This is a genomic window from Streptomyces sp. NPDC005202, from assembly GCF_040608235.1.
Classification (GTDB): domain Bacteria; phylum Actinomycetota; class Actinomycetes; order Streptomycetales; family Streptomycetaceae; genus Streptomyces.
This window is the reverse complement of the sequence record NZ_JBEXHW010000003.1, coordinates 385003-440090: the sequence shown is the minus strand read 5'-3', so window position 1 is coordinate 440090 and position 55088 is coordinate 385003. Positions and strand designations below refer to the sequence as shown.

Below are 55088 nucleotides of genomic sequence, written 5' to 3'. Positions count from 1 at the left end.
AGCCAGGGCTTTTCATGTCTTCGGGTTTCTCTCCAGGGCGAAGCCGATTGGGGTCGTTCCGTCCGGGTACGACGGGACTCGTGATGCGCACTCTGCTCACCGGCCCGTGGGTGCTCGCCGTGTACGCGGCCCACCGGGTCTCGGAAGGCGATCTGGCGGCGGCGCGGGCCCAGATGGGTTTCTCGCTCGCCTGGCACATCATCGTGGCCTGCCTCGGGGTGGGACTCCCGGCCCTCACACTCTTCGCCGAGTGGTACGGCATCCGCACCGGCAACCCGGCCCACCAGTTGCTGGCCCGCCGGTGGGCGCGCGCCATGGGCGTGCTGTTCGCCGTGGGTGCCGTCTCCGGGACGATCCTCAGCTTCGAGATGGGGCTGCTGTGGCCCGGCCTGATGGGCACGTTCGGCCAGGTGATCGGGCTGCCCTTCGCACTGGAGGGCATCGCCTTCTTCGTCGAGGCGATCTTCCTCGGCATCTACCTGTACGCCTGGGACCGGCTGCCGCCCCGCCGGCATCTGCTGACCGGCATCCCCATCGTGATCGCGGGCACCGCCTCGGCGTTCTTCGTGGTGTGCGCCAACGCCTGGATGAACCAGCCGCGCGGCTTCACCCTGCGCGACGGGAAGGTGGTCCGCGTCGACCCGTGGGCGGCGATGCTCAACCCCGCCAGCCCGCCGCAGACGGTGCACATGATCCTGGCCGCCTTCATGGTGGCAGCGTTCCTGACCGCCTCCGTGTACGCCGTGGCCCTCCTGCGCGGGCGCCGCGACACCTACCACCGGGCGGGGTTCTTCATCCCCTTCACGCTGGGCGCGATCGTGACGCCGTTCCAGATCGTCGTGGGCGACTGGGCGGCGCGCTTCCTGTCCGACTACCAGCCGGCCAAGCTCGCGGCGATGGAGGGCGTGTACCACACCGGCCCGCACGTCCCGCTGACGATCGGAGGCATCGCGGGCACGGACGGCCTGAAGTACGGCCTGGAGATTCCCGACGGCCTGTCCCTGCTGGTCGGCTACGCCCCCGACACCGTCGTGCAGGGCCTCGACCGCGTCCCGCGCGGCCAGCGGCCGCCGGTCACCGGCGTGCACTGGGCGTTCGACCTGATGGTCGCGATCGGCTTCTTCCTGCTGGCACTGGGCCTGTGGCTGCTGTGGGCCTGGTGGCGCCGCCGCCGCACCGGCGGTGAGCTCTCCACCCCCCGCCTGTTCCTCGCGCTGGCCGCGGTCAGCGGGCCGGCGGCGGTGGTGGCTCTGGAGAGCGGCTGGAGCGTGACCGAGCTGGGCCGGCAGCCGTGGATCGTGTGGGGGGTGATGCGCGTGCGGGACGCCGTCAACCCGGCTCCGGGGCTGATGGCGGGGCTGTGGCTGGTGCTGGTGGTGTACGCCGCCATGACCGTCGCGACGGTCTACGTCCTTCGGCGCCTGGCCCGTGGTACCCCGGTGCCGCGCGCCCCGCAGGAGGAGGACGTCGCACGGTATCCCGTCGTCTGAGCCGTCCTGTCGTACGTCGCCGAAGCCGCTGGAGGTGACCGTGCTCGCCAACGCCGCGCTCGCCGTCATGTGGGTGGGCCTGACCTGCTACGCCCTGTTCGGCGGTGCCGACTTCGGCGCCGGCGTGTGGGACCTGCTGGCGGGCGGCGCCGAGCGCGGCCGGGCGCGGCGCCGCCTGATCGAGCACAGCATCGGGCCGGTCTGGGAGGCCAACCACGTGTGGCTCATCTTCGTGGTCGTGGTGCTGTGGTCGGCGTTCTCGTCCGTCTTCGCCGCGGTGATGTCCACCCTGTACCTCCCGCTGACCCTGGCGGCGCTGGGCATCATCGCGCGGGGTGCCGCCTTCGCCTTCCGCAAGGCCAGCACCGAGCTGTGGCAGCAGCGGTTGTTCGGCGCCTGCTTCGCGCTGTCGTCGCTGCTCACGCCGTTCTTCCTCGGCACGGTCGCCGGTGGTGTCGCCTCCGGCCGGGTCCCGCCGGGGCTCGCCCAGGGCGACGTGGTCACCAGCTGGCTCAATCCGACGTCGCTGCTGGGCGGCGTGCTGGCCGTGGTGACCTGCGCGCATCTGGCCGCCGTGTACCTGTGCGCCGACGCCGGCCGTGAGGGCCGGCCCGAGCTTGCCTCGGCCTTCGCCCGGGACGCCGTGTCCAGCGGCCTGGCCGCGGGCGCCGTGGCCTGCGCGGGCATCGCGGTGCTGCGCGCGGATGCGCCGGAGCTGTTCCACGGGCTGACCCACCGTGCCCTGCCGCTGGTGATCGTCAGCGCGGTGGCGGGGCTCGTCGGCCTCGTCCTGCTGACCAGGCGGCGCTTCGTTGCGGCCCGCGCGGCCGCCGCCCTGGCGGTCGCCGCGATCCTGTGGGCGTGGGGCGCGGCGCAGTACCCGGCCATGCTGGTCGGCGGCACCACAGTCACCCAGGCAGCGGCCACCGGGTCCGTGCTGTCGGCGATCCTCGTCGCGCTGGGCGTCGGCGCGGTGGTGCTCGTACCGTCGCTGTGGCTGCTGTACGCGACCTTTCAGCGCGGGACACCCGAACAGCCCCCGTCCCGGTGAGCGGAAGTCGCGTCCGCCGAGGTGCCCGGGGCGCCGGCAGCGGCTGAAATGGGCGTAGGGAAATGCGCGGAACCGATCGCCGGCGAGGAGCCCTGGTCATGACCAAAGCGATAAAACTGCTGACCGCCCTTCCCCAGCAGCAGCGCGAGCGTCTGATGGAGTTGGCGCACGAGGTCTCCTTCCCCGAGGACACGAGGATCTTCGAGGCGGGCGGCACGGCCGACCGCTTCTGGGTCATCCGCTCCGGCGCCGTCCACCTGGACCAGCAGGTGACGCCCTCCCGCCGGGTGACGGTCGCGAGCCTCGGCGCGGGCGATCTGCTCGGCTGGTCCTGGCTGTTCCCTCCGTACCAGTGGGACTTCGGGGCCGAGGCCTTCAGTCAGGTGCGCGCCTACGAGTTCGACGCGGCGGCGGTGCTCGCGCTGTGCGTGGAGGATCCGCTGCTCGGGCTGTCGCTGGTGCGGACCGTCGCCGAGATCCTCGCCCACCGGCTGGAGACGACCCGGAGCAAGCTGATGGAGCAGTACGCGCTCCACCGGCGCGGGGCCATGTAGACAGGCCGGTCAGATGCGGTAGCGGCGCAGCGCCGGTACGGCCGCCGCCAGGCCCAGCATGAGGGCGACGACCAGCAGGCCGCCGCCCGCGACGGCCGCGCGGGGGCCGAGGGCCGAGCCGGCCGTGCCGTGCAGCACGTCGGCCAGGCGCGGACCGCCCGCGACGACGACCGTGAAAACGCCCTGCATGCGGCCGCGCATCTCGTCGGTGGCGGCGGAGAGCAGGATCGCGCCGCGGAAGACCATGGAGACCATGTCGGCGACTCCGGCGGCGGCCAGGAACGCGACGGCGATCCACAGGTTGCGGCTCACGCCGAACCCGGCGATGGCCACGCCCCAGGCCGTGACCGCGCCGATGACCATCCAGCCGTGCCGGCGCGCCCGCGAGAACGTGCCGGAGAACAGGCCGCCGACCACCGCGCCGATGGGGATCGCCGCGAACAGCAGGCCGAGCGCGAGCCCCTCGCCGTACGAGGCGTAGGTCTGGGCGGCGAGCTGCGGGAACAGGGCGCGAGGCATGCCGAAGACCATGGCGATGATGTCTGCGAGGAAGGACAGCAGCAGCACCGTGTGCCCCGAGATGTAGCGGAACCCGGCCGCGATCTCCCGCAGGCCCGCGCGGCGGGCCGCCGAGCCCGCCAGGGGCGGCAGCGACGGCAGGCGCAGCACCGCCCACACCGTGACGCACAGGGCCAGGGCGTCCATCAGGTAGAGCTCGGGCAGCCCGATGACGGGGATGAGGGCGCCGGCGAGCAGCGGTCCGGCCACCAGCCCGGTCTGCATGACGGTGGAGCCGAGGGCGTTGGCTGCGGGCAGTTCGTGCTCGGGGACCAGGCGGGCGATGGAGGCGTTGCGGGCCGGGGAGTTGAGACCGAAGAAGGCCTGCTGCACGGCGAGCAGGGCCATCAGGGCCACGACCGAGTCGAGCCGGGTGACGGCCTGCACCCAGAACAGCAGCGAGGTGACGGCGATGCCGCTGTTGGTGACCAGGAGCAGCTTGCGGCGGTCCACGGTGTCGGCGACCGCTCCGCCCCACAGCGCGAACACGACCATCGGCAGCAGACCGGCGAGGCTGGCGTAGCCGACCCACGCCGAGGACCCGGTGATGTCGTAGATCTGCTTGGGCACCGCAACAGCGGTGAGCTGGCTGCCGACGGCGGTGACGATGGTCGAGGACCACAGCCGGCGGTAGGCCGGACGGCGCAGGGGACGGGTGTCCATGGCCCAGCGGCGCCACCCGGCGGAGTGCGCCGGGTCCTCCGGCCGGGTCTGGGGCTGTGTGCTGCTGTCGGCGCTTTCGTCCGTGTCCACGGGCTTCCTGGTTGCTCGTTACATCTTTCGGTCCAGGGCCACTATGGCAGCACCGCCTGCCGCCCGAATCCGCAGGCCAGGTTCCGCCGTGGGCGGTCTCAGGATCCGGCGACGAGCGTGACGCCGAGCGTGATCATCGTGGCGGCGATCAGTCCGTCCAGGACCCGCCAGGCCGAGGGCCTGGCGAGGACGCGCCCGAGCAGCCGGGCCCCGAAGCCGAGGGCGGCGAACCAGCACAGGCTGGCGAGTGCGGCACCGAGCCCGAAGGTCCAGCGCAACGGGCCGCGGTCGGCGGCGAGGGAGCCGAGCAGAAACACGGTGTCGAGGTACACGTGCGGGTTGAGCCAGGTCATCGCCAGGCAGGTGAGCACCGCGCGCCTGCGGGAGCCCGCCGCCTCGCCGTCCGTCCGCAGGGCCGCCCCGGGCCGGAACACCCGGCGGGCGGCGAGGGCGCCGTAGCACAGCAGGAACGCGCCGCCGATCAGCCCGACCACGGTGAGCGCCCCCGGCCACGCGACCACGGCCGCACCGACCCCGCCGACGCCGAGCGCGATGAGCACCGCGTCGGACAGGGCGCAGATGCCGACCACGGCAAGTACCGCGTCCCGGCGGATCCCCTGGCGCAGCACGAAGGCGTTCTGGGCGCCGATGGCGACGATGAGCGAGAGGCCGGTGCCGAACCCGGCGGCCGCGGCGGTCAGGGCATGGGTCATGCCCTCGACGCTACGAAAACGATCACTCCACGTACAGCTAAAGATTCTTACGTACCCTTAGCTCTCGTGATGACGGAGCTTCCCCTCGACCAGGTGCGCACTCTGCTCGCGGTGGTGGACGAAAGCACCTTCGAGGCGGCCGCCGCGGCCCTGCACGTGACGCCGTCGGCGGTCAGTCAGCGAGTGAAGGCCCTGGAGCAGCGCACGGGCCGGGTGCTGCTGATGCGCACCAAGCCGGTACGGCCCACCGAGTCGGGCGCGGTGATCGTGCGGTTCGCCCGCCAAGTGGCCCGGCTGGAGCGCGACGCGTCCGCCGAGCTCGGGCTGGGCAGCGCCGGGGAGCCGACCCGGGTGTCAGTGGCCGTGAACGCCGACTCGCTGGCGACCTGGTTCCTCGGGGCCCTCACCCGCGTACCACAGGAGCCGCAGCTCTGTTTCGAGCTGCGCCGCGAGGACGAGGACCACACGGCGGCGCTGCTGCGGGAGGGACTGGTGATGGCGGCGGTGACCTCGTCGCCCGATCCCGTGCCGGGCTGCTCGGTGCGGGCGCTGGGCCGGATGCGCTACGTCCCCGTGGCGAACCCGGACTTCGCCGCCCGCCATCTCGCCGGGCCCCTGCTGGACGCGCTCGCCGAGGCACCGGTGGTGGTCTTCGACCGGCGGGACGACTTCCAGGACGGCTTCGTGCGCCGGCTGCGGGGCGAGCGCGGCGCCGCGAGCGAGGTGCGGCACTACGTGCCGACGTCGGAGGGCTATGTCGACGCCGTCGCGGTCGGCCTGGGCTGGGGCATGGTGCCCGAGGTGCAGGCCGACCCGCTGCTGCGCGCCGGCCGCCTGGTGCGCCTCGCGCCGGACCAGTCGGTCGACGTCCCGCTGTACTGGCAGCAGTGGAAGCTCGACTCGCCCGCCCTCGCGACGCTGGCCGAGGCGGTGGCGACGACGGCCGCGGAGGCACTGCGCGGGTGAGCCGGTAGGGGTGCGCCGAAGCTGCGCGGCCGAACCACTAACACCTGCCCCGAACCACCTCCAGCTGCGCGGCCGCGCTGTCCAGGAGCATCTCCAGGGCCGTCGGATAGGCGCTGGTGACCATGCGGGTCGCCAGCAGGGGGGCCGCCTCGGCGATGCGCGGGTGGGTGGCGGCGGGCAGCCGGGCGTACGTCGAGCGCCACATCTCCTCGTCCGCGCGCAGCGCGGCGCTCGGCGGGGCCAGCGAGGCGGCGTCGAGTGCGGCGAAGGCGAGGGTCTGGTACGCCGCGTGCCGCCACGAGGACCCCGACCTCTTCTTCCCCATCGGCACCACCGGTCCGGCGCTGCTGCAGACCGGACAGGCCAAGGCGGTCTGCCGGCGCTGTCCCGTCCGGGAACAGTGTCTGCAGTGGGCGCTGGACACGGGACAGACCATCGGTGTGTGGGGCGGCACGAGCGAGACCGAACGCCGCGCGCTGAAGCGGCGCGCGGGCGCCCGGCGCAGCTCCGGACAGCACCCCGGGCGGTGAGGGCCCGTCAGCCAACCCGGCCGGTGATGAGGGGGCTGTCAGCCGCCGGAGCGGCGCAGCGGCCCCCACTCCGCCTCCTGCCGGGCCACCTCGGCCCGCGCCTCCTCGATGACGCCGGAGTCGATCCAGCACATCGGCTCCACGTCCACCACCAACGGCTCGTTGTCGGGCCCCCGGCCCGTCTCCCGTCCCATCACGACCCAGGGGCGCACACCGGGGCCCTTCTCGTGCGGCAGATGACCGTAGTCGTACAGGCGGCGCGCCACCCACAGCTGCACGGACCGGTCCTGCCACCACTCCTCCAAGCCGAGGGGGTTGGCCGACAGTCCGGGCATGGGGACGCCCGTGAGGTCGTCGGTGCTGGAGGTGGCGCCGAGGTCGGTCTCGGGGCCGCGCGACCAGCGGACGTAGAGGCCCTGATGCCGCTCGACCAAGGCGGCGAGGTCGGCCAGCGTGTGCACGACCGGCAGGTCGTCCGATGCGCTCATGTAGTGATCTCCTTCTTGCCTCAGGCGCTCGGGGTACCCGCACGCAGCGAACGGAAATCAGCCTGGAATCCTTCGCTCCGGTCAGCTGTCCTCCGGCGCCGGGGCGGCGGCCAACCGCAGCGTGAAGACGCTGCCGGCTCCGGGCTCGCCGGCTGCGCCGACTGTCCCGCCGTGGGCGGCGACCAGGTGACGGACGATGGCCAGGCCCAGCCCGCTGCCGCCGGTGCGGCGGCTGCGGGACTTCTTCGCGCGCCAGAAACGGTCGAAGACGTGCGGCAGCTCCTCCGGGGCGATGCCGGTGCCGGTGTCGGTGACGTCGAAGACGACCTCGTCGCCGTCCCGGCGGGCGGCCAGGGTGACGGCGCCGTCGGCGGGAGTGTGGCGCAGGGCGTTGGAGACCAGGTTGCCGAGCGCCTGCCGCATGTGAGGGTGTGGACGCCGACGGGTGAGCGCGGGTCGCCGGACATGTGGTGGACTGTCCAGCCCTTGAGGGCGTGGTGGGCGGGCCCGCTCGCGCCGGCCTGCCGGCCCGCCTCGGTGCGCTGATGGAGCACGACCGTGGAGTCCGGGGAGTTCTCTCCGTGTCCGGGCATCGTCCGGGCATCACGACGGCCTGCCGGGAGCCGGACGGTAGGTGCGCCGGCGTCCTGGGGCCGAGGCCGGTATCTCCCGCGGGGTCACCTGGAGGGAGATCTCCCGCAACGGGGGTGCTCGTCCGCGCCGTGGTGGCGTCGCAGATGTGGTCCGACGCCGCCCAGGGCACCGCCGCCGCACCCGGTGAGCGGCAGGGACGCGGCGAGCAGGGCGACCCGGGGCGTGCGATGGATCATGCGTCGACTGTGGCCGACACATGTGAGGAACTCGTCAGGTCCCGATTCTCAACCGACGCCGCACCCCGCGTCCCTGAGATTCCCTCAGGCCCCGCGCGGCGCGCCCGGGGAGACGGCGGTGGAGTCGTCACTTCGTACGACGCACAGGGCCCAGATGATGAACGCCGAGAGCGCGATCACCACGATCGACCACAGCGGGTAGTACGGCAGGGAGAGGAAGTTGGCGATGATGATGAGTCCGGCGATGGCCACGCCCAGGATGCGGGCCCACAGCGCGGCCTGGGACAGCCCGATGCTGATGATCACGGCGACCGCCCCCAGGACCAGGTGCACCCAGCCCCAGCCGGAGAGGTCGAACCGGAAGACGTAGTTGCGGGTGGTGACGAAGATGTCGTCCCGGGCGATCGCCATGATGCCGCGGAGGATGTCGAGCAGCCCGGCAATCATCAGCATGACGGCTGCGAACGCCATCAGGCCGCCGGCCCACTGCTGCTTCGCCGTGCGAGCAGGCGCGGTGTGTGTCGCGGTCATTGTTCCGCCTCGTCTCGTCTCGATCGGCGTGCTCAGTGGCCGGAGGTGGGGGTGCCGGGGGTGGACCGGCCCGATGCGCCGCTGCCGGTCAGGATCAGCTCCTTCGCCCGGCCGAACTCCTCGTCGGTGATGTCGCCGCGGGCGCGCAGCTCGGACAGCTTGGTGAGTTCCTCGGCACTGCTGGGCCGGCCGGAGCCGGCCGCGGTCTCACGGATGTAGGCGTCGACCGCCTGCTGCTGGGCGCGCACCTGCTCCATTTCGCGACGGCCCATGCCCCTGCCGCGGGCGATGACGTAGACGAAGACACCGAGGAAGGGCAGCACGATGACGAAGACCAGCCAGCCGGCCTTGGCCCAGCCGCTCTGGCTGTCGTCGCGGAAGATGTCGACGACGACCCGGAACAGCAGGATGAACCACATGATCCACAGGAAGAACCACAGCATCGTCCAGAAGGCGCTCAGCAGTGGATAGTCGTACGCGAGGTACACCTGTGTGTTCATTTCTCTCCTCCGTCCCGGGCTCTCGCCCAGCTGCCGTTCTCCCCCATCAGCCTGCACACGCCAAGGAGCGAGCCGCCTCACCCGACGCGGGTGATCGTGTGGGTACGGGGGACCGGCTCACGGGACCGCCTGGTGCGGTTGCCCGGCCTTCGTCGCCACGGCCGGTCCCGCGGTGGCCGCAAGCACCGCCACGACGATCAGGACGACCAGGACGATGCAGAGGACCAGCGCCACAGCTCCCGTGGTGGGATGGTTCCAGAGCACCAGTGCCAGGACGCCGGCCCCGATGACGACGCCGGTGGTCCAGGACCGGTGGGTGTCCAGCCGACGTCCTGCCGCGCCCGTGTCCAGGCCGGTGCGCCGCAGCGCGGTGCCGGCGGCGGTCGTGCCCCGGCGGGCGAGGGTCCGCACGCCACGGGCGACACGTCCGGGACCGTAGAGGTACGCGGCCAGCGCCGTGATCACGGAGATCACCAGGAGGGTGCGCATGCTGTCGCGCAGGAAACGGACGAAGGTGTCGTAGATCGCCGCGGCGGCGTCGGAGGGCAGCGTGGCAGGTGGGACGGCGTCCAGGTAGATCCGTCGTACCACGGCCAGGGCGATGAGCAGGACCACCATCATCACGCCGATGCCCGTGGCCGTGACCAGCAGCATCAGCCGGTGCCCCGGGGCGGCCCACACGGCGAGGGCGGCGCACGCGAGGGTCAGCACGGGCAGCCAGGTACCGACGATGTCCAGCAGTCGCAGCCCGTCCTGCGCCTTGCCCAGTTGGTCGGTCCGGAACAGCGTGACCATCCTGTCGGGGGCCGGAATGGCGGCGGCTTTCTCGAAGCCCGCGTCGACCAGCCGTTGTTTCACCTGGTCGACGACGACCCCGATGTCCAGTTGCACCGCGTCACCCTCGGCGCGCAGGGCACCGCTCTTGTCACCGGTGAGCATGTTCAGCACCGCGGCGTGGGCCCGCCGGTTGGAGTTCACCCACGCCTGTTCGAAGGCGTCGCTGGTGATGACACGGCTCACGGTGCGGTGCACGACGCTGGTGACCGCGGTGCGCAGCGGGCCGGCGAGCGCCGTCGACGCCTCCACGACGCGCGGCGGCGCTCCGGCGTCGGCGAGCGCCTTGGTGAGCGACGCCGTCACCGCCTTGACGTCGACGTTGTCCACGACCCGGTTGGTCAGCCGGTCGATCACGACGTTCTGCACGGCCGGGTCCGAGCCCAACGGCGCGACGGTCTGGACATACCGGTCGGTGTCGGAGACCACGCCGTGCACCCAGGCCGCGACGACGGCCGGCGGAGCGAGCAGCAGGGTCAGCAGCAGCAGTATCGAGGCGCCGGTCCGGCGCGTCAGCCGGTGACGCACTGCAGCCGCCCGGCGGAGCCGCTCGTATTCCTCGCGCTCCGCACCGGTCAAAGGGTGCTGGGCGTCCGCGGAACCGCCGGAGTCCGGCGGAACGGGGGCTTGGGACGAGGCCATGGATCCTCCTGGGTCGTTGCGTACCGTCCGCGGGCGCCGGCGCTCTGAGCGTGGGACGGCGCTCAAGCCGTCACGGACGGACCGGACCGGCGTGCGGCGCCCGACCTGCGGAGCGCGGCCCGCCATGCGAAGGCGACGGCCAGCTCGACCAGACCGAGCAGCACGAGCCACAGGCCGAGCAGCCGGGTCAGTGCGACCGCCGACTCGGCCGGCAGGGCCAGGACCACGATCCCCGCGACGATCCCGATCGCCCCCGCGCCGAGAACGACACCGCGGTGCGGCAGGTCCCTGGCGGCGAGGGCCGTGTAGGCGGTCAGCATGCCGGAGACCAGCCACACGATCCCGACGATCAGCGAGAGCGCGGCGATGGTCTGCAACGGGTTCCTCAGGCACAGCACTCCGGCCAGGACGAACAGCACCGCGAGGAGCAGCTGGGGGAGCCGCTCACCGTGCCCCTCCCGCGCGAACGCCGCGACGAACCGGAACACCCCGGTCACCAGCAGGTACAGCCCGATGACGACCGCGAGGACGTGCAGGGTCTCGTCCGGCCAGACCAGTACGAGGATGCCGGGCACCAGCGTCGCGATCGCCGAACCCAGGATCCAGGTCCACGAGCTGCCGAGTCCGGCGAGCAGATCCGCGGGATCGCGACCGGGGGGCGTCCCGTCGGACAGGTGCTCGGGCCCGGTGTGCGGTGCCGAACGACGCGGAACGGTCATGGCTCCTCCTCGCGCGGTCGGTGCAGGTCGCTGCCGGACCGCCGAGGGGACGGGGCGCGGGGACCTCTTCGGGCCAGAGTCCCGCGCGGGGGGTGGCTGCCGGGTCACCCATGACGGGTGATCCGCTCGACCGGGTGCGGAGATCAGGTGAGGCTCGGACCAGCAACCATGCTGCAGATGACCGGAGGCCTGCTGCTCGTGGGCGTCGCCGCACGCGTACTGGCGAGCGCCGTCCAGGTGGGACTGCGCCGGCAGCACCGGGAGCAGCCGCCCGATGGGGGCTCTCGGCGACACGGTTCCCGGCCCCGAGATCACTCCGGAAGCCGACGCATCTCCACGACACGCAGCCCCAGCGACTGACAGCGGGCCAGCAGTCCGTACAGGTGCGCATCGTCCACGACGGGACCGAACAGGACGGTCTGACCGGAGATCACCACGTGGTCCAGCTCCGGGAACACTTTGGTCAGCGTCTCCGACATGTACCCGTCGACGCGGATCTCGTAGCGCATGAGCTGCTCTCCCCGCGGATGGCCTGGGGCGGGCGGACCGCGCCCGTCCCTGCGATCGTCCGTCCCGTCGTCCCGCCGGGCCTCACCCGGTGCAGGTGATCCGGCGTCACAGGAGCCGGAGCTCGCGTGCACGGCGCACCGCGTCGCTGCGCCGGTTCACCGCGAGCTTCCGGTACACGCTCTTGAGGTGGGTCTTCACCGTGTTCACCGACACGAAGAGGTCCGCGGCGATCTCTTCGGTCGACATCGTCTGCGCGAGTCTTTGAAGGACCTCGCGCTCACGCTCGCTCAGCTGCTCGACGACCGGAGCCGGGGGCTGGGCCCCGGGCGGCGCCCTCCGGGCGCGCGGCCCCGGGCGGGGCACAAGCCAGTCCTCGGCGAGCTCCTGCAAGGGCTCCGTGCTCAGCTGGTGGCGGATCCATGGCCCGGCCTCGAGGAACGGACGCCGCAACCGCTCGCGCCGGGCGGCGAGCAGCGCCTGGGCGACGAGCCGGCGGGTTGTGGCGCAGTCTCCCGCCTGGTCGGCGGCCTGCGCCCGCACCAGTGTGGCGGGGACCGTCACCGCGGGACCGTGGCGCTGCGTGGCGGGGAGACGGTCGAGCGCGTCCAGCGCCTCTTCGGTGTTTCCCGCCACGAGCTGGGCCCGGGCCGCCGCCACGGCGCAGGCCGTCTGGTGGTCCGCCACGTCTTCCAACACCTTCACGGCCGTCTCCGGGCGGCCCTCGGCCAGGTGTGCGGTGGAGGCCACCAGGGCCGCATGCTCCGCGGCCCACGGTGACCCGTCGGCGGCGCGGGCAGCGGACGCGGCGGCTTCCAGGGCCGCCCGCGTACGACCCCGGGCCAGGAGCAGGCGTGCCCTGGCGATGGCCTGCGCCGCCACCATCACCCGGTCCTGTGCCGCGGGACGGGAGGCCGTCGCCTGGTGGAGAAAGGTCTCGGCCTCGTCCAGTTCGTCGCGGTCGACGGCGACGGCGGCCAGGACCACCCGCCCGAGGCCGGAACCGGAAGGCTCGGCCACGCTGAACCGTTCCGCATCGGTGATCGCCGCCAGGGCCTTGCGTTCCGCCCTGCCTGGCCAGCCGTTGAGGTAGTCGATCAGCGCCAGGTGGCCGAGGGACTCCTGACGGGGCAGCGCCGTGGAGGCCCCGCCGGAGGTGTCGGCCGCCGCGGACAGGGCTGTGCGTGCGTCCTCGAAGCGTCCCGCCCACAGGCGGGCCGAGCCCAGATGCGTCTCCAGGAGTGCGGTGAGTTCGGGATGCTTGTCCAGGAGCTCGCCCGGGATGCCCTGCTCCAGTTCCCGCGCAGTCCGCGCCGCTCTTTCGGCCCCGTCCGAAAAGCCGGTCAGCCGGGCGGCCAGGGCCTCCAGCAGGGCGCAACTCAGCCGGGCCGCCGCCGCGTCGGGTCCGTCCCTGCTCAGTTCCTGCTCGGCGTGCCGCAGATGGGCGAGACCTCGGTCGACGTGGCGGTCGGACAGCTCGCGCGCCGCCCGGACGAGATCCGCCTCGGGGCCGCTTGCATCGGGCGTCATGCGTGAGAACAACTCGCAGAGGTCGTCGGCGCGCAGGCCGGTGAAGAGCTGTCCGATCGCCAGGTCGTCGACGAGGGCGCGCGCGGTGAATTCCCAGTCGCCCGCCGCGGCACCGTGTGCCAGCGCCTCGGAGAGGCTTCCCGAACTCTGGAGCCACCGCGCGGCCCTGCGGTGGAGTTCGCTCTCCAGTCCGGGAGAACGCACGCGAAGATGAGCCCGCAGGATCTCTCCGAACAGCGGGTGGAGGCGGTAACACGAGTGACCCAGGTGCTCCACGAACGAGTTCGCCCGGTGCAGCTCGGCCAGAATGGGCTCGGCGTCCCGCCGACCGGTCAGAGCGTTCGCCAGGTCGGGACAGAACCGCCCCAGGACGCTGACGCGCAGCAGCAGGTCCTGCGTCCGGGTCGGCTGCCTCTTGAGCACCTCGGCCAGCAGAAAGTCGGCGACGGTGCTCTGCCCGGCCTCGAACTCCTTCAGGTACGTCTCCGGATCAGGGCTCTGCTGTGCGGCCAGGGCACACAGCCTCAGGCCGGCAGCCCATCCCTGGGTGCGTTCCACCAGGGCGCGCGTGGCGTCACCGGACAGGTGCAGACCGTGGAGCTTCAGCAGCGTGGCCGCCTCCTCGGGCGTGAAGGCCAGCTCGGCACCGCGGATCTCCGTCATGGTGCCGACCGCCCGGTAACGGTGCAGCGGCAGGAGCGGTTCGGTGCGGGTGACGATGATCAGCCGCAGTCCCTCCCCGGCATGGTGCAGGACGAACTCCAGCTGTTCCGCGATCTCCGGAGCGGTCACACGGTCGTACTCATCGAGCACGACGATCGCGGGCCCGTCCCGGGCGCACAGTTCGGTGGCCAGCCGGGCGAGCAGCGTGTGGTCCATGTGGCGTGCGTCCGTCGGACAGCCTGCCTCCTGAGCCGTCCGGACTCCGCAGATGCGAAGGGCCTCCAGGAGGTAGGACCACAGGACTCCGGGCGCCTGGCCCCCTGCATCGCTGGTGAGCCACGCGACGGGCTGTCCGAGGTGCGCCGCCCAGTCGGCGACCACCAGGGTCTTGCCCGCCCCGGCCCCTCCGTTGACCAGTGTCAGCGGCGTCCGGAGGGCCTGGTCCAGGTGCGTGACCAGGCGCTCCCGCCGCAGGAACGTCGCAGGCCGCATGGGCACGGCGAGCCGGGTACGCAGGAAGGGGTCCCCCAGCGGATCGATCTTCGGAACCTTCGGCTCCGGATTGTTCTCGCCGAGTGGGGCCACGGCCCTCACCACCACAGTCCGTCAGGTCATGGGCAGTCCTCCCCTCGCTCAGGATCTCAGTGTTCCTGCGCACGTGCCCACCGCATGAGGGCCCATCGACCCCACCACGAGTCTGTTCGGCCACCCCCGCGGGGGTTGCCTTGCGGGCACACCTAGGACCTGCTTGGCTTGCCCGCCCCGTACAGCCAGGTGTGGAACAGCCCGCCGAGGTCCTTTCCGGACTCCCGTTCCGCCAGCGCGAGGAACTGGGCCGTGGTGCCGTGCCCGTCATGGTGCCCGGCCGCCCAGGCCCGCAGGATCCGGAAGAACGCCGGATCGCCGACGGCCCTGCGCAGCTCGTGCAGGGTCATGGCGCCGCGGGCGTAGACGGGGGTGCCGAAGATGTGCGCGCCGCTGCCGGGGTTGCCCGGCGGGAACGCCCACAGGTCGTCGCTTCCGGGGCGGGCGTACAGCGCGTCGAAGGTCTTCTGGGCGCTCCGGCCGCCGTGCTGTTCGCTGTAGAGCCACTCGGCGTAGGTCGCGAAGCCCTCGCTGAGCCAGATGTCCTTCCAGCGGGCGAGGGAGACGGAATCGCCGAACCACTGGTGGGCGTTCTCGTGGACGAGGGTGCTCAGGTCCGGCGCCGAGTCGTAGAGGGGCCGCCCCTGCGTCTCCAGCGCGTACCCGACGTTCGGCGCGTGGTCGACGATCGACCCGGCGGCGCGGAAGGGGCACGGCCCGAACAGCTTGCGCTCCCACTCGAGGACGGACGGCAGCTTCTTCAGCACGGGGGCGGCGGCGGTCGCCTCGCGCGGGTCGACGGCGTTGTAGACCTTGATGCCGGCGCTGGTGGTGTACTGCTCGACCTTGAACTTCCCCACGCTGGCGGTGGCCAGGTAGGCGGCCATCGGCTCCGGCTGGCGCCAGCGGAACGTGGTGCGGCCGTGGGCGGTGCGCTTGCCGAGGTAAGCGCCGTTGGCGATCGCGGTGCGCCCTTCGGGCACCGTGATGGTGAAGTCGTAGGAGGACTTGTCCTCTGGATGATTGTTCGCCGGGAACCAGGTCATGGCGCCCTGCGGCTCCCCGGCGACGAAGGCCCCGTCGTCGGTGGGGATCCAGCCGTCCGGGGAGCCGTCGGGGTCGGTGACCTGCTTGGGGGTGCCGTTGTAGGTGACGGTGACGCGGAACTCCTGGCCCTTGCGCAGGGCGGTGCGCGGAGTGACGACGAGTTCCTGGCCGTCGCGCCGGTAGTCCGCCTTGACGTGGTCGACCGTGAGACCGGTGACCTTCAGCCCCTTGAAGTCGAGGTCGAAGCGGGTCAGCCGCTGGGTGGCGCGGGCGGTGAGGACCGCCGTGCCGTCGAGGTGGCGGCTGTGCGGGTCGTAGCGGAGGGTCAGGTCGTAGTGCGCGACGTGGTAGCCGCCGTTGCCGGCGAGCGGGAAGTAGGGGTCGCCGGCCCCGGTGGAGCCGGTAGTGCCGGCCGCCGCGGGTCCGGCGGCCGCGAGCAGGGCCGCGACGGCGACAAGAACGGTCGTGACCACGGCCTCGCGCCTCAGGACGGCGGTGCGTCTGGGGGCCTGCTTCCGGGGTGGCGTCACGTGCTCTCCTTGGGGGGCGGGTGATCAAACCCCCTCAGATTAGGGGCCGCCTGGCTCGGATTCGCCCTCGTTCAGGTCACGTCACGCCGCGTCGCCCGCCGGGTGCGCCGCCGCCCGGACCCGCCGCAGTAGGCTCCGGCCACGACCCGTCCGCTCCCGAGAAAGGCCCGACCGTGAGCGTCCGTGTACGCCAAATCTACGACCCGCCCGAGCCGGACGACGGCGTGCGCGTCCTGGTCGACCGGCTGTGGCCGCGCGGCCTCTCCAAGGAGGACGCGCACGTCGACGAGTGGCCCAAGGCCATCACTCCGTCCACCGAGCTGCGCCGCTGGTACCACGGGGGCGAGGGCTCGTACGACGAGTTCCGGCGCCGTTACGAGGCGGAGCTCACCGAGCCCGATGCCGCCGAACGCCTCGCTCATATCAGGAAGTTGGCACGCAAGGGACCCGTGACGCTGGTGACCGCCTCCAAGTCGCCCGAGGAGGGCCACGCCGCGGTGCTGGCCGGCCTGCTGGAGCCTCAGTCGAGGTAGACGTGGGCGACGGCGGACGCGACGCCATGATGCTCAGTTGCGGGTTCACCTCGGGGCACGAGGGCAGGACGGAGCCGTCCGCGACCAGGACCCCGCGCACGCCCCGAAGCCGGCCCACGGGATCGACCGGTGCCTGGTGCGGGTCTGCGCCCGCGGCGGCGGTGCCGGTGGGGTGGAACGCGGAAAGGTGCAGCTCCCGCGGGGTGATGTCGGCGAGCAGCGCGTCGAGTTCGTCCAGGGTGCGGGCGCGCGGGGCCCGCGGGACGCCGGTGAGGACCTCTTCCGCCCCGGCGGCGAAGAGCACCCGCCCCATCGCCCGTACGGCCGTCAGCAGCCGTGCGCCGTCGCGCGGGTCGAGGGCGTAGCGGACGAGGGTGCGGTCGCTGCCCGCCACCCGGCCCGAGGGGCGGTCGACGATCATCGCGCCCAGTGTGGCGAGACGGTCGGCGGCCTCCAGTTCGCGGCGCAGGGCGCGGCCGACGCCGGGGAGGACGAAGCTGCTCATGCCGGGCGGGCTCGCGGTGGCCTCGATGAGGATCCCGCGGTCGTGCAGCTGCTCGATGCCGACACTCTGCAGGACACCCCGCCACGGCGTGACGGGCTCGGGGAAGCGACCCGCGACGCTGGTGGCCGGATGCACGCTGAGGTTCCCTCCCAGCCTCGGATGACCCGGCCGGAGCGGCGCAGCAGCGGCGGTGTCTGCAGGGCGCCCGCGGCGGTGACGACGAGCGGGCTGAGGATCTCGAACGCGCCGCCGTCCGGTCGGCCCACCTGCACCCCGGCCGCGCGCGGCCCGCCCGGACGGTCGTGGTCGACCAGGATGCGCCGCACCCGTGCCCCGGTGAGGATGCGGGCGCCCGCGGCGCACGCGTCGGGCAGGACCGACAGCTGCACCTTGCGTGGACGGCTTGTTCGCCGGTGCGGTGCGCAGGCGTGCCCACCGCACCGGCGTGGCGCAGGTCAGGCCGTCTGCCGCGCCGCGGCCCGTCCCGCCGCGCGCCCCGAGAAGAGGCAGCCGCCGAGGAAGGTGCCCTCCAGGGCGTTGTAACCGTGGACGCCACCCCCGCCGAAGCCGGCGACCTCGCCGGCCGCGTACAGGCCGTCGATGGGCTGCCCGTCGGTGCCGAGGGCGCGGGAGTCGAGGTCGGTCTGGATGCCGCCGAGGGTCTTGCGGGTGAGGATGTGCAGCTTGACGCCGATCAGGGGGCCGGCCGCCGGGTCGAGGATGCGGTGCGGGGCGGCGACCCGGCCGAGGCGGTCGCCGATGTAGCGGCGGGCATTGCGGATGCCCTGGACCTGGGCGTCCTTGCTGTAGGGGTTGGCGATCTGCAGATCACGGGCCTCAATCTGGCGCCGTACCTCGGCCGCGTCGAGGAGCGGTTTGTCGGTCAGCCCGTTCATCTTCTCCACGAGCTGCTCGAGGGTGTCCGCGATGACGAAGTCCGCGCCGTGCCGCAGGAAGGCCTGCACGGGTCCGGGCGCGCCCTTGCCGAGCAGCCGGTCACGCAGCACCGCCTTGCGGTCCTTGGCGGTGATGTCGGGGTTCTGCTCGGAGCCCGACAGGGCGAACTCCTTCTCGACGATCTTCCGGGTCAGCACGAACCAGGAGTGGTCGTGGCCCGCGATGTCCTCGGTGGTGCGCAGGTGCTTCAGGGTGCCGAGTGTGTCGTAGCCGGGCAGGCACGGGTCGGGCAGCCGGCGCCCGAGCGCGTCGAGCCATATGGAGGACGGTCCCGGCAGGATGCGGATGCCGTGGCCGGGCCAGATCGGGTTCCAGTTCTGCAGGCCCTCGGTGTAGTGCCACATGCGGTCGCGGTTGACCAGCCGGACCCCGGCGTCGGCGCTGATGTCGAGCATCCGGCCGTCGACGTACGCCGGGACGCCGGTGACCATCTGCGACGGCGGGGTCCCCAGGCGCTCGGGCCAGTAGCGGCGGACGATGTCGTGGTTGGCGCCGATGCCGCCGGTGGTGACGATCACGGCCTGGGCGGTGAGTTCGAACTCGCCCACCGGGTCGCGGTTGGAGGCGACGCCGCGAGGGGAGTCGTCCTCCGCCAGGACGGTCCCGCGCACGCCGCACGCCGCGCCGTGCTCGATGACGAGTTCGTCGACCCGGTGGCGGTGGTGGAAGGTGAGCAGCCCGTCCCGCGCCGCTTGCTCGGCGTGGTCGACAAACGGTTCCACGACGCCCGTACCGGTGCCCCAGGCGATGTGGAAACGCGGTACGGAGTTGCCGTGCCCGTCCGCCCGCAGGTCGCCGCGCTCGGCCCAGCCGACCGTGGGCAGCAGCGTGATCCCGTGCCCGGCCAGCCAGGACCGCTTCTCCCCCGCCGCGAACTCGACGTAGGCGCGCGCCCAGCGCACCGCCCAGGAGTCCTCGTCGTCCAGCCGGTCGAACTGCGCGCTGCCCTGCCAGTCGTTCCAGGCGAGGTCGAAGGAGTCCTTGATGCCGAGGCGGCGCTGCTCCGGGGAGTCGACGAGGAACAGCCCACCGAAGGACCAGTACGCCTGCCCGCCGAGGTTGGCGGCGTTCTCCTGGTCGACCAGGGCGACCCTCCGGCCCCGGCTGGTCAGCTCGTGCGCCGCGACGAGGCCCGCGAGACCGGCTCCGACGACGATGACGTCCGCGTCCATGGCGACCGTTTCCTTCCTCATAGGGGGTTGCCGCTGCCGTCGGTGAGGAGCGCGGTGAGCAGCTGTTTGAGCCAGCCTCGAGCGCCGTCGACGTCCTTGTCCAGCAGCAGTTGGGTGGTGACTCCGTCGTACGCGGCGACGACCGCGTGGGCGGCGCCGTCGACGTCGCCCAGTACGGCGGGCAGTTCGGTGTGCCCCCGGGCGCGTGCGAGCCGGTCCGCGATGGCCCGGCGCAGGCGCGCCCGGTGCTCCAGCAGGGTCTGTGCCACGGCCGGGGCGCGGGCGGCATGCACCAGGAAGTCCGTCTTGACCAGGAGCCACTCCAGGTCGAGGAGGAGCACTTCGGTGACCCGGTCGACGGCGGCGGGCACGTCGAGGTCCGGCCCGTCGAGGGCGAGCGCCCCGGCCACCTGGTCCGCGATCAGGTCGGCGCGCTCCTGGTACAGGGCGAAGAACAGCTCGTCCAGGGTGGCGAAGTTGGAGTAGAAGGCGCCCCTGCTGTAGCCCGCCGCGTCGCAGACCTCCTCGATCGACACCCGGCCGAAGCCCTTGGCGGCGAACACCTTGAACGCGGCGTCCAGGAGATTGGCCCGCGTGCGGACCCGGCGCCTGGTGACGCGCCTGGCCGCCCCCTCCTGCACCGCCATGTCCCGCCTCCGTTCGATACGCGAATGTATCCGATACATCGATGTATCCAAAGAGGCCGCCAGACATTCGATGGGAACAGATTTTCGATTCAGGGTACGCTGGAACCGTGACCGCGTACCACCTCCAGGGCTCCCTCTTCGACCAGACCGACGAGCTCCGGTTCGGCCCGCTCACGGGGCTGCGCCGCACCGAGCTCGGCTTCGGCGCCTGGATCGACGTGCTGCCCGGGTGGCTGAGTGGGGCCGACGCGCTGTTCGAACAGCTGGCCGCCGAGGTGCCGTGGCGTGCGGAGCGCCGGACGATGTACGACCACGTCGTGGACGTACCGCGGCTGCTCGCCTTCTACGGCGCGGACGACCCGCTGCCCCACCCGGTGCTCGCCGACGCGCGCGACGCGCTGACGGCGCACTACGCCGAGGAACTGGGCGAGCCGTTCACCACGGCCGGGCTGTGCTACTACCGCGACGGCCGGGACAGCGTCGCCTGGCACGGCGACCGGATCGGGCGGGGTGCACGCGAGGACACGATGGTCGCGATCCTCTCGGTGGGCGCGCCCCGGGACCTGCTGCTGCGCCCGATGCGGGGCGGCGGCGGGACGGTCCGGCGTCCACTCGGGCACGGTGACCTGATCGTGATGGGCGGCTCCTGCCAGCGGACCTGGGAGCACTGCGTCCCCAAGACCACGCGTGCCGCGGGACCGCGGATCAGCATCCAGTTCCGTCCGACCGGGGTGCACTGAGACCGCGTGCACTGAGGCGGAGAAGCGGCTGTCTCGGATGCGCGCGGGGGCTGCCTCCGGCGGACGGCGCCGGAGGCGGCTTCATGTCAGCTTTCTCTCCCCGCGTGCACGTGCACCGCAGCCACATCTGGTTGGCTGTCCCCGTCGGGCAGCCACCTCGGGATGCGGGGGAGATCGATGCGGGCGGATGTGCAGCAAGTCGCCGACGGCACCTACCTGGTGCACGGCAGCAACACCAACTGGGTGATCCTTACCGAAGGGGACGCGGCCACCCTGGTGGACACCGGCTACCCGGGAGACCGCCGGCTCCTGCTCGACTCCCTCGCCGCGGTGGGGAGTTCGCCGGAGGCGGTGGCGGCCGTGCTGATCACCCACGCCCACAACGACCACCTCGGCTCCGCCGAGCACCTGCGCGGCACCTACGGCACGCCGGTGCAGCTGCACGAGGCCGAAGTGCCGCACGCGCGCCGGGAGTTCCTCCACCAGGTGTCCGTCGGACAGGTGCTGCGCAACGGCTGGCGGCCCGGCGTGCTGCCGTGGGCGGTGCACGCGATCCGCTCCGGTGGCACCGCGCACGTGCCGGTCACCGCTCCCGAGCCGTTCCCGGCGGAGGGCCCGCTCGACCTGCCGGGCCGGCCCGTCCCCGTCCACACGCCGGGCCACACCGAGGGCCACGCGGTCTTCCACCTGCCGCACGCGGGAGTGGTGATCTCCGGCGACGCCCTGGTGACCGGCCACCCCACTTCCCGGATCGAGGGGCCGCAGCTGCTGCCCGACATGTTCCACCACGAACGCGCCAGGGCGGTGGCCTCGTTGGACGTACTCGAAGGCCTCGACGGCAACGTGCTGCTGCCCGGCCACGGGCCCGTCCACCGCGGCCCGGTGCGGGCGGCCGCGCAACGGGCACGGGAACGGGCCCTGCAGGGTCGCTAGGGTCCCGCCATGGCCTTGCAGATCAGCGCCATCAATCCGGAACACCCCGCGCTCCTGCTCGAACTGCCGTGGGACCTGCCGCTGGAGGAGTGGCCCGAGGAGTACCTCGTGCCGCTGCCGCGCGGCATCTCGCGGCACGTCGTGCGCTACGCCCGCGCCGGGGACGAGGTGATCGCCATCAAGGAGCTCGCCGAACGGCCGGCGCTGCGCGAGTACGAGCTGCTGCGCGACCTGGACCGGCTCGGCATCCCCGCGGTGGACGCGCTCGCCGTGGTCACCGGGCGCACCGGCCGTGCGGGCGCCCCGCTGGAGCCGGTGCTGATCACCCGGCACCTGGGCGGCTCGATGCCGTACCGCTCGATGTTCGAGACGACCCTGCGTTCGAGACGACCCTGCGTTCGAGACGACCCTGCGTTCGAGACGACCCTGCGCCCGGCCACCATGCATCGCCTGATGGACGCGCTCGCCGTGCTGCTGGTGCGCCTGCACCTGGCCGGGTTCGCCTGGGGCGACTGCTCGCTGTCCAACACGCTCTTCCGGCGCGACGCGGGCGCGTACGCGGCGTATCTGGTGGACGCGGAGACCGGCGAGCTGCACCCGCAACTGAGCACCGGGCAGCGCGAGTACGACCTCGACCTGGCCCGCGTGAACATCAGCGGCGAGCTGCTCGACCTGGAGGCCTCCGGCGCGCTGCACCCCTCGGTGGACCCGATCGAGTTCGGCACCGAGATCTGCGCCCGCTACCGGAGCCTGTGGGAGGAGCTGACCCGCAGGTCGGTCTACCCGGCGGGCAAGTACCACTACATCGAGCGCCGGATACGCCGGCTCAACGACCTCGGCTTCGACGTCGCCGAGATGCAGATCGAGCACTCCTCCAACGGCGACACGGTCACCTTCGTGCCCAAGGTCGTCGACGCCGGCCACCACCAGCGGCAGCTGCTGCGCCTGACCGGCCTCGACACCGAGGAGAACCAGGCGCGGCGGCTGCTGAACGACCTGGAGAGCTGGATGGCGACCCAGGACGACTACGCGCCGGGCGACCCTCCCCCAAGCTCTCGGCTCCGCTCGAGCAGGGGGCACCCCCACCCCCACGCCGCCCGCCCGGAGGTGCTCGCCCACCGCTGGGTGCGGGAGGTGTTCCGGCCCACCGTGCGGGCCGTGCCGCGCGAGCTGCGCGGCGCCATGGACCCCGCCGAGCTCTACCACCAGCTGCTGGAACACCGCTGGTACCTGTCCGAGCGGGCGCAGCACGACATCGGCCTCGACACCGCGGTCGAGGACTACATCAGGAACATCCTGCCCAAGGCGCGCGAGACGCTGGAGCCGACGGCGCCGCAGTGAGTCAGGTGTGGGTCACGTGCGGGACGACGGCCACCGGGCACGTCGCGTGGTGCAGCACCCCGTGCGCGACCGAGCCGATCCGCGCGCCCACCGCCGTACGGTGGGCGCGGCGGCCCACGACCACCAGCTGGGCCCGCTCGGCCGCCGCCAGCAGCACCTGGCCCGCGCTGCCCATCTCAACGTGCTCGACGACGGGCACGTCGGGGAAGCGCTCCCGCCACGGCTGCAAAGCCTCGGCCAGCGCCTTCTTCTCGTACGGCTCCAGGCCCCCGGCCTCGTCGAGGAGCTTGAGCGAGCCGGGGCTGTAGGCGAACACCGGCGGCAGGCTCCAGGCCCGTACCGCCCGGACGGTGGCTCCCCGGGCGGCCGCCGTCTCGAACGCGAACCGCAGCGCCGCCGCGCTGTCCTCCGAGTCGCCGTGCTGGCCCACGACGACCTCCCGGCCCGCGGCTTCGGCGGCGGGCTCGTCCCCGGCGCGCACCAGCACCACGGGCCGCTCGGCCTCGGCGATCACCTGCTGTCCCACGGAGCCGAGCAGGAACCCGACGGCGGGCCCGTGCCCGCGCGAGCCGAGCACCAGCATCTCCGCGTCCGCCGCGGCGGCGACCAGCGCGTCCACGGCGCCCTCCGCCAGGACGTCGGTGGTCACGTTCAGGCCGGGGTGGCGCTCGGTGACGGTCCGGGCGGCCTCGGCGACCGCGTCGCGCACCCACTGCTCCTGCGTGTCCCGGTCGCCCGCGTCGAACGCCTCGTGCGGCTCGAACCGCCAGGCGTGCACCACACGCAGCGTCAGCCCGCGGCGCACGGCCTCCCGCCCCGCCCACGTCAGCGCGGCGAGACTCTCCTCGGATCCGTCGACCCCTGCCGTGATCGGGCGCGTCATGCGGTGTGCCTCCCTGTGTCGTTGTCCCGTCCGTGTCCCGTCCGTCGGGCCCAGTCTTCCCTACGCTGTCCCCACGATCTTGAAATACGCTGCCCCCATGGGTTTGGAGTGGGAGCAGGTGATCGTGGACGCGGCCGACCCGGCCGCCCTGGGCCGCTGGTGGGCCGAGGCGCTCGGCTGGGCGGTGGTCGACGACTCCCCCGAGGAATACGAGATCCGGCCGGAGCCGGACCGCCTGCCGGGGCTGCTCTTCGTGCCGGTCCCGGGAGCCAGGACCGTCAAGAACCGGCTGCACCTCGACTTCCGCCCCGACGACCAGGAGGCCGAGGTCGCCCGGCTGCTGTCCCACGGGGCGCGCCACGCGGACGTGGGACAGGGCGAGCAGCCGTGGGTCGTGCTCGCGGACCCGGAGGGCAACGAGTTCTGCGTCCTGAGCTCCCGCCGCCCCGGCTGAGGCCGCCGTCTCCCGCATCCCGGAGCGAAGCGGGACGATCGAACATACGATGGGCGGGAGCCGGCGTGGTGACGACGGGCACCGGGCCGCCGATCCGACCGCTCGGGGCGGGAGACGTATGGCACAGGCCGCGGAGGCAGCGCGGACCGTCATCATGACCGTGGACGACGATCCGGGGGTCTCCCGCGCCGTCGCCCGTGACCTCAGGCGACGCTACGGCGAGTCGTACCGGATCGTGCGCGCGGAGTCCGGCGACTCCGCGCTGGAGGCGCTGCGCGAGCTGAAGCTGCGCGGCGACCTGGTGGCCGTGATCCTGGCCGACTACCGCATGCCGCAGATGAACGGCATCGAGTTCCTGGAACAGGCCCTGGACGTGTATCCGGGCGCCCGGCGGGTGCTGCTGACCGCGTACGCGGACACCAACGCGGCGATCGACGCGATCAACGTCGTCGACCTGGACCACTACCTGCTCAAGCCGTGGGACCCGCCCGAGGAGAAGCTCTACCCGGTCCTGGACGACCTGCTGGACGCCTGGCGGGCCAGCGACTACCGGCCGGTGCCCAGCACCAAGGTGGTCGGGCACCGCTGGTCGGCGCGGTCGTCGGACGTGCGGGAGTTCCTGGCCCGCAACCAGGTGCCCTACCGCTGGTACTCGTCCGACGAACCGGAGGGCAGGCGGCTGCTGGCCGCCGCCGGGCAGGACGGGCAGCGGCTGCCTCTGGTGATCACGCCGGACGGCACGCCCCTGGTCGAGCCGGAGGCGCCGGAGCTGGCGGCCCGCGTGGGGCTGGCGACGACGCCGGCGGCCGACTTCTACGACCTCGTCGTGGTCGGCGGCGGCCCGGCCGGGCTCGGCGCGGCTGTGTACGGGGCCTCCGAGGGGCTGCGGACGGTGCTCGTGGAGCGCTCGGCGACCGGCGGCCAGGCGGGGCTGAGCTCGCGGATCGAGAACTACCTCGGCTTCCCGGACGGCGTGTCGGGCGCCCAGCTGACGGACCGGGCGCGGCGGCAGGCGACGAAGTTCGGCGCCGAGATCCTCACCGCGCTCGAGGTGACGGGCCTGGAGGTCAACGGCGCGGCGCGGACCGTGCGGTTCTCGGACGGCTCGACGGTCGCCGCGCACAGCGTGATCCTGGCGACCGGCGTGTCCTACCGGCAGCTTGCGGCGCCCGGCACGAAAACCCTGGCCGGCTGCGGCGTGTTCTACGGCTCGGCACTGACGGAGGCCGCCTCCTGCCAGGACCACGACGTGTACATCGTCGGCGGCGCCAACTCCGCGGGACAGGCGGCGATGTACCTCGCCAAGGGCGCGAAGTCGGTCACACTGCTGGTGCGCGGCCCGTCCCTGTCGGCCTCGATGTCGTACTACCTCATCCAGCAGATCAACGAGGCCCCCAACATCTCGGTGCGCACCGGCACCGTCGTCGAGGCGGCGCACGGCTCGGAACACCTGGAGCAGCTGACGCTGCGCGACACCGCGACCGGGCAGACCGAGTGCGTCGACGCGCAGTGGATGTTCGTGTTCATCGGCGCCGCGCCGCTGACCGACTGGCTGGACGGCACGGTGCTGCGCGACGAGCGCGGCTTCATCCTGGCCGGACCCGACCTCACCCCCGACGGGCGGCCGCCCGCGAGCTGGGAGCTGGACCGGCCGCCGTACCACCTGGAGACCAACATTCCCGGCGTGTTCGTGGCGGGCGACGCGCGCGCCGAGTCCGCCAAGCGCGTCGCGTCCGCCGTCGGAGAGGGAGCCATGGCCGTGATGCTCGTCCACCGCTACCTGGAGCAGTCATGAGCGGGCAGCCCATGCCGTGCAGCCCGCAGGAGATCGGCTCCATGTTCCTGTTCGAGAAGCTGACCCCCAAGCAACTGGGCCGGCTGTGCTGCGAGGGGCGGGTGGAGAAGTTCGAGCCCGGTCCGGTGTACACCGAGGGCGAACCCGCCACCTGCTTCTACATGATGCTCGGGGGCACGGTCGTGCTCTCCCGCCGGGTCGGCGGCGACGACGTGGAGGTCACCCGGACCTCGCAGCGCGGGGTGTACGCGGGCGCCATGCAGGCGTACCTCGGGGACCGGGTGCGGCAGGTGTACAACAACTCGATGCGCGTCACCGAGCCGACGCGGTTCTTCGTGCTGCCCGCGGACACCTTCGCGAGCGTCATGAGCGAGTGGTTTCCGATGGCGGTGCATCTGCTGGAGGGGCTCTTCTTCGGCCAGAAGAGCGCCCAGTTGGCCATCAACCAGCGCGAACGGCTACTGGCGCTGGGCTCGTTGTCCGCCGGTCTCACGCACGAGCTCAACAACCCCGCGGCGGCGGCCGTACGGGCCACCGCGACGCTGCGGGAACGGGTGGCGAAGATGCGGCGCAAGCTCGCCGTCATCGCCGAAGGCCCCTTCTCCCGCGAGACCTTGGCGACCCTCATCGAGATCCAGGAGCGCACGGCCGAGCGGGTCGCCAAGGCGCCCGTGCTGAGCCCGCTGGAAGCCTCCGACCGGGAGGACGTCCTCACCGACTGGCTGGAGGACCAGGGCATCGGCTACGGCTGGCAGCTGGCGCCGACCTTCGTCCAGGCCGGGCTCGACGTCGACTGGCTGGAACAGGTCGCGGCGGCCGTGGGCGAGGAGATCCTGCCGAACGCCGTCGGGTGGCTCAACTACACGATCGAGACCGAGCTCCTCATGAACGAGATCGAGGACTCCACCACCCGCATCTCCCACCTGGTCGACGCCGCCAAGCAGTACTCGCAGCTGGACCGCGCCCCCTACCAGGTCGCCGACGTCCACGAACTCCTCGACAGCACGCTGCTGATGCTGTCGGCCAAGATCGGGCAGCGCATCGAGGTGGTCAGGGAGTACGACCGTACGCTCCCGAAGATCCCCGCCTACCCGGCCGAACTCAACCAGGTGTGGACCAACCTGATCGACAACGCGGTCGCCGCCATGAACGGCGCAGGCGGCGAAGGGACGTTGACCGTGCGCACCGCACGCGACAACGACCGGCTCCTGGTCGAGTTCCAGGACACCGGTCACGGCGTGCCGCCGGAGATCCGCGACCGCATCTTCGACCCCTTCTTCACCACCAAACCGGTGGGCGAGGGCACCGGCCTCGGCCTGGACATCTCCTGGCGGATCGTCGTCGACAAGCACCACGGCAGCCTCCGGGTGGAGTCGGTACCGGGCGACACACGTTTCCAGGTCCTGCTCCCGCTCAAGGCCGCGGACCCCGACGACACCCCGCTCACGCCCCCGGAGCCCGACACGACCGAGGAGCAGGCATGACCAGCGACACCGGAATCGACCTCAGCGTCCCGCCGAGCGGCACCGGCTGCATCGAGTGCGATGCCGCCGGCGGCTGGTGGTTCCATCTGCGGCGCTGCGCGCAGTGCGGCCACATCGGCTGCTGCGACGACTCGCCCGCCAAGCACGCCACCGCGCACTACCGTGCCACCGGACACCCGGTGATCCGCAGCTTCGAGCCGGGCGAGGGCTGGTTCTGGAACTACGACACGAAGGAGCTGTACCAGTCCGGGCCCGAGCTCGCTCCGCCGGTGAGCCACCCGGCGGAACAGCCGACGCCGGGCCCGGCGGGACGAGTCCCGGCGAACTGGGCGGACACCCTGCGCTGAGCCGGCCCGGGCGCCCGCGGAGTTCGCGCGGGCCACCTCCGGGCCGGATGCGGCGGCCTGGGAGAAGGCGGTCACGGCGTTCGGCTTCGGCGACGTCTACGAGCGGGCCCGGTGCCAACTTCGCCTCGCCGAGGCCCTGGTCGAGTTGCGGTAGCGGTTGCGCGGGTCGTTGAAGTGCCTGCGGGTGAGCTCGGTCCAGGACGGCAGTTGGGCGAGGCAGTAGTCGGTGAGGGCGTCGAAGCAGGAGGACAGACCCGCCCGGTCGGCCATCCAGTAGTTCATCTGGAGGTTGATGTCGGTGTGGTAGTCGCCCATCCAGTCCGGTTCGTTGCCGTCGAGCCACAGGCCCTGGAGGTTCAGCGGCAGACTGCCGCGCGATCCCGAGATCATCAGGTAGCGGCCGAACTGGAGGTAGGCGGCTTCGAGTTCGGGGTCGGGCTCGCCGTCCCGGGCACGGGCCTGAAGGCGCTCCCAGGTGTCCAGGGAGCGCTGCCGGGCGGACGACGTGCCGAGCGAGACGTCCAGCTGCCCGAACAGCGCACGGTGGTCGGCGACATGCGTGCGCAGCAGCGTGTCCGCCGGGTGGGCGGCGGCGGTGCGGACCTTGGCACGGGCGAGTCGCTCGGGGTCGAGGGACGGGTCGCGGTATCCGGTGGAGGCGTTCGGCGCGTAGTTGGTTGCGCCGCTCACCACCACGGTCAGTTCCGTGCAGCCGGAGAAGACGATGGGCGAGCCTTCGACAGCGACGCTGCCACCGGTGCCGTACGCCGTGACGGCGGCCCCGTAGCGCAGTCCGTTGGGGAAGGCGGCACCGAACGACACCGCTTCCGAGGCCGTCTCGCCGTGTGTGGCCTTTAGGGTGACCGTGCCGGTGTGGCGGCCGCCCCCGCTCTGGGTGAAGTGCAGGACGATCACGTCGTCGGGGCGGCTGGCGAAGAGCTGCCGCCGGTACGTCACTCCGGAGCGGACGTACGACGTCGTCGCCACGCCCCGGGCGAGGTCAAGGGTGCGGCGGTAGCCGGAGACGGCGGACAGGTCGTGGTCGGGGATGTCGACGGTGAGCCGGGCCAGCAGCGTGAACGAGCCGAAGTCGTCGCGGCCGTAGGGGAACTGCCCGTCGGCGTCCAGGGTGTCGTTGGGGCCGCCGGTCCACATGGTGGCGTCGGTGATCAGCAGGAGTTCGCGGCCGGGGTCGTTGCTCGCGAGGGCGCCGAGCCGTCCGTTGCCGACGGGCAGGCCCTGCTGGATCATCGAGTGCTCGTCGGCGGGGGCCTGCCACCACAGTGTGTGACGTGAACTGCTCTTGTGGAGCGGTAATAAAAGAAGCAGCAGTCGCTGGGCACACATGAAGGTGCCCCGCTCGGAGCGGGGCACCTTCGTTTCGCCGTGGAACGTCGGCCGGTTGCTGTCAGTGGCGGTCGGCCGGGGTGTTGGCGGCAGTGACGTTGACCGCGGCCCAGGCCCGGTCCACCGTCTTGTACTCCGTGCTGTTCGCGCCGTAGAGGTCCTTGGCCGCCTTCAGCGTCGCGACGCGCGCGTCGTGGAAGTCGGTCGTGGAGACCATGTAGCGGGTCAGCGCCCGGTAGAAGATGGCGGTGGCCTTGGTGCGGCCGATGCCCTTCACCGTCAGCCCGCCGTAGGTGGGCGAGTTGTAGCTGAAGCCGCCGATCGTCTTGCGGCCGCCGCCCTCGGCGAGCAGGTAGTACGCGTGCGAGGAGACGCCCGAGCCGGCGTGGACCTCGGTGTCGTACACCGCCGGAGACCAGTAGTCGATCGTGCCCTCGAGCCTGTCGAGGGACGGATGGTCGAGGCGGCGCAGGAACTTCTGGGCGAGGCCCAGCTTCTCGCCGACGAGGTAGTTCGGCGGATTCTTCGGGTTGTTGGTGAAGAACTCGACGTTGGAGCCGAAGATGTCGGCCAGCGACTCGTTGAGCGAGCCGGGCTCGCCGTACTGGTTGCCGTCGGCGTCCACCCGGGTGGGCTCCAGCTTGGCGGTCGCGTCGACGACGCCGTGGGTGAGCTCGTGGCCGGTGACGTCGAGGACGACGAGCGGCTTCTTGAACATCTGCCCGTCACCGTCGCCGTACAGCATGCAGTCGCACGTCGGGTCCCAGAACGCGTTGGCGATCTTGTTGCCGAAGTGGACCATGGCCTGGGCACCCTTGCTGTTGTTCTCGATGCCCTTGCGCCCGAAGGTCTTCTGGTAGAAGTCCAGCGTCTTGGTGATGCCGTACTGCGCGTCGACGGCGGCGCTGGCGCGGCTGGAGACGGCGCCGTTGCCCCACTTGTTGGTCGTGCTGGTGAACTTCGTACCCTGCGCGAAGTTCTCCAGCAGCCGGTTCTTGGCGTCCCGCGTCTCAGTGCCCCAGCGGCTGGGGTCCTTCAGCAGGTAGCTGGTACCGGCGGTCCGGGTGGTGGTCAGCGAGACCTTACCCAGGAAGAGGGAGGAGCCGGTGCCCGTGGCGGGTGCCGGGTAGTGGACGGCTCCGGCCGCGGGGGTCGCACCGAGGGCGGCGGACAGCGGGGCATTGCCGGTGGCCGGGTCGAGCGTCTCGCCGCGGTCGCGCAGCGTGTCGAGCAGCTTGGGCGACAGGAACTCGTCGCTGTCGGGCGTGTTACTGCGCACCTTGCCGGTGAGGGCGTCGATGACGACCGTCCGGGAGCCGCCGCCCTCGGTGGTGGCGCTGTCGGTCACCCGCACCTGGTAGGCGAGGACGGAGGCACCGTCACGGGCGTCCAGGACGAGCTCGGCGCCGTCGGCGTCACCCTTGGCGGCGGAGGCGGCCTTGGTCTCCGCCTGCTTTGGCGTCAGCTTGGCCTCGGTGGTGGCGGGCTTGACGGTGTGGTCGGCGGCCCGGGTGACACCGGTGTACGCCAGCCGCCGGTCGAGGTGGACGACGAGGTCGCCGCCGAGCACCGGCATGCCCTGGTGGGTCCGTATGAAGCGGACGTGGCGCGCGCCCTCGGGGTCGAGCATCACATCCTGGGCCCGCAGCTCGTCCCCCTGGGTGACGCCGGTCGCCGACGCGTGGGCGAAGGCGGCGGCGCGGGCGGCCTCCACCACGGATGCGGCAGAGGTGCCGGCGGACGACACGGGGTGGTCCGCCCCCGCGGAGGGGACGGCCAGCGCCGTGCCGGCCAGGCCCGTGACGGCCGTCGTCACCGCGACGGCGACCGCCACGCTGCGTATGTGGGGTCTGCGCACTCTTGAGGGTTCCTTCGTTCGAAGGCGGCCGGGATCACCAACCGCCCTGAGACATGGCGCGGTTGCGCCATGGGGGCTGGTCGGGCCCCGGAATGGAACCCTTATGGATTAGTCATGTACATGTAAAGCACGAATGACGCCTTCCGCGCGTTTCATGGCAATCCTTTGCCAATCCACCCCACTCAGTGATCAATGAGTGACCAACTGTGTGTCGTCTGCGGAGATGTGACGGGATGCGAGAAGGTTGCCTCGCCCAAATGTGATCGATCTCGCACGGACGACGCGCGGGAGGAGACGGGAGAGGAAACGTATGGCCTCACGAACGGTGTACAGGGGTGCGGTACCCGGCTCACTGGTGCTGACTCTCCTGGCGGGGCCGGCCCACGCGGTGGACCGCCGGCCGGACGCCGCGGCGTCCACCGCCGCGCTGCCGGCGCCGGACACGGCGGGCCTGAGCCGTGTGCTGCGCACGGCACTCGCGCAGGGAGCCCCCGGCGCGATGGCGCGGATCGACGACCACCGCACGGCCTACGACGACCACGCCACGGTCCACAAGGCCACGGAAGGGGTCGCCGACCTCGCGACCGCAGAGGTGATGGACACGGCCGACCGCTTCCGCATCGGCAGCGCCACCAAGACCTTCTCCGCCGTGGTCCTGCTGCAACTGGCCGCCGAGGGCAAGCTGAGGCTCGACACGTCCGTCAACCACTACCTCCCGGGCCTGCTGCCCGACGACCGGATCACGGTGCGGCACGTGCTCAGCCACCGCAGCGGCCTGTACGACTACACGAACGACATGTTCGCGAAGACCGTCTCCGGCTTCGAGGCGGTCCGCAGCAAGGTCTTCACCTACCGCCAGTTGGTGGCCCGGTCCCTGCAGCACGCGCGCACCCACGCGCCCGGCGCCGTCTACGCCTACTCCAACACCAACTTCGTGGTCGCCGGCATGCTCATCGAGAAGCTGACGGGCCACTCCGTACGGACCGAGTACGACAACCGCATCATCGAGCCGCTGAAGCTGCGCGACACCTTCTACGTGCACCCCGACACGAAGATCCCCGGCCGCCACGCCCACGGCTACCTCACCCCGGACGAGGCGGGCGCGGCGCTGGTGGACGCCACCGAGCAGACGGTGTCCTGGGCGCAGAGCGCGGGCGCGGTCATCTCCAGTACGCGCGATCTGAACACGTTCCTCTCCGCGCTCCTGGGCGGCCGGTTGCTCCCCGCCTCTCAACTGGCGCAGATGGAGCGGTGGGTTCCGGCGGGCACCGCCCAGGCGTACGGGCTCGGCCTGCGCCGGCGCGACCTGTCGTGCGGGGTTTCGGTCTACGGGCACACGGGCGTCGTCCAGGGCTTCTACACGTACGCGTTCACCACCAAGGACGGCCGGCGCAGCCTCACCGCGCTCGCCAACACCTCCAACAACGGCGCCGTGCAGACCACGATGCTGCGCACACTGGAGTCGGCGTTCTGCGGCAAGCAGACGAAGACGCGGATCCCTGCCCCGTTCCCCCGCCCGGCCGTGGAGAACGACCTCAGCCAGTGATCTTGGCGGAAGCAGTCCCTCCGGGACAGGATGCCCGCATGAAGGGTGATCTCTTTTCCAGTGAGCACATGGTGCCGCCCACGACCGTACCTGGCATGTCCGTCGAGAACGCCAAATGCATCAGGTACGTGGTGAACGGCGAGATGTTCGCCCGCCAGGGCTCGATGGTGGCCTTCCGCGGCAACCTGCAGTTCGAGCGCAAGGGCCAGGGCGTGGGCGGCATGCTCAAGCGTGCGGTCACCGGAGAGGGGCTGCCGCTGATGGCGGTGCGCGGACAGGGCGAGGCGTGGTTCGCGCACGAGGCACAGAACTGTTTCGTCGTCGAGGTCGACCCCGGCGACGAGTTCACCGTCAACGGCCGCAACGTCCTGTGCTTCGACGCCTCGCTGTCGTACCGGATCAAGACCGTGAAGGGGTCGGGCATCGCGGGCGGGGGGCTGTTCAACAGCGTGTTCACCGGGCACGGCAGGCTTGGCCTGGTGTGCGAGGGCAACCCGCTGGTGATACCGGTGACGCCGCAGCAGCCGGTGTACGTCGACACGGACGCGGTCGTCGGCTGGACCGCTCACCTCCAGACGTCGCTGCACCGCTCCCAGTCCCTCGGTTCGATGCTGCGCGGCGGCTCGGGCGAGGCCGTGCAGCTGATGCTGCAGGGCGAGGGCGTCGTCGTCGTACGGCCCAGTGAGGCGACGCCGCAGAAGGCCCAGCAGCCCCACTGAGGAGTTGAGCCCCGGGAAGTGATCTGCGCCGCACAGGCAACCCCGCTGTCCTCGCCGGCGTCTTGATCGGCAACAGGTGATGCCCTGGCCCCTCGGACCGGGGCCGGCTTCCGGCGCTATACACACTGCGTATACACAGAGTGTGCACCGCGTCCGCGTCCGCGTCCCGGCCCGGCGTCCCTGTCGCTCGACAAACAGACAGCGGACCGAAAGGCATGCATGTACGGCAAGGCATTCGCCCCGGAGTACCAGGGCGCGCTCACCTCCCTGTCCGTGAACTCCTCGCTGACCGAGGTCCTGGCCGCCGGGAGAGAGCAGTTGGCGGCCGCCGAGCGGACCGGGCAGCGGGGCGAGGTGGCGCGTTCCGGACTGGCAGTCGCCGAGGCGCACCGGCGGCTCGGCCAGGTGCGGGAAGCGGACCGGGCCTGGAAGGCGAGCTACCGTGCCGCCCGTGAGGCCGGGGACACGGCCGCGATGGCCTGGGCCCTGTGGAGCGGCGGCACTCTGGCCCGGCAGCGCGGGGCGTTCGCGCTGGCATGGCGGTTACTTGGCCTCGCGGCCGAACTCGGCGAGCGCGGCGATGACATCGTCGTCCGCGGCTACTCACTGGCCGGCCTCGCCGAGACCGGGCGCATCCAGGGCGACTACGAGGCCGTCGGCCGCCTGCACGAGCAGCTGCTGGCCGAGGCCCGCAGGCGCGGCGAGGCCAGGCACACGGTGTGGGCGCTGGAGGGCATCGCGCAGATGCACCGCAACACCGGCTCCTACGACAGTGCGTACGCGCTGTTCGAGGAGGCCGCCGGGATAGCCGCGCGCGCCGACGACCGGCGCGGCCACGCCTGGGCCCTGCGCGGACTCGCCGACGTCGTCTCCGTGCGCGACGGGGACACGGAGCGGGCGCTCGCGCTCCTGTGGCAGGCGGAGCAGACCTGCCGCGCGATGAACCTCGCCGGCGCGCTGGCGTACAACCACAAGATGCGCGGCAACGTCTTCTACCGCGCCGGGCGGTACGCCGAGGCACGGGAGACGTACGAGCAGGCGCTCGCCGAGTTCCGCGCGATCAGCGAACCGAGCGGCGAGGCGCTCTCCCGGCTCGGACTCGCCAAGTCCCTCGCCCGGCTGGGCCGCGACCGCACGCAGACCGCGGCCGAACTGGCCGACCTGGCCCGCACGATGGACCGCATCGGCCTGCGCCACGCGCGGGCGATGGTGGCGCGGGCACAGGAGGAGTTCGGCGTGGCGGGCGGCAGGACGGGCCCCGGCTCCCCCGCCGACGCCCGCACCGCGTCCCCGGTTGCCGCAGGGGCCGCGCGATGACCGCGCTGTCCTCGGCCGCGCCGGTGGCGGTCGACGCGCCCCAAGTCCTCGACCGCTGCCGGGCGTTGGTGCGGCCCGCGCTCGCACAGGCCGTGGAGCGGCTGCATCCGTGGGTGGGTGAGATGGCCGGGTACGCGCTCGGCTGGTGCGAGGTCGGCGGGGCTCCCGCGGCCGCGCCCGGCGGCAAGGGCGTACGGCAGGCGCTGGCGGTGCTCGGGGCCGAGGCGGCCGGAGCTCCCGGGCGGGCGGGGGTAGCCGCGGCCGTCGCGGTGGAGCTGGTGCACACCTTCTCGCTGCTGCACGACGACATCATGGACGGCGACGGGACCCGGCGGCGCCGGCCCACGGTGTGGAAGGCGTACGGCACCGGCCCGGCCGTCCTCGCGGGCGACGCCCTGTTCGCGCTGGCCGTCGAGACTCTCGCCGCCGTCCCGGGTGGTTCCGGAGGCCTGCGCCTGCTGTCCGTGGCGCTCGCCGACCTGGTGCGCGGGCAGGCCGACGACCTGCTGTTCGCCGCGCGGCCCTGGACCGGGCCGGAGCGGGTGCGGCCGGAGGCGTACCGGGCGATGGCGGAGCACAAGACGGGTGCGCTGCTGGGCTGTGCGGCAGCGCTGGGTGCCGTGCTCGGCGGGGCGTCCCCGGCGACGGCCGACGCGCTGGACCGGGCCGGACGGCACCTCGGGATCGCCTTCCAGGTGGTGGACGACGTCCTCGGCCTGTGGGGCGACCCGGCGGTCACCGGCAAGCCCGTCCACGCCGATCTGCGCGAGCGCAAGAAGACGTTCCCCGTGCTGGCTGCGCTCAACTCGCCCGGCGCTGACGCCCGGCGTCTCGCCGCGCTGCTGGAGTCGGACGGGAACCCCGCCGAGGCGGTCGCGCTGATCGAGGCGGCCGGCGGCCGTACGGCGGCACTGGCCGAGGCCCGTCGCCATGTCGCCGCCGCGGAGACGGCTCTCGCCGGAGCACCGCTGGAGGCGACGGCCGCCGCCCAGCTGCGGTCGCTGCCTGCCTTCCTCGTCGGCCGCGACCTCTGAAAGGTGTTGACCCGCGCCGCGTCCCCGGGTCAGGGTGCCAAGCGGCGCGGATCCTCGCCCCGCGCCGGAAAGGTGAACTGCCTTGATCGGCATCTCGGAGATCGAAACCGCGGCCGAGCGGATCGCCGGACATGTCGTCCGCACCCCAACCGTGCCGAGCCCCGGCCTGTCCGCGCTGCTCGGCGCCCCGGTGACCGCGAAGCTGGAACTGCTGCAGCGCACCGGCTCGTTCAAGGCGCGCGGCGCGACGGCGAAGCTGCTCTCGCTCAGCGAGGCCGAGCGGGCCGCGGGCGTGGTGGCGGTCAGCGGGGGCAACCACGGGATCGCGCTCGCGGTGATGGCCGCCGCCCTCCACGTGAAGGCCACGGTGGTGATGCCGCGGTCGGCGCCCGCCCGGTCCGTCGGGATCGCGGAGGCGGCCGGGGCGTCGGTGCGGCTGACCGCCGACATGGACGGCGCGTTCGCGCTGGCGACGCGGTTGCGGGACGAGGGGCTCACCCTGGTCCACCCCTTCGACGACCCGGTCGTGATCGCCGGTCAGGGCACCGTCGGGCTGGAGTTCGCCCAGGACGCCGGCGAGCTCACCGACGTGCTCGTCAGCATCGGTGGCGGCGGGCTGATCGCGGGTGTGGCGACGGCGCTGCACGCGCTCCGTCCCGGCGTGCGGATCTGGGGCGTGGAGACGGAGGGCGCCCAGGCCATGTCCGAGGCGCTGAAGGCGGGCGGGCCGGTGCCGGTGGCGCTGTCGTCGATCGTGTCGACGTTGAGCGCCCCGGCGGTGTCGCAACTGACGTACGACCATGTCTCCGCCCTGGTCACCGAGGTGCTCGTGGTCCCGGACCGGGAGGCCGTCCAGGGCTGCCTCGACCTCGCCGACCACGCCAAGGTGTGGGCCGAGCCCGCCGCGGGCTGTCTCCTGCCGGCCGCCCGGCGGGTGCGGGAGCGGGTCGGGCCGGACGCCCGGCTCGGGCTGGTGGTGTGCGGGGGCAACGCTACGACCGCCGACGTCATGTCCTGGGCGGACCACTTCGGGCTGCGCTGAGGTGCGCCCGAAAAAGCGGTAGGCCGGGCGCCGCGAGTTCGAATGCGGCCGACGATCGCCTTTACCGCTGGTTACCACAGGTCGGCCGCGGTGCATTCGGCCGACGGATTCCCGCGGGAAATTGCGCGGGCGTACTGCTCGGACGGAAACGGGAATTTCTCGAAGGCCATTGTGGTCCCACGAGTCCGCCGCCCAGCGGCACGCCCGGCGCACCACCGGCCGAGGTCGGCCTCCTCCCGCCGCGTCGACCGGATTTCTTCGCACACCCGGTCGCATCGAACGAATAAAAGGCAAGGACGGCCGATTGGTTGTCGATCCTTTGAACACACACCGTCTGGGCCGCCGTACCACTGGGAAAGGTGAGAGCCAGGGGTTCAGCGAGGGATGACCATGGTCAAGGCGCACGTCTCCGCACACGAGTGGGTCGCCGGGCGGTACCGGCTCCTCGATGTCGTCCACCGCGAAACGAACCGCATCTGCTGGTACGGCGAGGACGTCGAGGCGGAGCGCCCCCGCCTGCTGACACAGGTCGCACTCCCGGCCGACGCCGGGGAGGAGAGCGCGCGCCGGATCACCGCCCGCATCATGCGCACCTCCGAGACCATGGGGCTGATGAGGCCGGGCCGGGTCGCCACGGTCGTCGACGCCATCGTGGAGACCGGGACGCTGTGGACGGTCACCGAGTGGATCGACGGCACGCCCCTGGGCGAACTCCTCGCGCAGGAAGGGACGTTCAACTATGTGCGAGCGGCCCGGATCGGGCTCGAACTGCTCGACGTGCTGGAGGCCGCGCACACCGAGGGCGTCACGCACGGCGAACTCAGCCCCGGCCAGGTGTTCGTACGGGAACGGGGCGGTGTCGTGGTGACCGGTTTCGGACTGGCGGGCGCGACCCTCGCGCCCCGGATCACCGCACCGTCGTACGCCTCCCCGGAGCAGGCCCGTGACGAGCGCGTCGGACCTGCGGCCGACCTGTGGGCGCTCGGCGCGATCCTGTACACGATGGTCGAGGGGCGCCCACCGTTCCGCGACCGGGGCCGCCCCGAGGCCACGCTGAAGGGCGTGGACCGGCTGCCGCTGCGCACCCCGCTGCGTGCCGGACCGCTCACCCAGGCCGTGGGAGGGCTGCTGCGCAAGGACTCCCGGGAGCGGCTGACCCGTCCGGTGGTCCGTGAGGCGCTCACCCGCGTGGTCAGCGAGGACCCCGACACGGTCGCGGCGAACGTCCCCCGGCCCCGGGTGCGGGGCGCGTACGCCGCGGCCCTTGAGGCGGGCCGGGCCTGGAGCAGACGGACCATGGCCGTGGGCACCGCCCTGGCCGTCGTCACCGTCGCGGTCGCCGTGCTGGCCGCGACCCACCAACTCCCCGGCACCGGCACGTCGGGTTCCGCCTCCGGCACCGCGAACCGCCCCTCCGCCGCCGCCACCGGGCCCGCCGGACGGACCGGGGGCAGCACGCCCCGGCCGTCCGCGACGCCGACGGCCTCTTCCTCGGCCACGGCGTCGGGGCTGCCGGCCGGCTACCGCCGCTACGACGCCCCGGAGGGCTTCTCCGTGGCCCTGCCCACGGGATGGAAGCCGCTGCGCACCACGCGCGTGTCCGACCTGGCGTACCGGGTCGTCCTGGGCGCGACCGGCGACCCGCGCACCCTCGCGGTCACCTACAGCGAACGCGTCGGCCCGGACCCGGTCGCCGTGTGGCGGGACGACGTCGAGCCCGACCTGGGGCAGTCCGCCGGCTACCGCCGGATCGGCGACATCCGCGCGACGACGTACCAGGGGCACAAGGCCGCCGACATGGAGTGGCTGTCCGGCACCGGGGACGAGCGCGTGCACACCTTCGGCCGCGGCTTCCTCCTCGGCGACCACCGCAGCTTCTCGCTGCGCTGGACGACCCCCGCCGACGACTTCGGCAAGGCCGCCAGCCGGCAGGCGCTGGACGTCTTCCTGAAGACCTTCCGCCCGGCGTCGACCTGATCCTCGTTTTCGGTCACGCGAGCCGGGGACTCGGCGGTTATGGTGCAAATCGGATACACGATGATGACCGAGCAGGCAGGCCCGCGTGAGCTGGTCGACCATGTGGTGCGGGCCGAGGAGGTCGGCTTCGACTTCTCGGTGACCTCGGACCACTACTTTCCGTGGCTGCGCTCACAGGGGCACTCGCCGTACGCGTGGAGCGTCCTCGGCGCCGCCGCCCAGGCGACCTCGCGCATCCCGCTGATGACGTACGTGACCTGTCCGACCTTCCGCTACCACCCGGCGGTCGTGGCGCAGAAGGCGGCGACGATGCAGTTGCTGGCGCAGGGCAGGTTCCGGCTGGGCCTCGGCGCGGGCGAGAATCTCAACGAGCACGTCGTGGGCGGCGGTTGGCCGTCCGTCGACATACGCCACGAGATGCTCGAGGAAGCCGTCGGGATCATCCGCGCCCTGTTCAAGGGCGGCCATGTCAACCATCGCGGTACGCACTTCGACGTGGAGTCGGCGCGGCTGTGGGACCTGCCGGACGAGCCGCCGCCCATCGGCATCGCCGTCTCCGGCGAGCAGTCCTGCAAGCTGGCGGGCCATCTCGCCGACCTGGTCATCGCCACCGAGCCCAAGGCCGGTCTCCTGGAGGCCTTCGACCGGCACGGCGGCGAGGGCAAGCCGCGCGTGGGCCAGCTGCCGGTCTGCTACGACCCCGACCGCGACACGGCCGTGAAGCGCGCGCACGCGCAGTTCCGCTGGTTCGGCAGCGGCTGGAAGGTCAACTCCGAGCTCCCGCACCCGGACTCGTTCGAGTCGGCCACCCAGTTCGTCGCGCCCGACGACGTCGCCGAGTCGATTCCGTGCGGCGACGATCCGGAGGCCTTCGTGGAGGCCGTACGCCCCTACGCCGAGGCCGGGTTCAACGAGATCGCGCTGGTGCAGATCGGCGGCGAGTCGCAGGAGGCGTACCTGGACTGGTCGGCGAAGACGCTGCTGCCCGCGCTGCACGACGCTTTCGGCTGACCGCGCGACGAGCCGGGAGGAGGCCCGTCGGGGCGTCGCTCCTCGCGGACGCGCACCGCGCGGGGCCGGGGACAATCACCGGGACGCCTGAGCATCTTGGGCGTGGGAGGGGTACTAGAGGGCTCTACGTCCTGATGTCCTGGGAGGGCCCCTCTCGTGAACTCCTTCGTGCACAAGACCCTGGTGGTGCAACTCCAGGCGGGTGCCACGGACCGCTTTCCCGTGCTGGCGCACCTGAGCTACGACGCCGACGACCCGTTCGCCGTCACGGTCGTGTTCAGCCACGACGGCCGGGTCCTCGCCCGGTGGAAGCTGGACCGGGAGATGCTCGGTGACGGACTGTCAGGCCCGGTCGGGATCGGCGACGTCCGCTTCCGTCCCGTCTCGACCGGCCCGTGGGAGGAACTGTGCATGGAGTTCTACGGCAACGCCCACCCCGACGGGGGCCGGCACCACGCGGTGGTGTTCGTCTGGGTGCCGGCCGTCGCGGCTTTCCTGCGCGAGACCCATGAGGTCGTGGCACCGGGCGAGGAGGAGGTCGGCGTGGACGACTTCCTGGCCGAGGTCATCGCGGGGGGCTGACCGCACGGCGACTGAGGAGCCGTACTCATGCCGTCGACGTGGCGCTCCGCCACGATGGGGCTCCCACGACAAGGAGCCCCGCCATGCCCGCTGTGCACCCCGCCCCGCGCCGTGTCCTGCCCGCCCTCCCGGCCGGGGCGGTGGTCGCCGGCATGGCCGTCTCGGCGTGGGCCCCGCGCGACCGCACGACCTGGCTGCTGGAGACGGTGTGGATGCTCGTCGGGCTGCCGCTGGTCGTCCTGCTCCGGCGGCGCTTCCCGCTGACGGACCTGCTGTGCTGCCTGCTGGCGGCGCACGCGCTGATGCTGGCGGTGGGCGGCCACTACACCTATGCCGAGGTGCCCGTGGGCGATAGGGGTCCGCGACACCTTCGGCCTGGACCGCAACCCCTACGACCGTTTCGGGCACCTCGTGCGGGAGCTGCTCGTGCGCACCTCACCCCTGCGCGGCAGCCGCTGCCTGGCCCCGCTGACGGTGTGCGCCTGCCTCGCCTTCAGCGCGTTCTTCGAGCTGCTGGAGTGGGCGGCGGCGCTGATCGGCGGGCACGGAGCGGACGCGTTCCTCGCCCCGCAGGGCGACGTGTGGGACACGCAGGGCGACGTGTGGGACACCCAGTGGGACATGTTCTGCGCCCTGATCGGCGCCGTCGCCTCGGTGCTCGTGCTCGGCCGTGCGCACGACCGCCGGCTCGCCGCCCTCGCCTCAGCGGGAGGTGTACCGGCGCCGAATCCACAGGGGCAGCGCGAACCAACACATCAGGTACCAGGCGACCACCACCGCGACCAGCCAGGGCAGGTAGCCGTCGTGCGTGGCCACCCTGAGGATCAGCAGCAGTGACGCGGTCATCGTGGCGAGCAGCAGCACGAGGCCCACGAAGGTCAGCCGGGAGGCCCATCGCACGGCCTGGGGCTTGACCCGGCGCCCGGCGACCAGGCGGTGCAGGGACACCGGCCCGATGAGCGCACCGGTCGTGGCGGCACCCAGGACGACCGTGACGATGTAGATGACCTGGTCCGTGTGGGTCAGCCTTTCGTACTTCGGCTGGAACACGACGGTGAGCAGGAAGCCGAAGAGGATCTGCACACCCGTCTGGGCCACTCGGACCTCCTGGATGAGCTCCACCCACATGCGGTCGGCTCTCTCCTCCTCGGTCTCGTTGCGTCCCCGACGCCTGTCCGCACCGTCTTCCCCGACTGTCACGCTGCCTCCCAGTTCCGGCCACCTGAGCCCTCTGTCCCCGCGAGTTCCCCGAAAAGCCGGAGTCCTGCCAACCGGCTGTTTGGGCGGTCGGACGACGGTTACGACGACGGTTACGACGACGGTTACGACGACGGTTACACGGACCGCGCGACCCAGGCAGTCCACTCGAGGAGGTCCCGGCCGATGCCCGGCACGCAGCTCACGGTGACGCTCAGCGGCGGCACAGTCGCCGACGCGCAGACGGTCGTCAGGACACTGGAGGGGGTCTTCGGGGCGCCGGACGGGCTCCCTGCCGACGAGGGGGCCACCGTCCGCACGGCCACCTTCTCCGGCGAGCCGGAGAAGCCGGCGCCCGGCGACGCCCGCGACGGCGGCCCGCTGTCCGCGCCGGTGACGGTCACGCTCCAGGGCACCCCGGAGGCCGTGCGGAAGGTCGGCGACAAGCTGGCCCACGCCTTCACGGCACACGACGAGGGTGCCGCACCCGGCGACCAGGAGCAGGAACGGCAGCTGCGCCTGGAGCCGTGACCGCCCCGTGGGGCCTACCAGCGGTCCTCGACCTGGTCCTTGATCCGGCGCTCGTAGAGGTCCCGGACGGCCTCGAGCGTCTCGTCGGTCAGCGGGGGCAGCTTGGCGGCGGCCGCGTTGGCGCGCGCCTGCTCGGGCGAGCGGGCACCTGGGATGACGGTGGTGACGCCGGGCTGCTGGATGATCCAGCGCAGCGCCAACTGGGCCGGCGTGTACCCCTCGGGGGCGAGGGCGGCGAACTCGGCCGCGGCCTCGATGCCGGTCTCGTAGTCGACGCCGGAGAAGGTCTCGCCCTGGTCGAAGGACTCCCCGTGCCGGTTGAAGGTGCGGTGGTCGTTGGCAGGAAAGACCGTGTCCTTGGTGTACTTGCCCGACAGCAGCCCGGAGGCGAGCGGGACGCGGGCGATGATGCCGACGCCCGCCTCCCGGGCGGCCGGAAGCACCTCGCGCAGGGGCTTCATGCGGAACGGGTTGAGGATGATCTGGACGCTGGCCACATGCGGCCGGGCAATCGCCGTCAGAGCCTCGGCGCAGGTCTCCACGCTGACGCCGTACGCGGCGATCCGCCCCTCCTCCACGAGGGTGTCCAGGGCGTCGAACACCTCGTCGGAGGAGTAGACGGGCGTCGGCGGGCAGTGCAACTGCACCAGGTCGATGCGATCGACGCCGAGGTTGCGCCGGGAGCGGTCGTTCCAGGCGCGGAAGTTGTCCAGGACGTAGTTCTCCGGAATCTGCTCGACGCGCCGGCCCATCTTCGTCGCGACCAGCACATGCAGGTCGGGCCGGGTGCTGAGGAAGGAGGCGATGGTCTGTTCGCTGCGCCCGTCGCCGTAGACGTCGGCCGTGTCGAAGAAGGTCACTCCCGACTCGGCCGCCGCCTCCAGCACGGCGAGGGCTTCCTTGTCGTCCACGTCGCCCCAGTCGGCGCCCAGTTGCCAGGTGCCGAGCCCGACGACCGATGCGTGCTGACCCGACCTGCCGAATTCACGTTCGTCCATGCCGTCAGTCTGTCACCCGTCGCGTCCCTGTGCGGAACGCACCTCCGGGCTGCTCTCCGGGCTGCTACCTGTGCGTTTTCACTCAAGGCGTCAGGTGTGCCTGCACGGTGGGCGCGTACCGCTCCACGAGGTCGTCGATCGCGCTCTCGCGCACACGGGGGCCGCGGGCGATCCCATACATCACGCCCAGGCCGAGCAGGGTACCGACGGCCAGTTCGGCCCGCAGGTCCGCGTCGGGGCCGGGGAGGCGCTCGGCGAGGCGGTCGGTCACCTGGGCGCGGAAGTTGGCGCGCAGGATGTCGCCGTGCGCGCCGTGCAGGGGCGCGAACACGATCCTCAGGATGGGGTCGGCGCCCCGCTCGCGCTGGCTTTCCAGCACGTGGCGGACCATGTGCCGGCCGAGGTCGTCCAGCGGGGCGTCCAGCAGGCCGGTCGCGTCGTTCTCGAAGGACATGACACGGGCGAAGAGGGCGTCCTTCGTGCCGAAGTACTTCAGGATCAACGGCGGGCTGACTCCGGCGCGTTCGGCGACCCCCTTGAGCGTGATGTCGGCGTGCGCGTGCCGGGCCAGGAGATACCGGGCCGCCTTGAGGATGGCCGCCTTGGTCGCCTCGGCGTCCCGGCGGCCGGGCGCGGACGCGGCGGCACTTTCGGGCGCGGGCCCGGCAGCGCCTTCGGGCACGGACGCGGCGCTTTCGGGCACGGACGCGGATGCCCGTGCGGACGTCGACGTCCCGGGTGGAGTGCTCACGGCACTCATGCTCCCTCCAGCGCCTCGTCCCGGGCGCCTCGGGTGCGGCCGCGGGCGCGCCGCGTGCCCCCGGAGGCGGCGTCCCCCGGGATGGACAGCGCCGCCGCGCAGGCGGCCAGGGCGACGGTGCCCGCCATCGCGAACGCCAGCAGGTAGCCGTGCAGGGCGGGCACCGGGGCGCCGCCGACCAGGCTGCTGTGGTGCACGAGGACGGCGGCGACGGCGGCGCTGGAGGTGGCCTGGCCGATGGTGCGCATGAGGACGTTGACGCCGTTGGCGGACGCGGTCTGCCCGGCCGGGACGGCACGCAGGATGAGGGTGGGCAGCGCCGAGTAGGCGAGGGTGGTGCCGGTCGCCACCACGGCGGCACCCAGGATGATCATCCACAGGTCACGGCTGTCGGCGATGCGCACCGCATAGCCGCACGCGATGACCGCGGCCCCCAGGGCGAGCGTGATCCGCGGGCCGCGGGCCGCCGAGATGCGGGCCGAGACGGGCGAGAACAGCAGCATGATGACGCCGCCGGGCAGCAGGCACAGGCCGGTGGCGACGATCGACAGGCCGAGCCCGTATCCGGTGGCCTTCGGCGCCTGCACCAGCTGTGCCGTGACCAAGGTGTTGGCGTAGAAGGCGAAACCGGTCAGCAGGGCGGCGACATGGGAGAGGCCGACCCTCGGCCGCGTGACCAGCCGCAGGTCGACCAGCGGCCGTTCGGCGCGCAGCTGCTGCCGCCACCACAGGGCCAGGACGACAACGGCGCCGAGGAACAGGCCCCCGATCCGCGGGCTGCCCCAGCCCCACTGCCCGCCCTGGGACACCGCCAGCAGCAGGCACACCAGCCCGGCGGCCAGTCCGAGCGCGCCGAGCACGTCGAACCGGCCCGGCTCCCGCACGGGCGATTCCTTCACCGCCCACCACACCGCGGTCACACCCAGAGCGCCGAGGGCACTGGTCAGCCAGAACATGGTGTGCCAGTCGGCGTACTGCACGACCAGTGCGGCGAGCGGCAGCCCCAGGGCGGCGCCGATGCCGACGGTGGAGCTCATGAACGCCACCGCGGATCCCCGGCGCTCCGGCGGCAGCTCGTCCCGCAGGATGCTGATCGACAGCGGTACGACGGAGGCGGCGGCACCCTGCAGGGCGCGGGCCGCGATGAGCACGCCGATGTCGGAGGACAGGGCACACATCACCGAGCCCACGGTCATCAGGGCGAGGGCCGCCGTCAGCACCCGGCGCTTGCCGTACATGTCGCCGGCGCGGCCGAGCACCGGGGTGAGGACGGCGCCGGACAGCAGGGTCGCGGTGACCATCCAGGAGACCGCGCCCGCCGACGCGCCGGTCAGCCGGGGCAGGTCCGGCAGCAGCGGGACGACCACCGTCTGCATGACGGCCATGAGGATGCCGCCGAAAGCCAGCACCGGGATGGTGAGCCCGTCCCGCCTGCGGGTCCGCCCGGCGCGCACACCGGGCGGGTCGGCTATCGAGGCGGGCTGGTCCATCGGCACTCCAGCGGGCGGCACGGAAGACAGGTGAATATCAATTCACCTTATCGGGTGAATGGCCGTTCACCAACATGTCCGCTGTCCACCTGCGGGGCGGTCAGCGACCGCGCATGCACGGTCTTCGCCACCTTCGGCCCCAGCCACCGCTTCAGCCTGCGCAGCACCTCCAACTGCCCGGCCGCCTTGTCGATCCCGTAGTACAGCTGGGGCGGGACGTACGGCAGCAGCGGCGAGTGCCGCTGGCCGAGCAGGGCGAACATCCGGTGCGGGGGCAGGCCGATGTAGCGGGGCAGGTTCTCGTACCACTGGGCGCTGTAGCGGGCCGCGCTCTGGACGGACAGCAGGGCAGAGGTGCGTTCCCGCTCGTAGGCGGCGAGGGCCTGCGGGAGCGCGGCGTGCTCGCGGAGGGCGCCGGCCATGCAGATCGCGTCCTCCAGGGCGAGGGTGGTGCCCGCCCCGATGGAGTAGTGCGTGGTGTGGGCGGCGTCGCCGAGCAGGACGAGGTTGTCCCGGTACCACGTCCGGTTGGTGAGGGTGCGGAAGTTCAGCCACTGGGCGCTGCCGTCGGCCGAGGGCCGCCCGATCAGGGGGTGGCCGTCCAGCACGTCGACGAACAGCTTCTCCAGCAGGGCCAGGCCGTCGGCCTCACCCACTCGGTCGAGGCCGAGGCCCGTGAAGGTCTGCGGGGAGCACTCGACGACGCAGGTGCTGTGCCGGTCGCCGTATCCGTAGCCGTAGCACCAGATCCAGCCGTGGTCGGTCTCCATGAAGGCGAAGGTGAAGGCGTCGAACACCTTGGTGGTGCCGAGCCAGATGTAGTGGTTGCGCCCGAGCCGCACCCGAGTGCCGAAGTGGCCGGCGTGACGGTCGCGCAGCGCGCTGTGGACGCCGTCCGCGGCCACCACCAGGTCGGCCGCCGGCAGGTCCTCGGCGGTGACGTCGTGCTCGAACTCCAGCCGTACGTCGAGGGACCGGGCCCGGTCGGCGAGGATCTCCAGCAGCCGGTGGCGGCCGATGCCGAAGCCCTCGTCGCCGCGGTGCCGGGTCGTCAGGTCCCGGACATGGGCGACGCCGTCGCTCCAGCGGACCGAGTGCGCCTCGACCGCGCGCGCCGTCTCGGGGTCGTGCGCCCGGAGCTTGTCGAGCAGTCCGCGCCAGTACGTGACGCCCCAGCCGTAGGTCGAGCCCTCCGGGTTGCGCTCGTGGACGGTGATTTCGTGGGCGGGGTCCTGCCGCTTGAGCAGGATCGAGAGATACAGGCCGACGGGCCCGCCGCCGACACAGGCGACCTTCACGCACACACCCCTGACAATTACCGAAAGTGGTCAATTGACAGCGCAGAGTAGCAGGAGCCGCAGGCACCCCTCCGACCCCACGGATCGCGTCAGTTTCCCTGCGTGAGCGGCACCACCTCCGGCACGGCGCTCAGCGAAAGAACACGCGAAACACCTTCGCCAGGGAGAGGAATTCCCCCTTCCGGAGTCTTCCGGGCGCCCCTCACAGCAAGATCATCTTTGTTCAATCTTGTACGGCATGTGGCTAATTGTCCAGATCGGAGCCAACCACTTCCCGGCGATTTCTCCCACTCTCCGATGGACCGATAGGCATGCGGGGTCCTCACCCGAACACACCCAGGAGGTCCCGTATGCCGGAACTCAGCCGTCGCCGCGCGCTCACCGTCACCGCCGCCCTCGCCGCGGCCGCCGGCGCCCGGACGGTCGTCGCACCCGGCGCGTCCGCCGCCGGACACGAGCACCACCACGACTCCCCCGACCCCTTCGACGAGGTCTACCAAGGCCGCCGCATACAGGGCCGGCCGACGAGCGGGGGCGGTCACCACCACGACATGGGCTACGCCGTGTTCGTCGACGGGGCGGAGCTGCACGTGATGCAGAACGCCGACGGCAGCTGGATCAGCGTCGTCAGCCACTACGACCCGGTCGCGAGCCCGCGAGCCGCCGCCCGTGCCGCGGTCGACGAACTGCAGGGCGCCCGGCTCGTCCCGTTCGCCGCCAACTGACCGCCCCTCAAGTACATCCGGAGTACCTGCACATGACCGTCCGCAAGAACCAGGCCACCCTGACCGCCGACGAGAAGCGGCGCTTCGTCGCCGCCGTCCTGGAACTCAAGCGCAGCGGCCGCTACGACGCCTTCGTCACGACGCACAACGCCTTCATCATGGGTGACACGGACAACGGCGAACGAACGGGCCACCGTTCACCGTCGTTCCTGCCCTGGCACCGCAGATTCCTCCTGGAGTTCGAGCAGGCGCTGCAGTCGGTGGACGCCTCGGTCGCGCTGCCCTACTGGGACTGGAGCACCAACCGCACCGCGCGTGCCTCGCTGTGGGCACCCGACTTCCTCGGCGGCACCGGGCGCAGCGTGGACGGCCGGGTGATGGACGGCCCGTTCGCCGCGTCCACCGGCAACTGGCCCCTCACGGTGCGCGTCGACAACCGCACCTATCTGCGCCGCTCGCTCGGCGCCGGCGGCCGCGAGCTGCCGACCCGGGCGGAGGTCGAGTCGGTGCTGGCGATGGCGACGTACGACACGGCACCCTGGAACAGCGCCTCCGACGGCTTCCGCAACCATCTCGAGGGCTGGCGCGGCGCCAATCTGCACAACCGGGTCCACGTGTGGGTCGGCGGGCAGATGGCCACCGGCGTCTCCCCCAACGACCCGGTGTTCTGGCTGCACCACGCCTACATCGACAAGCTGTGGGCCGAGTGGCAGCGCCGGCACCCGGGGGCCGGCTACCTGCCGACCGCCGGTACGCCGAACGTGGTGGACCTGCACGACACCATGAAGCCGTGGAGCGACGTCACCCCGGCGGACATGCTCGACCACACCGCTCACTACGCCTTCGACACCGACTGAGCCCCGCTCCGCGGCCGGTTTGTCCCGCAGGTCGCGCGGTACCCGCGCCGGACGTGTCCGACGAAGACGAGGAGGAACGGACCCGTGTCGCTTGTCGAGGAATCCATCGAGGTCGGCGTCCCGGTGCACACCGCGTACAACCAGGTGCACACGGCGTACAACCAGTGGACGCAGTTCGAGACCTTTCCCAGTTCATGAGCGGGGTGGAGCGGATCGAGCAGCGCACCGACAGGCTCACCCCCTGGGTGACCAACGTGAACGGGGTGCACCGGGAGTTCGACGCCGAGATCACCGAGCAGATCCCGGACGAGCGGGTGGCGTGGACCACCGTCGACGGCGAGGCGCGCCAGGCGGGTGTGGTCACCTTCCATCGCCTCGACGACGACCACACCAAGGTGATGCTGCAGATGGACTTCCACCCGGGCGGTATCACCGACACCGTCGGCGACAAGCTCGGGTTCGTGAGGCGGCAGACCAAGGGCGACCTGGAGCGCTTCAAGAAGTTCATCGAGACGCGCGGCCCGGAGACCGGGGGCCGACGCGGCGTGGTCGTGTGACGGCAAGGAGCACCTCGAGGGCCGCGGCGTCGAGGTCTACCTCTCCACCTCCATGGAGTCCTGCGTCGACGGCCACGTGGTGCTCAAGAACGGGCTCGAGGTCGACTCCAACACGATCGTGTGGACGGCCGGCGTCAAGCCGAACCCGGCGCTGTCCCGCTTCGGCCTGCCGCTCGGCCCCAGCCGCGCGCCGCCCCGGGGCCCCTATCCGGCCGCCGTATGGCACTCCGGGTGGCCCCAGCCCTTCCCGTTCTTGGCGATGGGCTCACCGGCCGCATAGGAGCGGCCGCACACGCAGCGGCCGGGGAACTTCGCCTTGATCGTGCGGGACGACGCCCCGCCGCCGCGCTGCCGCGACGCCGTGGACCCGTTCGCGCGGCGGCGCGGCGCGGCGGACGCCGGGGCGGCGGGCGCGGGCGGCGGCTCCGGCGAGCCCAGGGCGCTGCCCGCGGGCTGCTGCACGGTCGCGGCCTGGCTGGCGGCGCGGTCGGCGAAGTCGTTGAGCGGGTCGCCGTCGACCTGGTGGGCGGGTACGTAGCGGAAGTCGACCGAGCGGCCGTCGAGCAGTTCGTCGATCCGCACGACCAGTTCCTGGTTGGCGACCGGTTTGCCGGCGGCCGTCTTCCAGCCGTTGCGCTTCCAGCCGGGCAGCCAGGTGGTGACGGCCTTCATCGCGTACTGCGAGTCCATCCGGACCTCGAGCGGCACGTCCGGGTCGGTCGCCGCCAACAGCCGCTCCAGCGCGGTGAGTTCGGCGACGTTGTTGGTGGCGGTGCCGAGCGGACCGGCCTCCCAGCGGGCCGGAGTCCCGGCGTCGTCGGAGACCACCCATGCCCAGCCCGCCGGACCGGGATTTCCCTTCGAAGCCCCGTCGCACGCGGCCACCACACGTTCACGCATGGCTTCGATCATGCCACGGCCGAGTGGGCCCCCTGCCACCGCCTAGGAGACGTCCTCGGTCTGCGGCATCTCCCCCTGCGTGGCCGTGATGTCGATCACCGAGAAGTTCGCGCCCTGCGGGTCGCTGAGCGCCGCGAACCGGCCGAAGGGGCTGTCCATCGGGCCGAACCGCAGGACGCCGCCGTGCTTGGTCGCCTTGGCGACGGCGTCGTCGCAGTCGGCGACGGTGAAGTAGACGTTGATGTACGGCGGCACCTCGGGCGGGAAGTCGTCCGTCATCCTCATCCGGCCCAGGACGCTGTCGCCGCCGAGGTTGAAGATCCGGAAGTCGACCGCGTCGTCCTGGATCTGCTTCGCCCGGTACCCGAACACCGCGGTGAAGAACGCGTCCGCCTTCTCGGGCTCGCGGGTGAAGACCTCGGCCCAGCAGTAGGCGCCGGGCACGCCGGTCGCCTCGAAGCCCTCGTGGGTGCCTGCCTGCCAGACGCCGAAGACGGCGCCGCTGGGCTCACGGGCCAGGCACATCGTGCCGAACTCGCCGACCTGCATCGGCTCCATCAGCACCTCGCCGCCGTTGTCGCGGATCTTGCGGGCGGTGGCGGCAGCGTCCGGCGAGGCGAAGTACAGGCACCACTGCGACTGCCCCTCCTGCCCGGGCATCGGCGGGACGACGGCGGCCACCGCCTTGCCGTCCACGTAGGCCTGGGTGTAGTTGCCGTACTCCGACGACGCCTCGCCGAAGGTCCAGCCGAGGACGTCGCCGTAGAAGCTCTTGGCTCCCTCGACGTCGCTGAACATCGCGTCGGCCCAACAGGGGGTTCCCTCAGGTTGTACCGCCATGGCTGCGACCCTCTCCCGCTCGGTGGGTGGTCCGAATCTTCACGCTAGTCACCCCCCGGTCGGGCCGCGCGCCGGATGCGGCACCTTGTTCCAGACTGGAGGGCGGACACGGGCGGACTTCGGCGGACGGGGCGCGGTATGGCGGGCGGCACGACGATGCGGGCATGGACGGTGACCGGGCCGCGACCGGTCGAGGAGGACCCCCTACGGTTCGTCGAGAAGCCCGTCCCGGTGCCCGGGGACGACGAGCTGCTCGTGCACGTGCGGGCGTGCGGGGTGTGCCGCACCGACCTGCACGTCACCGAGGGCGACCTGCCGGTGCACCGGCCCGGTGTCACGCCCGGCCACGAGGTGGTCGGCGTGGTCGCGGGGTTCGGGCCCGCGGTGCACGGCTTCGAACTCGGCGAGCGGGTGGGCGTGGCCTGGCTGCGTCACACCGACGGCACCTGTGCGTACTGCATGCGCGGCGCGGAGAACCTGTGCCCGGCCTCGCGGTACACCGGCTGGGACGCCGACGGCGGCTACGCCGAGTACACGACCGTCCCGGCCGCCTTCGTCTACCGGCTGCCCGGCGAGGTGGACGACGTCGCGCTCGCGCCGCTGCTGTGCGCGGGCATCATCGGCTACCGCGCGCTGCGGCGGGCGTCGCTGCCGCCGGGCGGGCGGCTCGGGCTGTACGGGTTCGGGGGCAGCGCCCATCTGTGCGCGCAGGTGGCGTACGCCGAGCGGGCCACCGTGCACGTCCTGACCCGCGGTGCGGCCGCGCAGCGACTCGCCCTGGACCTGGGCGCCGCGTCGGCCGGGGACGCGTACGCCCAGCCGCCGGAGCCCCTGGACAGCGCGATCCTGTTCGCCCCCGTGGGGGACCTGGTGCCGGTCGCGCTGCGGGCCCTGGACCGCGGGGGCGTCCTGTCGATCGCCGGGATCCACCTGAGCGACACCCCGCCGCTGCACTACGAGAGCGAGCTGTTCTACGAGAAGGAGGTGCGCAGCGTCACCTCGAACACCCGCGAGGACGGCCGGGAGTTCCTCGCGCTGGCCGCCCGGCACGGCGTACGCGCCACCACGCACACGTATCCGCTGTCGCAGGCCCAGCAGGCGCTGAAGGACCTCAAGGCCGGCCGATTCGACGGGGCGGCGGTGTTGGTGAACGACGTTTCCTGAGCGGCTTCGACGTACGGGAGCCACGGCTGACCGACGCGTGTCTTCCCCCTCGTGTCCGGCTGTGCTTGCCTGGGGAGCCGTTTCGGTGGCCGGGGCGGGAGTTGCCGTATGCGGAAGCGGTGGATCGTGGGAGTGCTGCCGGCCGGGGTGCTGCTCGGCGCGTGCGGGGATCCGGCGGACGGGCCCGAGGCGTCGCCGCCCTCTCCCTCCGTGCCGGGCGCGTCGGTCGCCGCCACGCGGCAGCAGGCCCACGCCTCGCCTAGCGACGCCCCGAGCGACGCCCCGGCAGAGGTGCCCACGCCCACGGTGCTGTACCTCGGGGACTCGCTGGCGGAGCCGGAACGTGCTCGGGCAGGAGCTCGGCAAGGGCCTGCGGGCCACGTACACGAGCGCCCCCCAAGGGGGCGGTGGACGACGTCCGGGTGTACGGCAGGAGGCTGGGCGCCGACGAGGTCGCGGCGCCTGCGGCGTCCGCCCAGCCGCGCGGCCGGTTCGCCCGGAGGGGGTGGGCCGGCCGTGACCGTCCACCCCTACTCGCCCGCGTACGCCTTCTCCAGGGCGGCGATGTCGAGCTTGCTCATCGAGAGCATCGCCCGGGTGGTGCGGGCCGCCTTCTCGGGGTCCGGGTCGCCGATCATGTCGATGAGCCCGTTAGGGATGACCTGCCAGGACACGCCGTACTTGTCCTTGAGCCAGCCGCAGGGGCCGGGCTCACCACCGTTCTCGGTGAGCTTGTTCCAGTAGTGGTCGACCTCCTCCTGGTTGTCGCAGTAGATCTGGGAGGAGATCGCCTCGTTGAACTTGAACTGGGGGCCGCCGTTCAGCGCGACGAACTTGTGGCCGTTGGCCGTGAAGTCGACGGCGATCACGGAGCCTGCGGGGCCCGGCCCGGCCTCGGTGTAGCGGCCGATCCGCCCGATGCTGGAGTTCTTGAAGATCGAGACGTAGTAGTGGGCGGCCTCCTCGGCCTGGCCGTCGAACCAGAGATACGTGGTGAAACCTTCGGTGGCCATGGGCACCTCCTGGAGCGGGGACGCGGTCATCAGTGTCGACCGGTCCGCGCCGCGAAAGTCATCGGTCGGGCCGCGGATTAATCCGTGGGGCGCTCCGAGGGCCCCGAACTAGCATCCCGGTCATGACGACGTCATCGCCCGCGGGCGACATCCGGCCCTTCCGTCTCGCGATCCCCCAGAGCGACCTCGACGACCTGCACGACCGCCTTGACCGCACCCGGTGGCCGGACGAGCTGCCCGGCGTCGGATGGGACTACGGCGTTCCCGGGGACTATCTGCGCGAGCTCGTACGGTACTGGCGGCACGAGTACGACTGGCGTGCGGCCGAAGCACGGCTGAACGAGTGGCCCCAGTTCACGACCACGATCGACGGGGCCGACGTCCACTTCGCCCATGTCCGCTCCCCGGAGCCGGATGCCACCCCGCTGGTGATCACCCACGGGTGGCCGGGGTCGATCGTCGAGTTCCTCGACGTCGTGGGCCCGCTGACCGACCCGGCCGCGTACGGCGGTGATGCGGCCGACGCGTTCCATGTCGTGGTACCGAGCGTCCCGGGATTCGGGCTGTCCGGGCCCACCCCGGACCGGGGCTGGGAGGCGGGCCGGGTCGCCGACGCCTGGGCCGAGCTGATGCGGCGGCTCGGCTACGAGCGGTTCGGCGCGCAGGGCGGCGACTGGGGTGCGGCGATCTCCCGGGAGCTGGGCCGCGCCCACCCCGACCGGGTGATCGGCGTTCACCTCAACCTGCTGCCCGGGGCGCAGGCGGCCACCGAGCCCACGCCGGAGGAGCTGGCCGCGCTCAGCCCCGAGGAACAGCGGCGCGCGCTGACCTCCTGGCGCCGCTGGCGCGACTGGTCCCGGGAGGGGACCGGATACGCGGTGCTCCAGTCGACCCGGCCGCAGACCCTGGCGTACGCGCTCACGGACTCGCCCGTCGGTCAACTCGCCTGGATCGTCGAGAAGTTCCGGGAGTGGACGGACTGCGAGGAACTGCCCGAGGAGGCCGTCGACCGGGACCGGCTGCTCACCGACGTGATGCTGTACTGGCTGACCGGGACCGCCGGCTCCTCCGCCCGGATCTACTACGAACGGGCGCACGCCTCGGGCCGGGCCGCCGCCGCCACCGAGCCGTCCACCGCGCCGACCGCCCTCGCCGTCTTCCCGGCCGAGCCGCAGATCCCACTGCGGCACAAGGCGGAGCGCATGGAGAACATCGTGCGCTGGACGGAGTTCGACCGGGGCGGGCACTTCGCGGCGATGGAGGAGCCGGACCTGCTGGTCGACGACGTACGGGCGTTCTTCCGGCAGCTGCGCGAGAAGGGCTGAGGACGGGCTCTGCCCGTGGCGAATCTGCCCCGGGCAGAGAAACCGCATCGTCCGACCGCCCGCGCTCAACAGTGGGGTCGACGGCATCCGTGCCACGACAGGGAGACCCGATGACCCCACTGCCGCCACTCGCCAGGCTCTCGCCCCGAGCGGAAGAAGGCGAGAGCCCACCCAGCCGCTTCGACCACCTCGCCGCGCAACTGCTCGCCCGGCGGATCGTCTTCCTGGGCACGCAGGTCGACGAGGTGTCGGCCAACCGTGTGTGCGCGCAGCTGCTCCTGCTGTCGGCCGAGGACCCGCGCACCGACATCAGCCTCTGCATCAACAGCCCCGGTGGTTCCGTCACCGCGGGGCTCGCCATCTACGACACGATGCGGCTCATCCCCAACGACGTGTCGACGCTGGCGATGGGATTCGCCGCGAGCATGGGCCAGTTCCTGCTCACCGTGGGCACGCGCGGCAAGCGGTTCGCGCTGCCCCACGCGCGGATCATGATGCACCAGCCGTCGGCCGGGATCGGCGGCACCACCGCGGACATCGAGATCCAGGCGGAGAACCTGGAGTTCGCCAAGAAGACCATCGAGCGGAACACCGCCGAGCACACCGGGCAGAGCGAGGAGACGATCTCGCGGGACGGCGACCGGGACCGCTGGTGCACGGCCGAACAGGCCAGGGAGTACGGGATGGTGGACCGGGTCCTGGAGTCGCTCGCGACGTCCGCCCGGCCGCCTCCCGCCGACGGATGGGGTTGTGACATGGGGTCGTACACGGTTCCGTACGTCATCGAACGGACCGCGCAGGGCGAGCGGTCCTACGACGTCTTCAGCCGGCTGCTCAACGAGCGGATCATCTTTCTCGGCACCGAGATCGACGACGGCGTCGCCAACGTCGTCATCGCGCAACTCCTCCATCTGGAGTCGGCGGCACCGGAGCACGAGATCGCGGTCTACATCAACTCGCCCGGCGGCTCGTTCACGTCGCTGATGGGGCCGGTTCCGCAACCGCGGCGACGACATGGAGGACATCGTCCAGACCGGGATGATCGGCCTGATCAAGGCCATCGACCGGTTCGAGCTGTCCCGCGAGGTGGAGTTCACCTCGTTCGCGCTGCCCTACATCGTCGGCAAGATCAAGCGGTTCTTCCGCGACACGACCTGGGCGGTGCACGTGCCGCGGCGGCTGCAGGAA

At 72.1% G+C, this 55088-nt stretch carries 49 protein-coding genes and 11 pseudogenes (1 of these 60 running past the window's edge); 33 read left to right on the top strand and 27 right to left on the bottom strand.

Annotation, left to right across the window (positions count from 1 at the left end; genetic code table 11):
- Nucleotides 1-83 precede the first annotated feature (83 nt).
- The 3 genes from ABZV31_RS08790 to ABZV31_RS08780 all read left to right on the top strand — a co-directional run bounded on the left by ABZV31_RS08790 (nt 84) and on the right by ABZV31_RS08780 (nt 3095).
- Nucleotides 84-1490, top strand: coding sequence for a cytochrome ubiquinol oxidase subunit I (locus ABZV31_RS08790; protein WP_355890112.1), 1407 nt, complete (start codon nt 84-86; stop codon nt 1488-1490).
- 40 nt (nt 1491-1530) lie between these two features.
- Entirely contained in the window at nt 1531-2541 is a 1011-nt protein-coding gene (locus tag ABZV31_RS08785) for a cytochrome d ubiquinol oxidase subunit II (RefSeq protein WP_355890002.1), read from the top strand.
- Nucleotides 2542-2639: 98 nt separating this feature from the next.
- Entirely contained in the window at nt 2640-3095 is a 456-nt protein-coding gene (locus ABZV31_RS08780) for a cyclic nucleotide-binding domain-containing protein (protein ID WP_355889999.1), read from the top strand.
- 9 nt (nt 3096-3104) lie between these two features.
- Here ABZV31_RS08780 and ABZV31_RS08775 read toward each other — a convergent pair whose 3' ends face one another.
- Nucleotides 3105-4406 carry an MFS transporter gene (locus tag ABZV31_RS08775; RefSeq protein WP_355889996.1) on the bottom strand — a complete coding sequence of 434 codons (1302 nt, stop codon included), beginning with the start codon at nt 4404-4406 and terminating at the stop codon, nt 3105-3107.
- A 98-nt stretch (nt 4407-4504) separates the two neighbouring features.
- A complete protein-coding gene (locus ABZV31_RS08770) occupies nt 4505-5119 on the bottom strand; it encodes a LysE/ArgO family amino acid transporter (RefSeq protein ID WP_355889993.1) in 615 nt (204 codons plus the stop codon).
- A 69-nt stretch (nt 5120-5188) separates the two neighbouring features.
- Between ABZV31_RS08770 and ABZV31_RS08765 the strand changes: the two genes are divergently transcribed.
- Nucleotides 5189-6085 (top strand): LysR family transcriptional regulator ArgP, encoded by an 897-nt coding sequence (locus ABZV31_RS08765; RefSeq protein ID WP_355889991.1) that lies wholly within the window; start codon nt 5189-5191, stop codon nt 6083-6085.
- 37 nt (nt 6086-6122) lie between these two features.
- Here the strand turns inward: ABZV31_RS08765 and ABZV31_RS08760 are convergent.
- Nucleotides 6123-6365 (bottom strand): annotated as a pseudogene (locus tag ABZV31_RS08760) (TetR/AcrR family transcriptional regulator); the annotation flags it as partial.
- 43 nt (nt 6366-6408) lie between these two features.
- Between ABZV31_RS08760 and ABZV31_RS08755 the strand changes: the two are divergent.
- A complete protein-coding gene (locus ABZV31_RS08755) occupies nt 6409-6615 on the top strand; it encodes a WhiB family transcriptional regulator (protein ID WP_355890109.1) in 207 nt (68 codons plus the stop codon).
- A 38-nt stretch (nt 6616-6653) separates the two neighbouring features.
- Here the strand turns inward: ABZV31_RS08755 and ABZV31_RS08750 are convergent, their stop codons facing one another.
- From ABZV31_RS08750 to ABZV31_RS08725, 6 genes and pseudogenes are all read right to left on the bottom strand, one after another.
- Entirely contained in the window at nt 6654-7103 is a 450-nt protein-coding gene (locus ABZV31_RS08750; protein ID WP_355889988.1) for a DUF6098 family protein, read from the bottom strand.
- 81 nt (nt 7104-7184) lie between these two features.
- Nucleotides 7185-7526: pseudogene (locus tag ABZV31_RS08745) on the bottom strand (sensor histidine kinase); the annotation flags it as partial.
- Between the two features lie 491 nt (nt 7527-8017).
- Nucleotides 8018-8464 carry a hypothetical protein gene (locus ABZV31_RS08740; protein WP_355889985.1) on the bottom strand — a complete coding sequence of 149 codons (447 nt, stop codon included), beginning with the start codon at nt 8462-8464 and terminating at the stop codon, nt 8018-8020.
- A 32-nt stretch (nt 8465-8496) separates the two neighbouring features.
- Nucleotides 8497-8964 (bottom strand): SHOCT domain-containing protein, encoded by a 468-nt coding sequence (locus ABZV31_RS08735; protein WP_355889982.1) that lies wholly within the window; start codon nt 8962-8964, stop codon nt 8497-8499.
- 117 nt (nt 8965-9081) lie between these two features.
- A complete protein-coding gene (locus ABZV31_RS08730; RefSeq protein ID WP_355889979.1) occupies nt 9082-10440 on the bottom strand; it encodes a hypothetical protein in 1359 nt (452 codons plus the stop codon).
- A 62-nt stretch (nt 10441-10502) separates the two neighbouring features.
- A complete protein-coding gene (locus ABZV31_RS08725) occupies nt 10503-11159 on the bottom strand; it encodes an HdeD family acid-resistance protein (protein WP_355889976.1) in 657 nt (218 codons plus the stop codon).
- A gap of 165 nt (nt 11160-11324) precedes the next feature.
- Here ABZV31_RS08725 and ABZV31_RS08720 point away from each other — a divergent pair.
- Nucleotides 11325-11519, top strand: a pseudogene (locus ABZV31_RS08720) (hypothetical protein); the annotation flags it as partial.
- Here the strand turns inward: ABZV31_RS08720 and ABZV31_RS08715 are convergent.
- The 3 genes from ABZV31_RS08715 to ABZV31_RS08705 form a co-directional block, all read right to left on the bottom strand.
- The gene (locus tag ABZV31_RS08715; RefSeq protein WP_355889974.1) at nt 11471-11668 is read right to left on the bottom strand and encodes a hypothetical protein; all 198 of its coding nucleotides are present in this window, start codon (nt 11666-11668) and stop codon (nt 11471-11473) included. The pseudogene ABZV31_RS08720 and the gene ABZV31_RS08715 sit on opposite strands and share 49 nt — an antisense overlap.
- A gap of 106 nt (nt 11669-11774) precedes the next feature.
- Entirely contained in the window at nt 11775-14351 is a 2577-nt protein-coding gene (locus ABZV31_RS08710; RefSeq protein WP_355890107.1) for a LuxR C-terminal-related transcriptional regulator, read from the bottom strand.
- Nucleotides 14352-14596: 245 nt separating this feature from the next.
- Nucleotides 14597-16021: a M1 family metallopeptidase gene (locus ABZV31_RS08705; RefSeq protein WP_355889971.1), complete on the bottom strand. Its 1425-nt coding sequence runs from the start codon at nt 16019-16021 to the stop codon at nt 14597-14599.
- A gap of 173 nt (nt 16022-16194) precedes the next feature.
- On the opposite strand from ABZV31_RS08705, the gene ABZV31_RS08700 reads away from it, so the two are divergent.
- Nucleotides 16195-16554, top strand: coding sequence for a DUF488 family protein (locus tag ABZV31_RS08700; RefSeq protein WP_355889968.1), 360 nt, complete (start codon nt 16195-16197; stop codon nt 16552-16554).
- On the opposite strand, the gene ABZV31_RS08695 is transcribed toward ABZV31_RS08700, so the two are convergent.
- The 4 genes and pseudogenes from ABZV31_RS08695 to ABZV31_RS08680 form a co-directional block, all read right to left on the bottom strand.
- On the bottom strand, nt 16445-17194 hold the full coding sequence (locus tag ABZV31_RS08695) for a GMC family oxidoreductase (RefSeq protein WP_355889965.1): 750 nt from the start codon (nt 17192-17194) through the stop codon (nt 16445-16447). The genes ABZV31_RS08700 and ABZV31_RS08695 overlap by 110 nt on opposite strands.
- 92 nt (nt 17195-17286) lie before the next feature.
- Nucleotides 17287-17448, bottom strand: a pseudogene (locus ABZV31_RS08690) (GMC family oxidoreductase N-terminal domain-containing protein); the annotation flags it as partial.
- A gap of 66 nt (nt 17449-17514) precedes the next feature.
- Nucleotides 17515-19188, bottom strand: coding sequence for an FAD-binding dehydrogenase (locus ABZV31_RS08685; RefSeq protein ID WP_355889962.1), 1674 nt, complete (start codon nt 19186-19188; stop codon nt 17515-17517).
- Between the two features lie 17 nt (nt 19189-19205).
- Entirely contained in the window at nt 19206-19835 is a 630-nt protein-coding gene (locus tag ABZV31_RS08680) for a TetR/AcrR family transcriptional regulator (RefSeq protein WP_355889960.1), read from the bottom strand.
- Between the two features lie 107 nt (nt 19836-19942).
- Between ABZV31_RS08680 and ABZV31_RS08675 the strand changes: the two genes are divergently transcribed.
- The 3 genes from ABZV31_RS08675 (at nt 19943) to ABZV31_RS08665 (ending at nt 22849) form a co-directional block, all read left to right on the top strand.
- Nucleotides 19943-20575, top strand: a complete 633-nt coding sequence (locus ABZV31_RS08675; RefSeq protein WP_355889958.1) for an alpha-ketoglutarate-dependent dioxygenase AlkB — start codon at nt 19943-19945, stop codon at nt 20573-20575.
- Between the two features lie 177 nt (nt 20576-20752).
- Complete coding sequence (locus ABZV31_RS08670) at nt 20753-21508, top strand: MBL fold metallo-hydrolase (RefSeq protein WP_355889955.1); 756 nt, start codon at nt 20753-20755, stop codon at nt 21506-21508.
- Between the two features lie 9 nt (nt 21509-21517).
- A complete protein-coding gene (locus ABZV31_RS08665) occupies nt 21518-22849 on the top strand; it encodes a DUF4032 domain-containing protein (protein WP_355889952.1) in 1332 nt (443 codons plus the stop codon).
- 1 nt (nt 22850) lies between these two features.
- Here ABZV31_RS08665 and ABZV31_RS08660 read toward each other — a convergent pair whose 3' ends face one another.
- Nucleotides 22851-23732: a universal stress protein gene (locus tag ABZV31_RS08660; protein WP_355889949.1), complete on the bottom strand. Its 882-nt coding sequence runs from the start codon at nt 23730-23732 to the stop codon at nt 22851-22853.
- Between the two features lie 97 nt (nt 23733-23829).
- On the opposite strand from ABZV31_RS08660, the gene ABZV31_RS08655 reads away from it, so the two are divergent.
- From ABZV31_RS08655 to ABZV31_RS08640, 4 genes are all read left to right on the top strand, one after another.
- Nucleotides 23830-24186 carry a VOC family protein gene (locus tag ABZV31_RS08655; protein ID WP_355889946.1) on the top strand — a complete coding sequence of 119 codons (357 nt, stop codon included), beginning with the start codon at nt 23830-23832 and terminating at the stop codon, nt 24184-24186.
- A 118-nt stretch (nt 24187-24304) separates the two neighbouring features.
- Nucleotides 24305-25981: an FAD-dependent oxidoreductase gene (locus ABZV31_RS08650; protein WP_355889943.1), complete on the top strand. Its 1677-nt coding sequence runs from the start codon at nt 24305-24307 to the stop codon at nt 25979-25981.
- Nucleotides 25978-27465, top strand: a complete 1488-nt coding sequence (locus tag ABZV31_RS08645) for an ATP-binding protein (RefSeq protein WP_355889940.1) — start codon at nt 25978-25980, stop codon at nt 27463-27465. The genes ABZV31_RS08650 and ABZV31_RS08645 overlap by 4 nt, the downstream gene beginning before the upstream one ends.
- A complete protein-coding gene (locus ABZV31_RS08640; RefSeq protein WP_355889937.1) occupies nt 27462-27812 on the top strand; it encodes a UBP-type zinc finger domain-containing protein in 351 nt (116 codons plus the stop codon). The genes ABZV31_RS08645 and ABZV31_RS08640 overlap by 4 nt, the downstream gene beginning before the upstream one ends.
- Before the next feature lie 138 nt (nt 27813-27950).
- Here ABZV31_RS08640 and ABZV31_RS08635 read toward each other — a convergent pair.
- Nucleotides 27951-29105: pseudogene (locus tag ABZV31_RS08635) on the bottom strand (glycoside hydrolase N-terminal domain-containing protein); the annotation flags it as partial.
- A 115-nt stretch (nt 29106-29220) separates the two neighbouring features.
- A complete protein-coding gene (locus ABZV31_RS08630) occupies nt 29221-31017 on the bottom strand; it encodes a M4 family metallopeptidase (RefSeq protein WP_355889934.1) in 1797 nt (598 codons plus the stop codon).
- A 310-nt stretch (nt 31018-31327) separates the two neighbouring features.
- On the opposite strand from ABZV31_RS08630, the gene ABZV31_RS08625 reads away from it, so the two are divergent.
- From ABZV31_RS08625 to ABZV31_RS08585, 9 genes and pseudogenes are all read left to right on the top strand, one after another.
- Nucleotides 31328-32563 (top strand): serine hydrolase domain-containing protein, encoded by a 1236-nt coding sequence (locus ABZV31_RS08625; RefSeq protein WP_355889931.1) that lies wholly within the window; start codon nt 31328-31330, stop codon nt 32561-32563.
- A gap of 38 nt (nt 32564-32601) precedes the next feature.
- A complete protein-coding gene (locus tag ABZV31_RS08620; RefSeq protein ID WP_355889928.1) occupies nt 32602-33282 on the top strand; it encodes an AIM24 family protein in 681 nt (226 codons plus the stop codon).
- Between the two features lie 219 nt (nt 33283-33501).
- On the top strand, nt 33502-34599 hold the full coding sequence (locus ABZV31_RS08615) for a tetratricopeptide repeat protein (protein WP_355889925.1): 1098 nt from the start codon (nt 33502-33504) through the stop codon (nt 34597-34599).
- Nucleotides 34596-35633 carry a polyprenyl synthetase family protein gene (locus tag ABZV31_RS08610; protein WP_355889922.1) on the top strand — a complete coding sequence of 346 codons (1038 nt, stop codon included), beginning with the start codon at nt 34596-34598 and terminating at the stop codon, nt 35631-35633. Before ABZV31_RS08615 ends, ABZV31_RS08610 begins: the two co-directional genes overlap by 4 nt.
- A gap of 82 nt (nt 35634-35715) precedes the next feature.
- Entirely contained in the window at nt 35716-36675 is a 960-nt protein-coding gene (locus ABZV31_RS08605) for a threonine/serine dehydratase (protein ID WP_355889919.1), read from the top strand.
- A 384-nt stretch (nt 36676-37059) separates the two neighbouring features.
- Complete coding sequence (locus tag ABZV31_RS08600) at nt 37060-38652, top strand: serine/threonine-protein kinase (RefSeq protein WP_355889916.1); 1593 nt, start codon at nt 37060-37062, stop codon at nt 38650-38652.
- A 39-nt stretch (nt 38653-38691) separates the two neighbouring features.
- On the top strand, nt 38692-39663 hold the full coding sequence (locus ABZV31_RS08595) for an LLM class F420-dependent oxidoreductase (protein ID WP_355889913.1): 972 nt from the start codon (nt 38692-38694) through the stop codon (nt 39661-39663).
- 156 nt (nt 39664-39819) lie between these two features.
- Entirely contained in the window at nt 39820-40245 is a 426-nt protein-coding gene (locus ABZV31_RS08590) for an SsgA family sporulation/cell division regulator (protein WP_355889910.1), read from the top strand.
- A gap of 83 nt (nt 40246-40328) precedes the next feature.
- Nucleotides 40329-40950, top strand: a pseudogene (locus tag ABZV31_RS08585) (DUF2238 domain-containing protein); the annotation flags it as partial.
- Here ABZV31_RS08585 and ABZV31_RS08580 read toward each other — a convergent pair.
- Nucleotides 40948-41373, bottom strand: coding sequence for a DUF6328 family protein (locus ABZV31_RS08580; RefSeq protein WP_355890104.1), 426 nt, complete (start codon nt 41371-41373; stop codon nt 40948-40950). The pseudogene ABZV31_RS08585 and the gene ABZV31_RS08580 sit on opposite strands and share 3 nt — an antisense overlap.
- 255 nt (nt 41374-41628) lie before the next feature.
- Here ABZV31_RS08580 and ABZV31_RS08575 point away from each other — a divergent pair, with 255 nt between their 5' ends.
- A complete protein-coding gene (locus tag ABZV31_RS08575) occupies nt 41629-41973 on the top strand; it encodes a hypothetical protein (RefSeq protein WP_355889908.1) in 345 nt (114 codons plus the stop codon).
- A 14-nt stretch (nt 41974-41987) separates the two neighbouring features.
- Here ABZV31_RS08575 and ABZV31_RS08570 read toward each other — a convergent pair whose 3' ends face one another.
- From ABZV31_RS08570 to ABZV31_RS08555, 4 genes are all read right to left on the bottom strand, one after another.
- A complete protein-coding gene (locus ABZV31_RS08570) occupies nt 41988-42971 on the bottom strand; it encodes an aldo/keto reductase (RefSeq protein WP_355889905.1) in 984 nt (327 codons plus the stop codon).
- 82 nt (nt 42972-43053) lie between these two features.
- Nucleotides 43054-43731: a TetR family transcriptional regulator gene (locus tag ABZV31_RS08565; RefSeq protein ID WP_355889903.1), complete on the bottom strand. Its 678-nt coding sequence runs from the start codon at nt 43729-43731 to the stop codon at nt 43054-43056.
- Nucleotides 43728-45221, bottom strand: coding sequence for an MFS transporter (locus tag ABZV31_RS08560; protein WP_355889900.1), 1494 nt, complete (start codon nt 45219-45221; stop codon nt 43728-43730). Before ABZV31_RS08560 ends, ABZV31_RS08565 begins: the two co-directional genes overlap by 4 nt.
- 47 nt (nt 45222-45268) lie before the next feature.
- Nucleotides 45269-46519: an FAD-dependent monooxygenase gene (locus ABZV31_RS08555; RefSeq protein ID WP_355889897.1), complete on the bottom strand. Its 1251-nt coding sequence runs from the start codon at nt 46517-46519 to the stop codon at nt 45269-45271.
- A 350-nt stretch (nt 46520-46869) separates the two neighbouring features.
- Between ABZV31_RS08555 and ABZV31_RS08550 the strand changes: the two genes are divergently transcribed.
- The 4 genes and pseudogenes from ABZV31_RS08550 to ABZV31_RS08535 all read left to right on the top strand — a co-directional run.
- A complete protein-coding gene (locus ABZV31_RS08550; RefSeq protein ID WP_355889895.1) occupies nt 46870-47244 on the top strand; it encodes a tyrosinase cofactor in 375 nt (124 codons plus the stop codon).
- Nucleotides 47245-47276: 32 nt separating this feature from the next.
- Entirely contained in the window at nt 47277-48101 is an 825-nt protein-coding gene (locus ABZV31_RS08545; protein WP_355889893.1) for a tyrosinase family protein, read from the top strand.
- Between the two features lie 84 nt (nt 48102-48185).
- Nucleotides 48186-48658: pseudogene (locus ABZV31_RS08540) on the top strand (SRPBCC family protein).
- Between the two features lies 1 nt (nt 48659).
- Nucleotides 48660-48839: pseudogene (locus ABZV31_RS08535) on the top strand (NAD(P)/FAD-dependent oxidoreductase); the annotation flags it as partial.
- Between the two features lie 23 nt (nt 48840-48862).
- Here the strand turns inward: ABZV31_RS08535 and ABZV31_RS08530 are convergent.
- Both ABZV31_RS08530 and ABZV31_RS08525 read right to left on the bottom strand, forming a co-directional pair.
- Complete coding sequence (locus ABZV31_RS08530) at nt 48863-49570, bottom strand: ribonuclease H (protein ID WP_355889890.1); 708 nt, start codon at nt 49568-49570, stop codon at nt 48863-48865.
- A 30-nt stretch (nt 49571-49600) separates the two neighbouring features.
- A complete protein-coding gene (locus tag ABZV31_RS08525; protein ID WP_355889887.1) occupies nt 49601-50398 on the bottom strand; it encodes a VOC family protein in 798 nt (265 codons plus the stop codon).
- Nucleotides 50399-50554: 156 nt separating this feature from the next.
- Between ABZV31_RS08525 and ABZV31_RS08520 the strand changes: the two genes are divergently transcribed.
- On the top strand, nt 50555-51562 hold the full coding sequence (locus ABZV31_RS08520; RefSeq protein ID WP_355890102.1) for a zinc-binding alcohol dehydrogenase family protein: 1008 nt from the start codon (nt 50555-50557) through the stop codon (nt 51560-51562).
- A gap of 530 nt (nt 51563-52092) precedes the next feature.
- Here ABZV31_RS08520 and ABZV31_RS08515 read toward each other — a convergent pair.
- The gene (locus tag ABZV31_RS08515; RefSeq protein WP_355889885.1) at nt 52093-52575 is read right to left on the bottom strand and encodes a VOC family protein; all 483 of its coding nucleotides are present in this window, start codon (nt 52573-52575) and stop codon (nt 52093-52095) included.
- A 122-nt stretch (nt 52576-52697) separates the two neighbouring features.
- On the opposite strand from ABZV31_RS08515, the gene ABZV31_RS08510 reads away from it, so the two are divergent.
- The 4 genes and pseudogenes from ABZV31_RS08510 to ABZV31_RS08495 form a co-directional block, all read left to right on the top strand.
- A complete protein-coding gene (locus ABZV31_RS08510) occupies nt 52698-53900 on the top strand; it encodes an epoxide hydrolase family protein (protein ID WP_355889882.1) in 1203 nt (400 codons plus the stop codon).
- A gap of 110 nt (nt 53901-54010) precedes the next feature.
- Nucleotides 54011-54654: pseudogene (locus ABZV31_RS08505) on the top strand (ATP-dependent Clp protease proteolytic subunit).
- Between the two features lies 1 nt (nt 54655).
- A pseudogene (locus ABZV31_RS08500) lies at nt 54656-54874 on the top strand (ATP-dependent Clp protease proteolytic subunit); the annotation flags it as partial.
- A gap of 13 nt (nt 54875-54887) precedes the next feature.
- Nucleotides 54888-55088: pseudogene (locus ABZV31_RS08495) on the top strand (SigB/SigF/SigG family RNA polymerase sigma factor); its annotated part runs 445 nt beyond the window's last position; the annotation flags it as partial.

Excerpts from the sequence above, each read along its gene's own strand:
- ABZV31_RS08790 (WP_355890112.1), top strand. The coding sequence starts at position 84 with ATGCGCACTCTGCTCACCGGCCCGTGGGTGCTCGCCGTGTACGCGGCC.
- ABZV31_RS08780 (WP_355889999.1), top strand. The coding sequence starts at position 2,640 with ATGACCAAAGCGATAAAACTGCTGACCGCCCTTCCCCAGCAGCAGCGC.
- ABZV31_RS08770 (WP_355889993.1), bottom strand. The coding sequence starts at position 5,119 with ATGACCCATGCCCTGACCGCCGCGGCCGCCGGGTTCGGCACCGGCCTC.
- ABZV31_RS08765 (WP_355889991.1), top strand. The coding sequence starts at position 5,189 with ATGACGGAGCTTCCCCTCGACCAGGTGCGCACTCTGCTCGCGGTGGTG.
- ABZV31_RS08750 (WP_355889988.1), bottom strand. The coding sequence starts at position 7,103 with ATGAGCGCATCGGACGACCTGCCGGTCGTGCACACGCTGGCCGACCTC.
- ABZV31_RS08740 (WP_355889985.1), bottom strand. The coding sequence starts at position 8,464 with ATGACCGCGACACACACCGCGCCTGCTCGCACGGCGAAGCAGCAGTGG.
- ABZV31_RS08735 (WP_355889982.1), bottom strand. The coding sequence starts at position 8,964 with ATGAACACACAGGTGTACCTCGCGTACGACTATCCACTGCTGAGCGCC.
- ABZV31_RS08730 (WP_355889979.1), bottom strand. The coding sequence starts at position 10,440 with ATGGCCTCGTCCCAAGCCCCCGTTCCGCCGGACTCCGGCGGTTCCGCG.
- ABZV31_RS08725 (WP_355889976.1), bottom strand. The coding sequence starts at position 11,159 with ATGACCGTTCCGCGTCGTTCGGCACCGCACACCGGGCCCGAGCACCTG.
- ABZV31_RS08715 (WP_355889974.1), bottom strand. The coding sequence starts at position 11,668 with ATGCGCTACGAGATCCGCGTCGACGGGTACATGTCGGAGACGCTGACC.
- ABZV31_RS08710 (WP_355890107.1), bottom strand. The coding sequence starts at position 14,351 with ATGCGGCCTGCGACGTTCCTGCGGCGGGAGCGCCTGGTCACGCACCTG.
- ABZV31_RS08685 (WP_355889962.1), bottom strand. The coding sequence starts at position 19,188 with ATGGACGCGGACGTCATCGTCGTCGGAGCCGGTCTCGCGGGCCTCGTC.
- ABZV31_RS08680 (WP_355889960.1), bottom strand. The coding sequence starts at position 19,835 with ATGGCGGTGCAGGAGGGGGCGGCCAGGCGCGTCACCAGGCGCCGGGTC.
- ABZV31_RS08670 (WP_355889955.1), top strand. The coding sequence starts at position 20,753 with ATGCGGGCGGATGTGCAGCAAGTCGCCGACGGCACCTACCTGGTGCAC.
- ABZV31_RS08665 (WP_355889952.1), top strand. The coding sequence starts at position 21,518 with ATGGCCTTGCAGATCAGCGCCATCAATCCGGAACACCCCGCGCTCCTG.
- ABZV31_RS08660 (WP_355889949.1), bottom strand. The coding sequence starts at position 23,732 with ATGACGCGCCCGATCACGGCAGGGGTCGACGGATCCGAGGAGAGTCTC.
- ABZV31_RS08655 (WP_355889946.1), top strand. The coding sequence starts at position 23,830 with ATGGGTTTGGAGTGGGAGCAGGTGATCGTGGACGCGGCCGACCCGGCC.
- ABZV31_RS08650 (WP_355889943.1), top strand. The coding sequence starts at position 24,305 with ATGGCACAGGCCGCGGAGGCAGCGCGGACCGTCATCATGACCGTGGAC.
- ABZV31_RS08645 (WP_355889940.1), top strand. The coding sequence starts at position 25,978 with ATGAGCGGGCAGCCCATGCCGTGCAGCCCGCAGGAGATCGGCTCCATG.
- ABZV31_RS08640 (WP_355889937.1), top strand. The coding sequence starts at position 27,462 with ATGACCAGCGACACCGGAATCGACCTCAGCGTCCCGCCGAGCGGCACC.
- ABZV31_RS08625 (WP_355889931.1), top strand. The coding sequence starts at position 31,328 with ATGGCCTCACGAACGGTGTACAGGGGTGCGGTACCCGGCTCACTGGTG.
- ABZV31_RS08620 (WP_355889928.1), top strand. The coding sequence starts at position 32,602 with ATGAAGGGTGATCTCTTTTCCAGTGAGCACATGGTGCCGCCCACGACC.
- ABZV31_RS08615 (WP_355889925.1), top strand. The coding sequence starts at position 33,502 with ATGTACGGCAAGGCATTCGCCCCGGAGTACCAGGGCGCGCTCACCTCC.
- ABZV31_RS08610 (WP_355889922.1), top strand. The coding sequence starts at position 34,596 with ATGACCGCGCTGTCCTCGGCCGCGCCGGTGGCGGTCGACGCGCCCCAA.
- ABZV31_RS08600 (WP_355889916.1), top strand. The coding sequence starts at position 37,060 with ATGACCATGGTCAAGGCGCACGTCTCCGCACACGAGTGGGTCGCCGGG.
- ABZV31_RS08595 (WP_355889913.1), top strand. The coding sequence starts at position 38,692 with ATGGTGCAAATCGGATACACGATGATGACCGAGCAGGCAGGCCCGCGT.
- ABZV31_RS08580 (WP_355890104.1), bottom strand. The coding sequence starts at position 41,373 with ATGTGGGTGGAGCTCATCCAGGAGGTCCGAGTGGCCCAGACGGGTGTG.
- ABZV31_RS08575 (WP_355889908.1), top strand. The coding sequence starts at position 41,629 with ATGCCCGGCACGCAGCTCACGGTGACGCTCAGCGGCGGCACAGTCGCC.
- ABZV31_RS08570 (WP_355889905.1), bottom strand. The coding sequence starts at position 42,971 with ATGGACGAACGTGAATTCGGCAGGTCGGGTCAGCACGCATCGGTCGTC.
- ABZV31_RS08565 (WP_355889903.1), bottom strand. The coding sequence starts at position 43,731 with ATGAGTGCCGTGAGCACTCCACCCGGGACGTCGACGTCCGCACGGGCA.
- ABZV31_RS08560 (WP_355889900.1), bottom strand. The coding sequence starts at position 45,221 with ATGGACCAGCCCGCCTCGATAGCCGACCCGCCCGGTGTGCGCGCCGGG.
- ABZV31_RS08550 (WP_355889895.1), top strand. The coding sequence starts at position 46,870 with ATGCCGGAACTCAGCCGTCGCCGCGCGCTCACCGTCACCGCCGCCCTC.
- ABZV31_RS08545 (WP_355889893.1), top strand. The coding sequence starts at position 47,277 with ATGACCGTCCGCAAGAACCAGGCCACCCTGACCGCCGACGAGAAGCGG.
- ABZV31_RS08530 (WP_355889890.1), bottom strand. The coding sequence starts at position 49,570 with ATGATCGAAGCCATGCGTGAACGTGTGGTGGCCGCGTGCGACGGGGCT.
- ABZV31_RS08525 (WP_355889887.1), bottom strand. The coding sequence starts at position 50,398 with ATGGCGGTACAACCTGAGGGAACCCCCTGTTGGGCCGACGCGATGTTC.
- ABZV31_RS08520 (WP_355890102.1), top strand. The coding sequence starts at position 50,555 with ATGCGGGCATGGACGGTGACCGGGCCGCGACCGGTCGAGGAGGACCCC.
- ABZV31_RS08515 (WP_355889885.1), bottom strand. The coding sequence starts at position 52,575 with ATGGCCACCGAAGGTTTCACCACGTATCTCTGGTTCGACGGCCAGGCC.
- ABZV31_RS08510 (WP_355889882.1), top strand. The coding sequence starts at position 52,698 with ATGACGACGTCATCGCCCGCGGGCGACATCCGGCCCTTCCGTCTCGCG.